Below are 56,615 nucleotides of genomic sequence, written 5' to 3'. Positions count from 1 at the left end.
CAAGGAGCTCCCGCCCGAGCCGCCCGCCCTGTCCGAGGGCGTCCTGGCCCGGCCGATGACCGCCGCGGAGTACGAGGACTGGCAGGCGGGCGCGATCGAGGGCTACGCCGCCGACTGGGTCGGCCGCGGCATGTCCACGGAGGCCGCCCGCGCGAAGTCGCTGGCGGACCACGAGGCGCTGCTGCCCCGGGGGCAGGACACCCCCGGCGTCACCCTCACGGTCCTGGAGGCGGCCGGCGCGCTCGTCGGCCACCTGTGGCTGGCGGCGCGCGGGGAGGGCTCGTACGTCTACGACGTCGTCGTCGACCCCGCGCACCGCAACCGCGGGTACGGCCGCGACCTGATGCTGCTCGCGGAGGGCCAGGCCCTCGCCGCGGGCCACCGCTCCCTGGGGCTGCACGTCTTCACCGACAACACCCCGGCCCTGCGGCTGTACGAGTCGCTCGGCTACCGCCCGACGAGCTTCAACTACGCCAAGGACCTGCTCTAGGCGCCGTCGGTAGGAGCGGCCAGCAGCCGGTCGACGATCTCCTCGACGCGGGCGCGCAGGCCGTCCTGGCTCGCGCCGCCGTCGAGGCGCTCGCCGCCGATCACGTACGTCGGGGTCCCGGTCACACCGATCGCCTTGCCCTCGGCCTGGTCGGCGTCGACGATCAGGATGTGCCGCCCGTCGATCAGCGCCGTGTCGAACTCCTCGACGTCCAGGCCCAGTTCACGCGCCACGTCGAGCAGGACCGGCTCGCCCCGCTCGCCCAGCTCGGCGGTGCGCGCCAGCACGGCCTCCGCGTAGGGCCAGCCCAGCCCCTGCTCGACGGCCTCCTCGGCGGCCTGGGCCGCGGCGAAGGAGTGCTTGTGCTTGTCCAGGGGGAAGTGGCGCAGCCGGATGTCCAGCCGGTCGCCGTAGCGGGCCCGCAGGGCGCGCACGTCGTCCAGGGCGTGGTGGCAGTCCGGGCACTGGAGTTCGCACCAGACGTCGAGGATCACGGAATCGGTCATACGGACAGTCTCCCAGCCGCGCGCGCCCGGCCCGACCGGCACCTGGGGAGGAGGCGGGACCCGGAGATGTCCCGGAGATCCGCTCCGGGGCCGGACCGGGCGTGGCCCGTACGGCGGTACCCGGTGCAGGATGGACGGGACGGATGGTCGTGGACCGCGGACATCCGCCCGAGCGCCGAGATCCGCCGAGAACCGGAGGGCAGCATGATCGCCGAGACCGTATGTGCAGCCGTGTCCGCGGCGGGCCTGGGCGTCGCGGCGCTGACCGCGTACCGCAAGCGTTTCCGGACGGCCGTGCGGATCGCCGCGTACGCGCTGGTGCCGATCGGCCTGGTGCTGACGGGCGCCGTGGCGTGGGTGTCCGGAATGATCTTCAACCCGGCCGTGTGGGCCGGCTTCGGCCTGCTGGGCCTTGCCTGGCTGCTCCTCGTCGTCACCCGCGCCGCGGAGCGCCGGGCCGCCGGCCGGGCGGTCGAGGGGGCCCCGGTGCGGGGCGCGGTGGCTCCTGCCGCCTCGCGGCCGGCGACGGGTCCGGGTGCCGCGCCGCCCCGTTCCGTCGACCGCGGGGCCCGGAAGGACGCTCCGGCGGGGGAGGACTTCTCCGACATCGAGGCGATCCTGAAGAAGCACGGCATCTGAACGGGGCCCACGAGATCGGGCGAACTGCCGCCCCGGAATTGGCGTGTTGAGTCCCGTACGGTGGTGCGCTGCGCCATCATCGGCCCGACATGCCCGATACCCCGCACACGGTCCCGCCGCTGCCCGCGCAGGCGCCCGCCCCTGTCGTGGAGGAGCCGCGAGGCTGCCTCTTCGCCCTCTCCCAGCCGCCCCTGATGATCTTCCTAGGAGTGATCGGCACCTTGCTGCTGCTGGCCGCCGTGCACGACCTCTTCATGCTCTGAGGGCTCGGCGCCCACCGGCTGCCCGGTGGGCCGCGGATGCTCCGGCGCGCCCGTGTCCGCCTCCTTGCGCCGCGCCCGGTACGCGGCCACGTGCAGCCGGTTTCCGCAGGTCCGGCTGTCGCAGTAGCGGCGCGAGCGGTTGCGGGACAGGTCCACGAAGGCCCTGCGGCAGTCGGGGGCCTCGCAGCGGCGGAGCCGCTCCTGCTCCCCGGAGACCACGATGAAGGCCAGTGCCATGCCGCCGTCGGCCGCCAGGTGGTCGCCGACCGACGCGCCCGGCGCGAAGTAGTGCACGTGCCAGTCGTAGCCGTCGTGGTCGGTCAGCTGCGGGGTGGTGCCGGCCGTGGCCACCAGCTCGTTGACCAGTGCGGCCGCCGCACGCGAGTTCGGTGCCGCGAAGATCTGCGCGAACTTGCCCCGAACCGTCCGCACCCCGGCCAGGTCGCGGGCGCCGAGCTCGCCGACGTCGCTGATCGCGTACTCCTGGACGAAGGCGCGCAGCGCGCCGATGTCCGCCAGCCCGTCGGGCTGGTCGGTCTCGGCCGCGGTGTTCACCAGCGCGACGACGACGTCGAGCGCGCGACGGGTGTCGTGGGGGATCTGCACGGGGTCTCCCTCAGGGGGCGGGCCTGCGACGACTGGGCCTGCCGTCGCTGGGGGCCGACTCTAGCGGGTCCCCTGAACGCGCACCGGCGCCGTCCGCGCGGGTGGCTTCCGCGGGAACAGCGCCGGTCACGCGTATGTGGTTGTCCAGCCCGCACCGTCGCCCCGAGTCGGACGGTGTCGAGCGGCTGTAGGCCTGGCTCAGCTTTCGGCCAGGATGTGGGAGAGCTCCTTGTCGAGGTCGAAGTGCCGGTGCTCGGTCCCGGGTGGAACCGCGGCGTCCGTCCGCTTGAGGAACGATTCGAGTGCTCGCGCGGGTGCTTCGAGCAGTGCTTCTCCCTCCGGTGAGCTCAGGGCGATGCAGACGACGCCCTGACCGTGGCTGCGGGACGGCCAGACGCGGACGTCGCCGGTACCGGTGGGCCGGTGGAGACCCTCCGCGAGGAGGTCGCGGGCGAATACCCATTCGACCGTCTCCTCGGCGCCGGTGTGGAAGGTGGCGTGCACGGCGTAGGGGTCGGCCGTGTCATACCGCAGGCCCGCGGGAACAGGCAGTGAGGACTCGCTCGACACAACGAGGCGCAGGTGCAGCTCGCAGCTGACCGTGGTGTTCATAAGCGCCAGGGCCTTTCGCTCAGTGTGCGCTCGGGGATTCGCACGTCGGCGAAATCGACATGCCACCTACGGTGCCGTTGTAAACCCCTCTGACCGTTTTGCGGACCTCTGGGTCCCTCGGACGGCGGATCCAAACGGTCGTTCGCGTGTGCTTCCGGCTCGGGTAGATTCGGAGTCATGAATACGGGGAGTGACCGCGGGACCGACGCGTCCGCAGCCGATGAATCCGCGAAGCGGACCGGGGAAGCCACCGGAGTGACCGCCGGGGACGCCGCCGGCGTGGACGCGGGGCGGACCGCCGGGGAAACGGCGGGCGGGGAAGCCGCCGCAGCCGCCGACGAGGAGCAGCACGTGTCCAAGGCGCCGGCCTTCATCAAGGCCCGCCGGAGCCTGCACCTGAGCTGGCAGGTCGGCGTCTTCGTCGTCGGCCTCGCCGTGATCGGGGCGGGCGTCGCCATGCTGGTCCTGCCCGGACCGGGCTGGGTGGCGATCTTCGCGGGCCTCGCGATCTGGGCCACCGAGTTCGCCTGGGCCCACCTCGTGCTGCGCTGGACCAAGCGCAAGGTCACCGAGGCGGCCCAGAAGGCGCTCGACCCGAAGGTCCGCCGCCGCAACATCATCCTGACGACCGTCGGCCTCGTCGTCGCGGGCGCCCTGATCGGCTTCTACCTGTGGAAGTACGGGCTCGTGCTGCCCTGGAACCTCGCCGGCCAATAGCGGACCGGACGTGGTCGAGGAGCGCCGCTGACATGCGGTAATGTTTGCGGTGCGTCCGGGCGATTAGCTCAGTGGGAGAGCACTTCGTTCACACCGAAGGGGTCACTGGTTCGAACCCAGTATCGCCCACCCGGACCAGAGGCCTGGAGACTTTTCACAGTCTCCGGGCCTCTGGCGTTTCACCGGAGCCGGCCGATCGCGTCCCGCAGCCTGCGGGCGTCGCGCAGCCGCTTCTCGTACGTCGCGCCGACCGCCAGCAGCAGCACGCCCGCCAGCGCCGGCGGCACCCAGCGCGGCAGCGCCCCCGCGAGCTGGGCCACGTACGGCGCCAGCTCGTGCAGCGCCACCGCCGCGAGCACCGCTCCGCCGAGCAGGAGCGGCGCCTGCAGCCGCCGGTGGGCGCCCACCAGGGTCACGGCCAGCGCGCACAGCCCCAGCAGCAGCGGCCGCGACCAGTGCGCGGCCCCCGCCGGCTCCGTGCCCCAGACGGCCAGCAGGCTCGGCAGCAGGGTCGCCGCCAGGCCCGGGCCGTACGCCGTCCAGGACGAGGCGTTCGAGTCCCCGCGCCGGCGCAGCAGGCCCACCACGAGGGCGGGCACCGTCACGGGCAGGGTGTACGCCTCCGGGGTGGTGACCCCGGCCTCCGCCAGCCGGACCCACGTCGCCGCCACGAACAGCGCCCCCGCCGCCCAGCCCGCACGGCGCCGCTCCACCCGTACGGCGGCCCCCGCGCAGACCACCCCGGCCAGCGCCAGGACCAGGGCGAGCGTCCCCGCGCGCCCGGCAGACAGGGCCACCGCCAGCGCCCCGGCCCCGGCCGCCGCGCTCTCGGCCGACAGCCGTACGGGCCCCAGCGCGGGCCCGAGCGCCACCACCACCGCCGGGACGGCCAGCACCGGCAGCGCCCACCAGGCCACCGCGAGGTCCGCCACCGCGCCCACCGCCACCAGCAGGCCCGTGGCGTACGCGACCGCGCACGCGGCGGCCCCGGACCGGAGCGGGCCGGGAGCCCGCCCGTACGCCGCTACCGCGGCGCAGCCCGCGCCCAGCAGCCCCCAGACCGCGAAGGTGGCCGTTCGGCCGTCCAGCGCGCCCAGGGACACGTTCGCGGCGCCCGCCAGCGCGCACACCGCCGCCGTGGCGCGGACGCCCCGGCCGGTGGAGCGCACCGCGAGGAGGCCGGCCGCGCCCGTCACCGCCAGCTGCGCCGCGAACACGACCGCGACCGGGAATCCCAGCAGCACCGGGGCCGTGAACAGCCCCGACCAGGCCAGCGCGACCGCCACCGCTCCCGGCTCCGGGCGCGTGAGCGCCCGGCCCAGCCACCAGGAGGCGCCCGCAGCGATCAGCAGCGTCAGCGGCACCGCCGCCCCCGGCCAGTACGCGCCCCGGGCGGGAGTCGTCGCCGCCCACACCTCGTCCAGCACCCCGACCCGGGCCAGCAGCGAGGGCGCCACCGCCGAGCAGGCCGCCAGCGCCGCCAGGCCGGCCACCGCCGCGCCCGCCAGAGCCAGGCCGCGCCGTACCTGCGCCGGCAGCGCGGGTACCCGTACCGCCGCCAGCAGCGGCAGCGCCGCCAGCAGGTGCGCGACCACCGCCCAGCCCGGGTCCAGGGCTGGCCGCGCCACCCCGCCCAGCGCCACCACCCATGCCGTCCCGGCCGCCACTGCCGCGGCCGAGGCGCGCGGCTCCCGCCACGCCGCCGCCACCCCGAGGGCCGCGCCCGCCAGCAGCAGAACCGCCGGGGCCAGGGCCTGACCCACCGAGCCCGCCGACCAGGACTGCGCCGCCCCGACCAGCAGGACGCCCGCACCGAGCACGGCCGCCGCGACCACCGCCGGGACGGCCGCCGCCCGGACCCGGGACGCCGCCGCCGCGTCCAGCGCGGCCGTCGCCAGCAGGGCCCAGCCCACCGCCACCGGCCCCGCACCGGCGGCCAGCGCCGCCAGCGGCAGCGGGAACTGCGCCGCCAGCAGCGCCGCGGGCAGCGGGAGCCGCAGCGCGCCCAGCCCCCGCCCGTACCCGGCCCACACCGCCGCCAGGACGAGGGCAGCCCCCGCCGTGTAGGCGGTGCCGTCCGTGCCGGGCAGGCCGACGGCATGCAGCGCGTACGCGTCCAGCACCGTCAGCAGCAGCCCCACCGCCGCCACCGACTCGGCCGTCGAGCGGAGCCCGCGCCGCAGCAGCGCCGCGGGCGCGCCCAACGCCGCCGCCGTCACCGCGGCCAGCGCCACCGAACGCCCCGCGATACCCAAGGACCCCCAGCTGACCAGCGTGAACGCCAGCGCGGCCACGGCCAGCAGGACAGCGCCCAGGGTGAGCAGCACATTCTGCGCGCCGCGGGCCGAGGCCTCCCTCACCGGCCCGGCCGGGGGAGCGGGCCAGCCCGCCGGGGCCGGCGGGGCGTGGTGCGGCAGGCGCAGCAGCCAGTCCCGGCGGTGCAGCAAGTACGACCGCCGGGCATCGAGTTGGACCAGCTCGCGGTCGATGAGCGCCAACTCCTCGGCCGGCGGCAAGGGCATGTTCATAGTGCGGAGTGTGGTGCCCGTCACGCCCCCGGGACATGGGCGTGCGTACTCAGATCCGCCCTGAGTACGACCCTGCGCGCACAGGGCCTGGGAAGCGGTTTGAACCAGCCCCGAGCCTTCTGTATTGTTCAGTCCGTTCCCGGGCGATTAGCTCAGCGGGAGAGCACTTCGTTCACACCGAAGGGGTCACTGGTTCGATCCCAGTATCGCCCACCGGGACAGGCCGGTCCGTCTGCTGACGGACCGGCCTTCCGCATGTTCGGGCCCGGTGCGCCGTCGCCCGCGGCTACGCCGCCGTCGACAGGTCCGGACGCAGCGGCCAGTGCGGGTCCACCGACTCCGGCGTCCCCTGCCGCGCGAACCACGCCTGCAGGCCCCGGGCCTGCGCCGCGTGCCACACCTGCTGCAGCGTGTGCAGTTCGGCCGGGGTCAGCCGCTCCAACCGCCCCGCGAACCGGCGGCCCACCGCCCGGACCAGTTCCAGCGAGGCCAGCGCGTCCGCCGCCGCGTCGTGGGCGCCCTCCAGCTCTATGCCGTAGTGCGCGCACAGGTCCGTCAGCGTCCGGCGGCCCTTGCGGTAGCGGTCCAGGTGCTTGTCCAGCACCCGCGGATCCAGCACCGTCAGCGGCCGGTTGTCCAGGTACCGCGACAGCGAGGAGGCGCGGTGCCGGCGCAACTCCCGGTCCAGCAGCGTCAGATCGAACGGCGCGTTCATCACCACCACCGGACGGCCCGCCACCCGCTGCTCCCCGAGCGCGCGGGCTATCTCCTCCACCACCGGCGCCGGCCAGCGCCCGTGGCGCTGGAGGTGCTCGTCCGTCAGGCCGTGCACCTCCGTGGCCCCCGGGGGGACCGGGATGCCGGGATTGACCAGCCAGCGGGTGGTGCGGACCCGGCCGCCCGCGCACTCCTGCACGATGAGCGCGGCGGACACGATGCGGTCCTGCTCGACGTCCACCCCGGTCGTCTCGGTGTCGAATGCGGCCAGCGGGCCCTCGTACCAGCGTGTCATGGCGAACTCCTCGTCCCCGGTCGGCAGTTGGGGCGCACCCGGGCGCCGCCGCCTCGGAACGTGCCACCCTTGCCCGAAACGGTTGTACCCGGGCTGTTTGCCCCGTACGCCGTTTGCGGGCACCCGGGTGCGGAGACAACAACCGTGGGGGACCGCGTGCATGACCGGTCGTCACCCCGTCCACCACCACGGCAGCCCGGAAGGCATGGGGAGCCGGCCATGGCGCTCACACAGCCCGAACCGGGCGGGGTGCTGGCGGGGCGGATCGATCCGCGGACCGGAGCACCGGACCCGGCGCGGACCGGACCGCTGCGCGGCACACTCGCCACCACCGCCTGTATGGAGACCCTTCAGGTGGGATACCTGCACGCCGTCGCGGCCGCGGCCGGCTGCTCGCTCTCCCAGCCCTTCCCGGACAACGGCATCGACTGGCACGTCAGCCACGGCGCCCCCGAGCACGTCGTCGACGACGAGGTCACCATCAAGGTGCAGTTGAAGGCGACCTACCAGGTGCCACCGCGCCCGGCCGGCCCCACCTTCGGCTTCACCCTCGACAACGAGCACCTGGTCAAGCTGGCCCGCACGCCGGTCGCCGTCCACAAGATCCTCGTCGTGATGCTCGTGCCGAGGGAGCGCGACCAGTGGCTGGCCGCCGGACACGACCGGCTCGACCTGCGGCACTGCTGCTACTGGACCAATCTCGCCGGCCACCCCGTGACCGGCCGGCGCCGGACCACCGTACGGATCCCGACCCTTCGGATCTTCGACGACCGCGCGCTGTGCGAGATCATGACCCGGGTCGGGTCGGGAGGGACACCCTGATGCACCGGTACCCGTCGAACCCCGAGCCACGGCCGTCCGCGGCGTACGGGGACCCCGCCCGCTCCACCGCACCCGACCCCGCCCGGGTCGACCCGGCGGTGCTGGGAGCCCTGCTGCACCGGCACGGCTGGCTGCGCCGGGGCGGGGCCGCCGGCACGTACGGGCGCTGGACACCGCCGGCCGCCCACGGGGGCGGCGCCAGCCTGCTCGTGCCCGAGAGCCGCGCCTTCCCCGACTGCTCCGATCTGCTGGAGGAGGCGCTCACCGCGCTCGCGCGCAGCGGGCTGCCGTCGGCCCGGGAGGTGCTCTACGGGCTCAGCGTGCCGAGCGACGAGGTCCGCTGGGAGCGGGAGATCCCGCCCGGCCGCAACGGGCTGCACGGCGAGGCCGCGTGGACGGTGCAGGAGCAACTGCGTTCGGCCGCGCGGCAGCTGCTGCTCGCGGGGGCGCTCGCGGACCGGGCGAGGGCCGGGTACTACGGCGCCCGCCACCGGGAGAAGGCCGAACGAACCCTGGACGGGGTGCTGGTGGGGCCCGCTCCGGGCGGGCGGCGGCTCACCGCCTTCGTGCCCGTGGACGGCGGCCGGGGCGCGGTGACCCGCCTCCACCACGCCCTGCACGCCACGCGGGAGGCGGTGGACTACCGGCGGGCCACCGGCGGCATGGAGGCCTTCGACGCGGCCGTGCCCGCCGGCGTCAGCCGGGAGCTCGCCCGCGCGCTGATCGCCCTGGTCCGGGGGACCGAGGGGGCCCGTATCTCGCTGGCCTGGGCGCCGGCGGCGGGTGTCCCGGCGGGCTGCGCGGCCCGCCCGGAGCCCGTGGAGTTCTCGCCCGGCGACCTGCCGGTGCTGCGCGAGGCGGCGGCCCGCTTCACCCGCGACGAGCCGGCGGTGCCGGTCCGGATCGCCGGCGCCGTCGTTCGGATGCGCCGCTCGGCCCCCGGCGGCGGGGGCACCGTCCGGCTGCGGGTCCTGGCGGGGGCGGAGGTCCCGTACGTGCGCGCCGCGCTGGACGAGGAGGCGTACCGGGTGGCCGGGCACGCGCACCTGGTGGGGCTGCCGGTGCGGGTCAGCGGGCGGCTGCAGCGCCGGGGCGGCTTCCGGCGGCTCACGGACGCGGTGGACGTGACGCCGGTACCGCTGGACGAGGTGGAACGGGACCGGCTGATGAAGGCGCTGGACGACTCCTTCGACGCGGCGGACGTGCTGCCGTCCGACGAATAGCCGGTCCCGGCGGGGGCGGGGGCGTGGGGCGGGGGCCCGCCGTTCAGGCGCCGGAGGGGCCGCCGTGCGCCTCGCGCGGCGGTCGGGTGAAGGCGGCCATGCGCAGGCCCGGGGCCGGGGAGAAGTCCGCTCCGCGGACGAAGCCCAGACCCGTGTAGAGGCGCAGGGCGGGGGTGTTGTCGGCGCCGGTGGTGACGTGGACCGGGCGGTCCGGGGCGAGTTCGGCCAGCGCGTGCCGCAGGAGCAGGGAGGCGACGCCGCGGCGGAAGTGGGCCGGGGCCACGCAGAGGCGGTCGATGTGGAGGGAGCCGTCGGCCGCCTCCGCCCAGGCGAGGAAGCCGGCGAGGTCCGCGGCCGCGCCGCCGTCCGTGACGACGGCGCCGACCCAGTGCAGGTCCCGCGCCCGCATGTCCGCGAGGGACTCGCGCAGGGCCGGGATGCCGTCGAAGCCGATCAGCTCCGCCTCCACCGCGTACGCGGCCAGGCCGATCCGGTGTACGGCGGAGGCGGTGGCGTCGTCGGTCAGGTCGAGGGGGCGGATCCGGGGGGTGGGCATGCGGGTGCCTTCCGGGGGGTGGCGGGGGTGACGCCCACGCTACCCGCGGGGTGCGGCGGGGTGGGCGGCGGGCAGGGCGGCGGCCTGTGGGACGGGGGCGGTGGGGGCGGGCGGCCCGTGGGGCGGGGCCCCTCCGGGGCGTCTCCTCGGCTCGCGAACCCTGAGCCGGGCCGGTCCGTGGGGCGGGGGTGGGGTCGCTCGGTCTGCGGGGACGTCGCGGAGTCCCCGCCCCGCGGGCGGTGGGTCGGTCCGCGGCGCCGGCCCACCGCCGCGGGTGAGTGCGCGAAATAACCGTTGCGCGGGGTGGCCGGTCGGCTCGGTACGATTCAGGCGCGCAGTGTTCGCTCGCGCACCCCCTGAGTCAGGAGAGACCGGTGTCAGACGTCCGTGTGATCATCCAACGCGATTCCGAGCGGGACGAGCGCGTGGTGGCCACGGGCACTACGGCGGCGGAGCTCTTCGCCGGTGAGCGCACCATCGTCGCCGCGCGCGTGGCGGGGGAGCTCAAGGACCTCGCGTACGAGGTGAAGGACGGCGAGACCGTCGAGCCGGTGGAGATCTCCTCCGAGGACGGCCTGAACATCCTGCGCCACTCCACCGCCCACGTCATGGCGCAGGCCGTGCAGGAGCTCTTCCCCGAGGCCAAGCTGGGCATCGGCCCGCCGGTCCGGGACGGTTTCTACTACGACTTCGACGTGGCCAGGCCCTTCACTCCCGATGACCTGAAGACCATCGAGAAGAAGATGCAGGAGATCCAGAAGCGCGGTCAGCGCTTCTCCCGCCGCGTGGTCACCGACGAGGCGGCCCGCGAGGAGCTCGCCGACGAGCCGTACAAGTTGGAGCTCATCGGCATCAAGGGCTCCGCGTCGACCGACGACGGTGCGAACGTCGAGGTGGGCGGCGGCGAGCTGACCATCTACGACAACCTCGACGCGAAGACCGGCGACCTGTGCTGGAAGGACCTCTGCCGGGGTCCGCACCTGCCCACCACCCGCAACATCCCGGCGTTCAAGCTCATGCGCAACGCGGCCGCCTACTGGCGCGGCAGCGAGAAGAACCCGATGCTCCAGCGCATCTACGGCACCGCGTGGCCCTCCAAGGAGGAGCTCAAGGCGCACCTCGACTTCCTCGCCGAGGCCGAGAAGCGCGACCACCGCAAGCTCGGCAACGAGCTGGATCTCTTTTCCATCCCGGACGAGATCGGCTCCGGCCTGGCCGTCTTCCACCCCCGCGGCGGCATCATCCGCCGGGTCATGGAGGACTACTCGCGCCGCCGGCACGAGGAGGAGGGCTACGAGTTCGTCTACTCCCCGCACGCCACCAAGGGCGCGCTCTTCGAGAAGAGCGGCCACCTGGACTGGTACGCGGAGGGCATGTACCCCCCCATGCAGCTCGACGGTGGTACCGACTACTACCTCAAGCCCATGAACTGCCCGATGCACAACCTGATCTTCGACGCGCGCGGCCGCTCCTACCGTGAACTGCCGCTGCGCCTCTTCGAGTTCGGCACCGTGTACCGGTACGAGAAGTCGGGCGTCGTGCACGGCCTGACCCGCGCCCGCGGTTTCACCCAGGACGACGCGCACATCTACTGCACCCGTGAGCAGATGGCGGAGGAACTCGACCGCACGCTCACCTTCGTGCTGAACCTGCTGCGCGACTACGGTCTGACCGACTTCTACCTGGAGCTGTCGACCAAGGACCCGGAGAAGTTCGTCGGCTCGGACGAGGTCTGGGAGGAGGCGACCGCCGTCCTCCAGCAGGTCGCCGAGAAGCAGGGCCTCCCGCTGACCCCCGACCCGGGCGGCGCCGCCTTCTACGGGCCGAAGATCTCCGTTCAGGCGCGGGACGCCATCGGCCGCACCTGGCAGATGTCGACCGTCCAGCTCGACTTCAACCTGCCGGAGCGCTTCAACCTGGAGTACACCGCGCCCGACGGCTCGCGCCAGCGCCCGGTCATGATCCACCGCGCGCTCTTCGGTTCGATCGAGCGGTTCTTCGCCGTACTGCTGGAGCACTACGCCGGCGCCATGCCGCCGTGGCTCGCCCCGGTCCAGGCGGTCGGCATCCCGATCGGCGACGGCCACGTCGAGTACCTGCGGGAGTTCGCCGCCGAGGCGAAGAAGCAGGGTCTGCGGGTGGAGGTGGACTCCTCGTCCGACCGGATGCAGAAGAAGATCCGCAACCACCAGAAGCTGAAGGTCCCCTTCATGATCATCGTCGGTGACGAGGACATGGCCGCGGGCACCGTCTCCTTCCGCTACCGCGACGGCTCGCAGGAGAACGGCATCGCCAAGGACGAGGCGCTGGCCAAGCTGGCCAAGGTCGTCGCCGACCGCGTCCAGGTCTGACCGTACGGAGCGGGCCCCCGGGAGGCGATCACTTCCCGGGGGCCTTCCTCGTCCCCGCGGGCAAGGTCATATGCTGCATCCCATGACGACTGAGCCGGAGCAGCAGATCGGTGTGGGCACGCAGGACGCGTTCCAGCGTCTGTGGACGCCCCACCGGATGGCCTACATCCAGGGGGAGAACAAGCCGACCGGTCCTGAGGCCGGGGACGGCTGTCCCTTCTGCGGGATTCCGGAGATGTCCGACCAGGACGGGCTGGTCGTCGCCCGGGGCAAGCACGTCTACGCCGTGCTGAACCTGTACCCGTACAACGGCGGCCACCTCATGGTCGTCCCGTACCGGCACGTCGCCGACTACACCGAGCTCGACGCACACGAGACGGCGGAGCTCGCGGACCTCACCAAGCGGGCCATGGTCGCGCTGCGCAAGGCATCCGGAGCACACGGCTTCAACATCGGCATGAACCAGGGCGCGGCCGCCGGCGCCGGGATCGCCGCGCACCTGCACCAGCACATCGTGCCGCGCTGGGGCGGGGACACCAACTTCATGCCCGTCGTCGGGCACACCAAGGTACTGCCGCAACTCCTCGCGGACACCCGCCAGATGCTCGCGGACGCCTGGCCCACCGGCTGACCCGCTCGGCCGGGGTGCGTGCCCCTGGGCGGCGCGCGCCGCGCCCCCCGGGGCCGTTCGGGCGTCGCAGGGGGCCCGAGGACCCCGCCTACGCGTCGTACACGTCGGCCTTGCGCGGGGCCGGCTCCTGGATGAGGCCGCTCATGATCGAGGAGCGGTTGGTGAAGCGGTCGGTGTCCACGCCGTTCTCCTCCAGCACCTTGAACGTCGCCGCGTGCACCGACCGCAGGACCGGTGCCACCGTGCGCAGGGCGTCGTCCGCCATGAACCGGTGGCGCCACATCGATCCCGCCCACACGTGCCGCAGGCCGAAGGGCTCGGGCAGGACCAGCTTGCCGCCGAGGAAGTCGAGGACCGGCGGGTACCAGGTCAGCGGCGCCCGTACGGCGAGGCGGACCACCTCGGTCGCGTCGACCAGGGGGAGCGGGCGCTCCTCCGTCTCCCAGAAGCGGATGCTCTTGGGCACCTCGACCACCGGGGCCTTTGCCTTGGTGGTGAACAGGCCGTGCACGGGTCCCAGCGCGTGCGCGGTGACGTCGACGCGCAGGGTCTTGTAGAGCACGGTGACCGTGACCAGCATGGTGATGACCAGCTGGCCGTCCCAGAGCGGGTACTGGATGCCCAGGTAGTGCCGGTTGCCCGCGCTGAACTGCTGCTCGTTGCAGATCCGGGTGATCTCGTGCGGCTTGATCAGGAACGTGTCGGTGTTCTCACCGGTGGGGCGGGCCACCTCGGCGGCCCCCTCGCCCACCGGGGTGACGATCCAGTGCTGGATGGCGGCGGCCGGGAAGCCGCCGGTGTGCAGGGGGCCGCGCTCCAGCTTGCGCAGCTGGGTGTCGATCGCGCGTATGACGTCCCAGCTGCGGAAGGGGTGGATCTCGGCGCCCTCGGTCCTGGGGGCGAGCTCCTCGGCCATCTGCCAGTTGCCCCAGCGGGTGCCCATGCCGAGTATGCCCTTGGGGCCCGCGTAGAAGACGTGGTTGCTGCGGTCCTCGGCCGTCAGCTTGGCCAGTTGGTGGCGCAGGTCCTCGCGGGCCTTCTCGTCCGGGTTGCCGGGCACGGCCTCCGGGATCTTCGCGCCGACGCCGCCGCCGTCCAGCAGGGCGTCCCAGCGGGAGCGCAGGTCGGCGGCGGTGGACTCGCAGAGCCGGCGCGCGAGGAGCCAGCCCAGCACCGGGGCGATGACCATGCCGCGCAGGTAGAGGCCGAAGAAGCCGGTGAACGGCAGCCGGAACATCAGGACGGCGACCACGATCGCGACACCGACCAGCAGGACGGTTCCGATCCAGGACCCGCGCTTGCCCGAGCCGGAGGACAGGCTCTTGCGCAGCTGGAACAGGCCCAGCCACAGCAGCAGTCCCGGCAGGAAGAGCACGCCGCAGACCAGCATGATCAGCCGGAGCTTCCGGTCGCGCTCCTTGCGGATCCGGGAGGCGGCCAGGCAGTGCTCGACCACGGTCTGCGGGTCGGCGCCGAAGGACTGGATGATCGGCTTGCGGGCCGCGCCCAGGGTGCGGGCCTCGACGGCCCGGCAGAAGGCCTCCCCGAGGTTGGGTTCGAAGAGGGAGATCTTGGCGGGCTTGACCGAAGCCGGATGGTTCTCGCTGTTCGCCCCGAGGATCGAGGCCAGCGCGGTGTCCTTCGCCCCGTCGCGGTACGCGGCGGAGGCGAGGGCGTTCGTCGCCGCCGTCTGCCCGCCGCCGCCCTGGAGGGGAATCTGCGCCCCGGGCCTGAAGTCGAATCCGTCGTCCGCCACCGCTGCCCCCGTCGCTGTGCGTTCGTGCTCTTTGGTGCGCCGATGAGCTTATCGGCGGATCTCGCCCCATGGTCATGGGACAGGGAAATGCCGCCCACCGCAAGCGGGTTGGGTGGGCGGCGTACCGAGGTCAGCTCGATCTGCTCCCCTTCTCGGCCTGTTCGCGCACCTTGTCCGCGATCTGCGGGGGCATGGGCTCGTGCCGGGCGTAAGCCCGGGCGAAGCGGCCGGTGCCGTGCGAGACGGAGCGCAGCTCCACGGCGTAGCGGCCGATCTCGATCTCGGGGATCTCGGCGCGCACCCGGGTGCGCCCGGGGCCCGCCTGCTCCGTGCCGACGACGCGGCCCCGGCGGCCGGCGAGGTCGCTCATGACCGGGCCGACGTACTCGTCGGGGATGTCCACGGAGAGCTCGGCGACCGGTTCCAGCAGGTGGGTGCCGGCGCCGGTGGCGGCCTCGCGCAGGGCCAGGGCTCCCGCGGTCTGGAAGGCGGCGTCGGAGGAGTCCACCGAGTGCGCCTTGCCGTCCCGGAGGGTGACCCGGACGTCGACCAGCGGGTAGCCGGCCGAGACGCCCCGGGTGGCCTGCGCGCGTACGCCCTTCTCCACCGACGGGATGAACTGGCGGGGCACGGCGCCGCCGACGACCTTGTCGACGAACTCGACGCCGCTGCCGGGCGGCAGGGGTTCGACCTCGATCTCGCAGATGGCGAACTGGCCGTGCCCGCCGGACTGCTTGACGTGCCGGCCGCGCCCCGCGGCCTTGGCCACGAAGGTCTCGCGCAGGCTCACCCGGTGCGGTACGGGGTCGACCTGGACCCCGTACCGGGTGCGCAGCCGCTCCAGGGCGACGTCCTGGTGGGCCTCGCCCATGCACCACAGGACGAGCTGGTGGGTGTGCGGGTTCTGCTCCAGCCGCATCGTCGGGTCCTCGGCGACGAGCCGGGCCAGGCCCTGGGACAGCTTGTCCTCGTCGGCCTTGCTGTGGGCCTCGACGGCGAGGGGGAGCAGCGGGTCGGGCATGGTCCAGGGCTCCATGAGGAGCGGGTCGTCCTTGGCGGAGAGGGTGTCGCCGGTCTCGGCGCGGGTGAGTTTCGCCACGCACGCCAGGTCGCCGGCGACGCACTGGTCCAGGGTGCGCTGCTGCTTGCCGAACGGCGAGCTGAGGGCGCCGATCCTCTCGTCCACGTCGTGGTCCTCGTGCCCCCGGTCCGCCAGGCCGTGCCCGCTGACGTGGACGGTCGCGTCGGGGCGCAGGGTGCCGGAGAAGACGCGGACGAGCGAGACGCGGCCGACGTAGGGGTCGGAGGAGGTCTTGACGACCTCGGCGACGAGCGGGCCGTCCGGGTCGCAGGTGGCGGCGGGCCGGACGGAGCCGTCGGGCGTGGTGACCGGGACGGGGGCGCGTTCCAGGGGGGTGGGGAAGCCGCCGGTGATCAGTTCGAGGAGTTCGGTGGTGCCCAGGCCCTGGCGCGCGCCCTCGGCGGCGGGGGCCGCCATCAGGACGGGGTGGAAGGTGCCCCGGGCGACGGCCCGCTCCAGGTCGTCCACGAGGGTCTTGAGGTCGATGTCCTCGCCGCCGAGGTAGCGGTCCATCAGGCCCTCGTCCTCGCTCTGCGCGATGATCCCCTCGATGAGGCGGGACCGCGCGCCGCTGATGAGGGCGAGCTCGGCCGGATCCGGGTCGCGCTCGACGCGGGACCCGGAGGCGTAGGTGTGGACGCGCTGCGAGAGCAGGCCGAGCAGCCCGGTGACGGGGGCGTGCCCGTCGGGCCCGGCGGGCCCGTGCAGGGGGAGGTAGAGCGGGACGACCCGGTCGGGGTCGTCGGCGCCGAAGACCTCCCCGCAGACCGTCGCCATCTGCGTGTAGTCGGCGCGGGCGGCTTCGAGGTGGGTGACGACGATGGCGCGGGGCATGCCCACGGCCTCGCACTCGTCCCACACCATGCGGGTAGCGCCGTCGATGCCGTCCGAGGCCGAGACGACGAAGAGGGCCGCGTCCGCGGCGCGCAGACCGGCCCTGAGTTCGCCGACGAAGTCGGCGTATCCGGGGGTGTCCAAGATGTTGATCTTGATTCCGCCCCATTGGACGGGGACGAGGGAGAGCTGGACGGAGCGCTGTCGCCGGTGCTCGATCTCGTCGTAGTCGGAGACGGTGGCCCCGTCCTCGACCCGGCCGGCCCGGTTGACCGCTCCGGCGGTCAGGGCCAGCGCCTCGACCAGCGTGGTCTTGCCGGATCCGCTGTGGCCGACCAGCACGACGTTCCGTACGGAGGCGGGCCGGTCGGCCGTCGGTGCCCTGCCGGCGGCCCCGGATTGGTGTGAGGTGGCTCCCATGGTGCTCGTGCCTCCCGCTGGTGACGGTGAGGACCCTCGACGGACCCTCGGAGGAGGAATACGGGGTTCTTCGAGCTTTGCACCGCTGCCACACGGCGTCCATACGTCGTACCGGCGGCGCCCGGGGGAGGGGCGGAGGGGCGGACGCGGGAGGTCCGGCAGACGTACGCGCGGGGGCCCGCCGGGAGGGCTCCGCGGGGGGACGCGCGGCTCGCGTGGCCCGAACCGGTGGGTGCGCGGCGTCCGGGAGGCGGTGTGCTGGCTACGATGGGCCAGCCGGTGGCCGTGGTGGCCGTGCGGCCCAGCGACCCTCCGGGAAGGCCATGCTGAACAAGTACGCGCGTGCATTCTTCACGCGTGTTCTCACGCCATTCGCCGCATTTCTGCTCCGGCGGGGGGTGAGTCCGGACGCGGTCACCCTGATCGGCACGGCCGGAGTGGTGGCGGGAGCGCTGGTCTTCTTCCCCCGCGGGGAGTTCTTCTGGGGCACCATCACCATCACCCTCTTCGTCTTCTCCGACCTGGTGGACGGGAACATGGCCCGCCAGGCCGGGCTCTCCAGCCGCTGGGGGGCGTTCCTCGACTCCACCCTGGACCGGGTCGCGGACGCGGCGATCTTCGGCGGGCTCGCGCTCTGGTACGCGGGCTCCGGGAACGACAACGTGCTGTGCGCCGTGTCGATCTTCTGCCTGGCCAGCGGCCAGGTGGTCTCGTACACCAAGGCGCGCGGCGAGTCGATCGGGCTGCCCGTGGCCGTCAACGGCCTCATCGAGCGGGCCGAGCGTCTCGTGATCTCGCTGGTCGCGGCCGGTCTGTCCGGGCTGCAGATCTTCGGGGTGCCCTCGTGGATCGGCGTCCTGCTGCCGGTCGCGCTGTGGATCGTGGCCGTCGGCTCCCTCGTCACGCTGATCCAGCGGGTGGTCACCGTACGCCGTGAGGCGGCCGAGGCCGACGCCGCGGCCGGCGTCGCCGAAGGGGGCGCGGCCTGATGGGCAGGGCACAGGACAGACTGGTCGACGGGCTGTACGGGCTCGGCTGGGCCGGGGTCAAGAAGCTGCCGGAGCCCGCCGCCGTGGCCCTCGGCCGGCGGATCGCCGACTTCGCGTGGAAGCGGCGCGGCAAGAGCGTGCTGCGCCTCGAATCGAACCTGGCGCGGGTCGTGCCGGACGCCGGGCCGGAGCGGCTGCGCGAGCTGTCGCAGGCCGGCATGCGCTCGTACATGCGGTACTGGATGGAGTCCTTCCGGCTACCCGCCATGGACCCCTCCCGGTTCAGCACGGAGGTCGAGTTCACGGACGAGCACTTGCTGCGCGATGCCCTGGCCACCGGCCGCGGTGTCGTCGTCGCACTGCCGCACCTCGCCAACTGGGACCTCGCCGGGGCCTGGGCCATCGGCCACATCGGCGTCCCCTTCACCACCGTCGCCGAGCGGCTCAAGCCCGAGTCGCTCTACGACCGCTTCGTCGCCTACCGGGAGAGCCTGGGCATGGAGGTGCTGCCGCACAACGGCGGCGCCGCCTTCGGCACCCTGGCGCGCCGGCTCCGCTCCGGCGGCCTGGTCTGCCTCGTCGCCGACCGGGACCTGTCCGCCTCCGGGGTGGAGGTGGACTTCTTCGGCGCGCGCACGCGCATGCCCGCCGGGCCGGCGCTGCTGGCCCAGCACACGGGGGCGGTGCTGCTCCCGGCCACCCTGCACTACGGGGACGCGCCGAAGATGTACGGCCGCATCCACCCCGCGGTGGAGGTACCGGGGACCGGGACGCGGACCGAGAGGACCGCGGCCATGACCCAGGCGGTGGCGGACGCCTTCGCGTGGGGCATCGCCGAGCACCCGGAGGACTGGCACATGCTGCAGCGGCTGTGGCTCGACGACCTGGAGGAGCGCCCGTAGTGAAGATCGGCATCGTGTGCCCGTACTCGTGGGACGTGCCGGGCGGCGTCCAGTTCCACATCCGCGACCTGGCGGAGCACCTGATCCGCCTCGGCCACGAGGTGTCGGTGCTCGCCCCCGCCGACGACGAGACCCCGCTGCCGCCGTACGTCGTCTCGGCGGGACGGGCGGTGCCGGTGCCGTACAACGGGTCGGTGGCCCGGCTGAACTTCGGCTTCCTGTCGGCGGCCCGGGTGCGCCGCTGGCTGCACGACGGCACGTTCGACGTGATCCACATCCACGAGCCGGCCTCGCCCTCCCTGGGCCTGCTGGCCTGCTGGGCGGCGCAGGGGCCGATCGTGGCGACCTTCCACACCTCGAACCCGCGCTCCCGCGCGATGATCGCGGCCTACCCGATCCTCCAGCCCGCGCTGGAGAAGATCAGCGCCCGGATCGCGGTCAGCGAGTACGCGCGGCGCACCCTCGTGGAACACCTGGGCGGGGACGCGGTGCTGATCCCCAACGGCGTCGACGTGGACTTCTTCGCCAAGGCTGACCCCCATCCGGCCTGGTCCGGGCAGACCCTCGGCTTCATCGGCCGCATCGACGAACCCCGCAAGGGGCTGCCGGTGCTGATGGCCGCCTTCCCGAAGATCGTGGAGGCCTGCCCGGACGTACGGCTGCTCGTCGCGGGCCGGGGCGACGAGGAGGAGGCGGTGGCCTCCCTGCCGGCGGCGCTGCGCTCCCGCGTCGAGTTCCTCGGCATGGTCTCGGACGAGGACAAGGCGCGGCTGCTGCGCAGCGTTGACGTGTACGTCGCCCCCAATACGGGCGGCGAGAGCTTCGGGATCATCCTCGTCGAGGCGCTCTCGGCGGGCGCGCCGGTACTGGCCTCGGACCTCGACGCGTTCGCGCAGGTCCTGGACCAGGGCGGGGCGGGGGAGCTCTTCTCGAACGAGAACGCGGACGCGCTGGCGGCGTCGGCGATCGCCCTCCTGCGGGATCCGGCCCGTCGCGCGGAGCTCAGCGCCCGCGGCTCGGCGCACGTGCGCCGCTTCGACTGGTCCACGGTCGGGGCGGACATCCTCTCGGTGTACGAGACGGTCACGGACGGCGCGGCGGCGGTCGCGGCCGACGAGCGCGTCCCGCTGCGCACCCGCCTCGGGTTCTCGCGGGACCCCGCGGAATCCTGAGGGCCGCGCCGGACGGCACCGACGCGGCGGACCCGACGGACGGCACCGACGGGGCGGACCCGACGGACGCGCCCGCCGCCCGGCCGGGCCGGGCCCCCGCGGCCGCGGGCGATGGGGGCGGGGGGCGCGGGGAGCGGTAATGTCGCCGCCCGTGATCGAAAACCTTGTCTGGACCGCCGTGGCACTGGCCGTGGTCGGGGTGTACCTCAGTTGGACCGCCGGGCGGCTGGACCGGCTGCACTCGCGGATGGACGCCGCCCGGGCCGCGCTCGACGCGCAGCTGGTGCGGCGGGCCTCGGTGGTCCTGGAGGTCGCCACGTCCGGAGTCCTCGACCCCGCCTCCTCCCTCGTGCTGTACGAGGCCGCGCACGCCGCGCGGCAGGCCGAGGAGGAGCACCGCGAGGTCGCCGAGAGCGAGCTCAGCCAGGCCCTGCGGGCCGTGTTCGCGGACGTCGCCCAGGTCGACGAGCTGAAGGCGGCGCCCGGCGGGGCGGAGGCCACCGAGGAGCTCGCCGAGGCCGTGCGCCGCGTGCCCATGGCCCGGCGTTTCCACAACGACTCCGTACGCGCCGCCCGGGCCCTGCGCAGGCACCGCAAGGTCCGCTGGTTCCGCCTCGCCGGGCACGCGCCCTTCCCGCTGGCCTTCGAGATGGACGACGAGCCCCCGGCCGACCTCGCCGAGAGGCCCGTGTAGGCCGTCTCCCGGATCGCGCCGGCAGGATCCGGAAGAGGCGGTCCAGGAAGCGGTCCAGGAAGCGGTCCAGGGCCGCGGGGGACAAATGAAGGGGCCACCGGCTCCACATTGGCCCTTGCTGTGGACTGGTCGGGTGGGGTTCTCTCAGTCAGGTAGAACCCGTAGCACCTGTCGTACCCGTCTTTCCTTTCGAGTTTCCTTCGAGTGAGGTCATCCGTGAGCACGCTTCCCACCTCCCCCCAGTCGCCTGAGTCGGCCATCGGCACCTCGCGCGTCAAGCGCGGCATGGCCGAGCAGCTCAAGGGCGGCGTGATCATGGACGTCGTCAACGCCGAGCAGGCGAAGATCGCCGAGGACGCGGGCGCCGTCGCGGTCATGGCCCTGGAGCGGGTGCCCGCCGACATCCGCAAGGACGGCGGAGTCGCCCGCATGTCCGACCCGAACATGATCGAAGAGATCATCGAGGCCGTCTCGATCCCGGTTATGGCCAAGTCCCGCATCGGCCACTTCGTCGAGGCCCAGGTCCTGCAGTCCCTCGGTGTCGACTACATCGACGAGTCCGAGGTCCTGACCCCGGCCGACGAGGTCAACCACTCCGACAAGTGGGCGTTCACCACCCCCTTCGTCTGCGGTGCCACCAACCTGGGCGAGGCCCTGCGCCGCATCGCCGAGGGCGCGGCCATGATCCGCTCGAAGGGCGAGGCCGGCACCGGCAACGTCGTCGAGGCCGTCCGCCACCTGCGCCAGATCAAGAACGAGATCGCCCGCCTGCGCGGCTACGACAACAACGAGCTGTTCGCCGCGGCCAAGGACCTGCGTGCCCCGTACGAGCTCGTCAAGGAGGTCGCCGAGCTCGGCAAGCTCCCGGTCGTGCTGTTCTCCGCCGGCGGCGTGGCCACCCCGGCCGACGCGGCCCTGATGCGTCAGCTCGGTGCCGAGGGCGTCTTCGTCGGCTCCGGCATCTTCAAGTCGGGCGACCCGGCCAAGCGCGCCGCCGCCATCGTGAAGGCCACCACCTTCTACGACGACCCGAAGATCATCGCGGACGCCTCCCGCAACCTGGGCGAGGCCATGGTCGGCATCAACTGCGACACCCTCCCCGAGTCCGAGCGCTACGCCAACCGCGGCTGGTAACCGGCCATGACCCCCACCCCCGTGATCGGTGTCCTGGCGCTCCAGGGCGACGTACGGGAGCACCTGATCGCCCTGGCCGCGGCGGACGCCGTGGCCAGGCCGGTCCGGCGTCCCGAGGAGCTCGCCGAGATCGACGCCCTGGTGATCCCCGGCGGCGAGTCCACGACCATGTCGAAGCTCGCCGTGCTGTTCGGCATGCTGGAGCCGCTGCGCGAGCGCGTGGCCGCGGGCATGCCCGTCTACGGCACCTGCGCCGGCATGATCATGCTGGCCGACAAGCTGCTGGACGGCCGCGAGGACCAGGAGACGCTCGGCGGCATCGACATGATCGTCCGCCGCAACGCCTTCGGCCGGCAGAACGAGTCCTTCGAGGCGAAGGTCGACTTCGCGGGCGTCGAGGGCGGCCCCGTCGAGGGCGTCTTCATCCGCGCCCCCTGGGTCGAGTCCGTCGGTGCCTCGGCGGACGTGCTGGCCACGTACGGGGGCCACACGGTCGCGGTGCGCCAGGGGAACGTCCTGGCGACCTCGTTCCATCCCGAGCTGACCGGCGACGACCGTGTTCACGCGTACTTCGTCGACATGGTGCGCGCGGCGCTGTAACGGGGTCCCGGTAGGATCGCAGGCGAACACTGTTGGTGACGCGAAGGAGACAGGCAGATGTCCGGCCACTCTAAATGGGCTACGACGAAGCACAAGAAGGCCGTGGTTGACGCCAAGCGCGGCAAGCTCTTCGCGAAGCTGATCAAGAACATCGAGGTCGCGGCCCGTATGGGCGGCGCCGACATCGATGGAAACCCCACGCTCTTCGACGCCATCCAGAAGGCGAAGAAGAGCTCGGTCCCGAACAAGAACATCGACTCCGCGGTCAAGCGCGGCGGCGGCCTTGAGGCCGGCGGCGCCGACTACGAGACGATCATGTACGAGGGCTACGGTCCGAACGGTGTCGCGGTGCTCATCGAGTGCCTCACCGACAACCGCAACCGCGCCGCCTCCGACGTCCGCGTCGCCATGACCCGCAACGGCGGCTCGATGGCCGACCCGGGCTCGGTCTCGTACCTGTTCAACCGCAAGGGTGTCGTCCTGCTGCCCAAGGGCGAGCTGTCCGAGGACGATGTGCTGGAGACCGTGCTGGAGGCGGGCGCCGAGGAGGTCAACGACCTCGGCGAGAGCTTCGAGATCATCAGCGAGGCCACGGACATGGTCGCCGTCCGCACGGCGCTCCAGGACGCCGGCATCGACTACGACTCGGCCGACTCCAACTTCCTGCCCACCATGCAGGTCGAGCTGGACGAAGAGGGCGCGCGCAAGATCTTCAAGCTGATCGACGCGCTGGAGGACAGCGACGACGTGCAGAACGTCTTCGCCAACTTCGACGTCTCGGACGAGGTCATGGAGAAGGTCGACGCCTGACCCGCGTCACCGCCCACACGCGGCACCGGCGGGCCGACGGGGACACACCCCCGTCGGCCCGCCGTCGTGTTGCGCGCGATGTCAGTGGCGGCGGATAGCCTGCCTGCCACGGACAGATGATCGAAGAACAGGGGGTGGGCGGTGCGCGTACTCGGCGTGGACCCGGGACTGACGCGGTGCGGCGTCGGTGTCGTCGAGGGTGTCGCCGGCCGTCCGCTGGCCATGGTCGCGGTGGGGGTCGTACGAACGCCCCCGGATGCCGAACTGGGCCATCGGCTCGTCGCCATCGAGCAGGGCATCGAGGAGTGGCTCGACGAGCACCGGCCCGAAGTCGTCGCCGTGGAGCGGGTGTTCAGCCAGCACAACGTGAGCACCGTGATGGGCACCGCACAGGCGAGCGCCGTGGCGATGCTGTGCGCGGCACGCCGCGGCATACCCGTCGCCCTGCACACCCCGAGCGAGGTCAAGGCCGCGGTGACCGGCAGCGGCCGTGCCGACAAGGCCCAGGTCGGCGCCATGGTCACCCGGCTGCTGCGACTGGCGGCGCCACCCAGGCCGGCCGACGCCGCCGACGCGCTCGCCCTCGCCATCTGCCACATCTGGCGGGCCCCCGCCCAGAACCGCCTCCAGCAGGCGGTCGCCCTGCACACCTCGAAAGGCCGAACCCGATGATCGCCTTCGTCAGCGGCCCCGTGGCCGCCCTCGCCCCCACCGTGGCCGTGATCGAGGTCGGCGGGGTGGGCATGGCCGTCCAGTGCACCCCGGCCACCATCGCCGGGCTGCGCACGGGCGAGCAGGCCAGGCTGGCGACCTCCCTCGTCGTCCGGGAGGACTCCCTGACGCTGTACGGCTTCGCCGACGACGACGAGCGCCAGGTCTTCGAGCTGCTGCAGACCGCCAGCGGGGTCGGGCCCAGGCTCGCCCAGGCGATGCTCGGCGCGCACAGCCCCGACGCCCTGCGCCTCGCGGTGTCCACCGGCGACGAGAAGGCGTTGACGGCCGTCCCCGGCATCGGCAAGAAGGGTGCGCAGAAGCTGCTGCTGGAGCTGAAGGGGAAGCTGGGCCAGCCCCTGGGCACGAGCGGCCTCGTCGGAGCGCAGCGGGCCGCGGCCGCGGGTCCCGCCCCCTGGAGCGAGCAGCTCGCCGCCGCGCTGATCGGCCTCGGCTACGCGTCGCGGGAGGCGGAGGAAGCGGTGTCGGCGGTGGCCCCGCAGGCCGAGGCCGCCATCGCCGCCGGCGGGTCGGCCCCCGTACCGCAGCTCCTGCGGGCCGCCCTGCAGTCCCTGAACCGGGCCCGCTGACCCGCTGCGGCGCCTCACCCGACAGACCACCGCGCACCCCCAGAAGGCAGACTGACACCGTGAACCGGTACGACGAGAGCGACGCCGAGAGCGACGCCGAGACCGAGCGACTCGTCGCGGCGGCCGCCGACGGCGAGGACACCGCCGTCGAGGCGGCGCTGCGGCCCAAGGACCTCGGCGAGTTCGTCGGCCAGGAGAAGGTCCGCCAGCAGCTGGACCTCGTCCTCAAGGCCGCCCGCCAGCGCGGGGCCACCGCGGACCACGTCCTGCTCTCCGGCGCCCCCGGCCTCGGCAAGACCACGCTGTCGATGATCATCGCGGCCGAGATGGGCGCACCGATCCGGATCACCTCCGGCCCCGCCATCCAGCACGCCGGCGACCTCGCCGCCATCCTCTCCTCCCTCCAGGAGGGCGAGGTCCTCTTCCTCGACGAGATCCACCGCATGTCCCGGCCCGCCGAGGAGATGCTCTACATGGCCATGGAGGACTTCCGCGTCGACGTGATCGTCGGCAAGGGCCCCGGGGCCACCGCCATCCCCCTGGAGCTGCCGCCGTTCACCCTCGTCGGCGCCACCACCCGCGCCGGGCTGCTGCCCCCGCCGCTGCGAGACCGCTTCGGATTCACCGGCCACATGGAGTTCTACGCCCCCGAGGAGCTGGAGCGGGTGATCCACCGCTCGGCCCGGCTCCTCGACGTCGAGATCGACACCGCTGGCGCCGCGGAGATCGCCGGCCGCTCCCGGGGCACCCCGCGCATCGCCAACCGGCTGCTGCGCCGGGTCCGCGACTACGCCCAGGTCCGGGCGGACGGCGTGGTCAACCGGGCGGTGGCGGCCACCGCGCTCAAGGTGTACGAGGTGGACGAGCGCGGCCTGGACCGGCTGGACCGGGCTGTGCTGGAGGCCCTCCTCAAGCTCTTCGGCGGCGGTCCCGTCGGGCTGTCCACTCTCGCCGTCGCCGTCGGCGAGGAGCGCGAGACCGTGGAGGAGGTCGCCGAGCCCTTCCTGGTCCGCGAGGGCCTGCTCGCGCGCACGCCCAGGGGCCGGGTGGGGACGCCCGCCGCCTGGGCCCACCTGGGACTCGTACCGCCCCAGCACGGCGGGAGCGGATCAAGCGGACAACAGGGCTTGTTCGGGGCCTGACGGCGCGGAGGTTAGACCCCTCAGGAACTGCGGTGCCATGCTGGGCGTTGTTCCATCGGTGCGGACTCGCCTAGACTCCGCCGATGCCGACCTTTCAGGGCGGCATGCCCACCCCCGTAGAAATGGCCGCCGTCCGCGTGCGGTCGTGCGAAGGATCTCCGTCCCGTGAACAGTAGTCTCGTGACTTTCCTCCCGTTCATCGTGCTCATCGGGGCGATGTTCCTGATGACCCGTTCGGCGAAGAAGAAGCAGCAGGCGGCCGCGCAGATGCGCGATCAGATGACGCCCGGCACCGGGGTCCGCACCATCGGCGGCATGTACGCCACGGTGAAGGAAGTCGGTGACGACACCGTCACCCTGGAGGTGGCCCCCGGGGTCCACGCGCTCTTCGCGAAGAACTCCATCGGCGCCGTCCTGGAGGACGCGGAGTACAACCGCATCGTCCACGGAATCCACGACGACGCCGCCAGCGACACGCCGGCCGTCCCGGACGACGCGTCCTCGCTGACCGGAACCCCCGAGACGGGCCCGGCCAAGGACGACGAGGCGCCCAAGCTCGACCTGGGCAAGAAGGACGAGCCCAAGGACGGCGACGACGGCAAGGCCGACGGCGAGGCCGGCGCGAAGTAGCGCTCGGCCGGGGACCGCCCAGGCGCCTGACCGGCGGCCGACGCGGTCCCCGCCTGTGACACTTCTGCGGGGGGCAGGGGTCCCCACCACACATTTCGTGGCCGTCCGCGCGCTGACCCGGCGCGGGACGGTTGGACAGGGAGAAACGACAAGGTGGCAGCACCGAAGAAGGGCCGGCGGCCCACGGGGGCTCAGGGGAGGCCGGGGCGTGCCCTGGCGATCATCCTGATCGCGATGGTGGCGCTCACCGCGGGGATGTTCCTCTCCAAGCAGACGACTCCCCGGCTCGGCATCGACCTCGCCGGCGGAACGAGCATCACGCTCAAGGCCAAGAGCGAGCCCGGCAAAGAGAACGCCGTCAACGAGACCAATATGAACACGGCGGTCGGCATCATCGAGCGCCGCGTCAACGGTCTCGGCGTGTCGGAGGCGGAGGTCCAGACCCAGGGCCGCGACCACATCATCGTCAACATCCCCAAGGGGATGAACGAGAAGCAGGCGCGCGAGCAGGTCGGCACCACCGCCCAGCTGTACTTCCGTCCGGTGCTCGCCTTCGCGGACGGCGCCCCCGCCGTCCCCGAGGGCACGCAGAGCCCGAGCCCCTCCCCGAGCGCCTCCGGTGCCCCCAAGGCCGAGGACGGCGCCAAGGCCAGTCCCTCCGCAACCCCGTCGTCCAGCGCCACTTCCCAGGGCCGCGCGCTCAGTGAGGCCCTCAAGGCCCCGAACGCCCCCACTCCCTCGCCCGCGGCGAGCGAGTCGAAGAAGGCAGACGACAACCAGGCCCCGACGCCGTCCGCGCCGCCCACCGGCGACGAGGCCGCCGCGGCCGCGCTCCAGGCCAAGTTCGCCGCCCTGAACTGCGCCGACGAGGCGCAGCGCGCCGCCGTCGGCAAGGGCGTCAAGCCGGAGGAGCCGACGCTCGCGTGCGGCAAGCGCGGAGAGGCCTGGGGCAAGTGGGTCCTGGGTCCGGCCGCCGTCGAGGGCAAGGACGTCAAGAGCGCCAAGGGCGTCATCGACCCGCAGGCCGGCGGCTGGATCGTCACCATGGACTTCAACGACCGCGGCTCCGACGCGTTCGCCAAGGTCACCGGTGAGCTCGCCGCCAAGCAGTCCCCGCAGAACCAGTTCGCGATCGTCCTCGACGGCGACGTGGTCTCCGACCCGTCCGTCAGCAGCGCGATCATGGGCGGCAACGCCCAGATCTCCGGCGGCTTCACCCAGCAGTCCGCTCAGGACCTCGGCAACATGCTCTCGTACGGCGCGCTGCCGCTGTCCTTCCAGGAGGACAGCGTCACCACCGTCACCGCCGCGCTCGGCGGCGAGCAGCTGCGGGCGGGCCTGATCGCGGGTGCGATCGGCCTCCTCCTCGTGGTGATCTACCTGCTGGTCTACTACCGCGGTCTGGCGTTCATCGCGATCATCTCGCTCCTGGTGTCGGCGATCCTCACCTACACGATCATGGCGCTGCTCGGAAAGGGCATCGGCTTCGCGCTGAACCTGCCCGCCGTCTGCGGCGCGATCGTGGCGATCGGCATCACGGCGGACTCGTTCATCGTGTACTTCGAGCGGATCCGCGACGAGATCCGCGAGGGCCGCACCCTGCGTCCGGCCGTCGAGCGCGCCTGGCCGCGTGCCCGGCGCACCATCCTCGTGTCGGACTTCGTGTCGTTCCTGGCGGCCGCGGTGCTCTTCATCGTCACCGTCGGCAAGGTGCAGGGCTTCGCCTTCACCCTGGGTCTGACGACCCTGCTCGACGTGGTCGTGGTGTTCCTCTTCACCAAGCCGGTCATGACGCTGCTCGCGCGGACGAAGTTCTTCTCCAGCGGCCACCCGTGGTCCGGGCTGGACCCGAAGCGGCTGGGCGCCAAGCCCCCGCTGCGCCGGTCCCGCACCACCGGTTCCGCTCCCGCCCCCGTCGAAGCAAAGGAGGCGTGAGAGATGTCGAAGCTGGGAGATCTCGGCGCCAGGCTGTACCGCGGTGAGGTCGGCTACGACTTCGTCGGCAAGCGTTTCCTCTGGTACGGCGTTTCCATCCTGATCACCATCACGGCGATCGTCGCCCTGGCCGTCCAGGGCCTCAACATGGGCATCGAGTTCAAGGGCGGTGCCGTCTTCACCACCCCGAAGACGGCCGTCTCCGTCGCGCAGGCGACCGAGGACGCGGAGAAGGCCTCGGGCCACGACGCGATCGTCCAGGAGCTCGGCACCGGCGGCCTGCGGATCCAGATCTCGGGCGTCGACACCGCCGCCGCGACCGAGGTGAAGAAGCAGCTCGCCACCGACCTCAAGGTCACCGAAGCCGACATCAACGCGGACCTGGTCGGCCCCAGCTGGGGCTCCCAGATCGCGAACAAGGCCTGGACCGGCCTCGGCGTCTTCATGGTCCTCGTGGTGATCTACCTCGCCATCGCCTTCGAGTGGCGGATGGCGGTCGCGGCGCTCATCGCGCTGATCCACGACCTCACGATCACCGTCGGCGTGTACGCGCTGGTCGGCTTCGAGGTCACCCCGGGTACGGTCATCGGTCTGCTGACGATCCTCGGCTACTCCCTCTACGACACCGTCGTCGTCTTCGACGGTCTCAAGGAGGGGTCGAAGGACATCACCAAGCAGACCCGCTGGACGTACAGCGAGGTCGCCAACCGCAGCATCAACGGCACGCTGGTCCGCTCGATCAACACCACGGTCGTGGCGCTGCTCCCGGTCGCGGCCCTGCTGTTCATCGGCGGCGGCTTCCTGGACGCCGGCATGCTGAACGACATCTCGCTGTCCCTGTTCGTCGGCCTCGCGGCCGGCGCGTACTCCTCGATCTTCATCGCGACCCCGCTGGTCGTGGACCTGAAGGAGCGCGAGCCCGCCATGAAGGCGCTCAAGAAGCGGGTGCTCGCCAAGCGCTCGGCCTCGGCGGCGCGGGGCGAGTCCGGTGACGAGGGCTACCAGTCCGGCGACGACCAGCAGGTCGTGGCGCAGGGCCGGCCGGGGCGGCGCCGGTGACGGCGCCGCTGTCCGAGGACGTACGGGCGCTGCTGCTCGACCGGATCAAGGACGTCCCGGACTACCCGAAGCCGGGCGTGATGTTCAAGGACATCACCCCGCTGCTGGCGGACCCGAAGGCGTTCGCCGCGCTGACGGACGCGCTGGTGGAGCTGGCCGGACGGTACGGCGCGACGAAGATCGTCGGATTGGAGGCGCGCGGGTTCATCCTGGCGGCCCCGGTCGCCGTGCAGGCCGGGATCGGCTTCGTACCGGTGCGCAAGGCCGGGAAGCTGCCGGGCGCCACGCTCGCGCAGGCGTACGAGCTGGAGTACGGGACCGCGGAGATCGAGATCCACGCGGAGGACCTGGCGGGCGGTGACCGGGTCATGGTCATCGACGACGTACTGGCCACCGGCGGCACCGCGCGGGCCTCGCTGGAGTTGATCCGGCGGACCGGGGCCGAGGTCGCGGGCGTGGCGGTCCTGATGGAGCTGTCGTTCCTCCCGGGCCGGGCCGCGCTGGCCGGTGCGCTCGGCGGGGCTCCGCTGGACGCGCTGATCGTGGTCTGACCTCTTTGCGCGCGAAGCGGCGGGTGTCCGGGATGTCCCGGGTGCCCGCCGCTTTCGTGTGCCGCCGAGCGCCGGGGGCTCCGCTCCGTCCCCGGCCGCCGCCCCTCCCGCGGGGCGCGGCCGAAAGAGAGCCGCGGCCGGAACTGATCGGTGGGCGGCCTCGGGGAACGGGGGCGGCGAACCCTCGCTACCATGGTTTATCCGGACCTGACCGGGGCACCGGATCCTCCCCCCGGACTCCGCCCGGGGGGACCCCCAGAGGAGCGCTCTTGCCAGACGAGGTCCAGCCACTCTCCGCCGCGCAGCCCGATCCGCAGGCCGAGCCGGCCGCGGCGCCCGCCGCCACGCCCCCGCCGGCCCCGCCGGTCAAGCCCGCGCCGGCGAAGTCGGCCGGGTCCTCCAACCGGGTGCGGGCCCGCCTCGCCCGGCTCGGCGTGCAGCGTTCCAACCCGTACAACCCGGTCCTGGAACCGCTTCTGCGCATAGTCCGCAGCAACGATCCCAAGATCGAGACGACCACGCTGCGCCAGCTGGAGCAGGCCTACCAGGTCGCGGAGCGCTGGCACCGGGGCCAGAAGCGCAAGAGCGGTGACCCGTACATCACCCACCCGCTCGCGGTGACCACCATCCTCGCCGAGCTCGGCATGGACCCGGCCACCCTGATGGCCGGCCTGCTGCACGACACCGTCGAGGACACCGAGTACGGGCTGGAGGACCTGCGCCGCGACTTCGGCGACGCCGTGGCCCTGCTCGTCGACGGCGTCACCAAGCTCGACCGGGTCAAGTTCGGCGAGGCCGCCCAGGCGGAGACCGTGCGCAAGATGGTCGTCGCCATGGCCAAGGACCCGCGCGTCCTGGTGATCAAGCTCGCCGACCGGCTGCACAACATGCGCACCATGCGGTACCTCAAGCGGGAGAAGCAGGAGAAGAAGGCCCGCGAGACCCTGGAGATCTACGCCCCGCTGGCGCACCGGCTGGGCATGAACACCATCAAGTGGGAGCTGGAGGACCTCGCCTTCGCGATCCTCTACCCCAAGATGTACGACGAGATCGTCCGGCTGGTGGCCGAGCGGGCCCCCAAGCGCGACGAGTACCTGGCCGTCGTCACGGACGAGGTGCAGACCGACCTGCGGGCGGCGCGGATCAAGGCCACCGTCACCGGGCGCCCCAAGCACTACTACAGCGTCTACCAGAAGATGATCGTCCGCGGCCGCGACTTCGCGGAGATCTACGACCTGGTGGGCATCCGCGTCCTCGTCGACACCGTCCGGGACTGCTACGCGGCCCTCGGCACGGTGCACGCGCGCTGGAACCCGGTCCCCGGCCGGTTCAAGGACTACATCGCGATGCCCAAGTTCAACATGTACCAGTCGCTCCACACGACGGTCATCGGGCCCAGCGGCAAGCCGGTCGAGCTCCAGATCCGCACCTTCGACATGCACCGCCGGGCCGAGTACGGCATCGCCGCGCACTGGAAGTACAAGCAGCAGACCGTCGCGGGCACCTCCAAGGTGCGCACCGACGTCCCGCAGACGGCCAAGGGCAGCGCGGGCCACGACACGGTCAACGACATGGCCTGGCTGCGCCAGCTGTTGGACTGGCAGAAGGAGACGGAGGACCCGGGCGAGTTCCTCGACTCCCTGCGCTTCGACCTCTCCCGCAACGAGGTCTTCGTCTTCACGCCCAAGGGCGACGTCATAGCGCTGCCCGCCGGCGCCACCCCCGTGGACTTCGCGTACGCCGTCCACACCGAGGTCGGCCACCGGACCATAGGGGCCAGGGTCAACGGCCGCCTCGTCCCGCTGGAGTCCACCCTCGACAACGGCGACCTGGTCGAGGTGTTCACCTCCAAGGCCGAGGGCGCCGGACCGTCCCGCGACTGGCTCGGCTTCGTCAAGTCCCCGCGGGCCAGGAACAAGATCCGCGGCTGGTTCTCCAAGGAGCGCCGCGACGAGGCCATCGAGCACGGCAAGGACGCCATCGCGCGGGCCATGCGCAAGCAGAACCTGCCGATCCAGCGCATCCTCACCGGCGACTCCCTCGTCACCCTGGCGCACGAGATGCGCTACCCCGACATCTCCTCGCTGTACGCGGCGATCGGCGAGGGCCACGTGGCCGCGCAGGGCGTCGTGCAGAAGCTGGTGGCGGCCCTCGGCGGCGAGGAAGCGGCCAACGAGGACATCGAGGAGAGCATCTCCCCGGCGCGGGGCCGCACCAAGCGGCGCAGCAACACCGACCCGGGCGTCGTCGTCAAGGGCGTCGACGACGTGTGGGTCAAGCTGGCCCGCTGCTGCACCCCGGTCCCGGGCGACCCGATCATCGGATTCGTGACGCGGGGCAGCGGCGTATCGGTGCACCGCGCGGACTGCGTCAACGTGGACTCGCTCTCCCAGGAGCCCGAGCGGATGCTGGAGGTCGAGTGGGCGCCCACCCAGTCCTCGGTCTTCCTGGTGGCCATCCAGGTCGAGGCGCTGGACCGGTCCCGGCTGCTGTCGGACGTCACCCGCGTCCTGTCGGACCAGCACGTGAACATCCTGTCGGCGGCCGTCCAGACCTCCCGCGACCGGGTGGCCACCTCGCGGTTCACCTTCGAGATGGGCGACCCGAAGCACCTGGGCCACGTCCTCAAGGCCGTCCGGGGCGTCGAGGGCGTCTACGACGTCTACCGCGTGACCTCGGCCCGGCGCCCGTAGCCGGCGAGGACCCCGCACGCGCCGGTGGGCGCCATCCCCGAGGGGGTGGCGCCCACCGCCGTACGCGGGTCCGGGGCGTCAGCCGCCGAACTCCTCCAGGCCCTTGAGCGCCTGGTCCAGCAGGGCCTGGCGGCCCTCCAGCTCACGCGCCAGCTTGTCGGCCCTGGCGTTGTTGCCCGCAGCGCGCGCGGCGTCGATCTGCTGCCGCAGCTTGTCCACCGCGGCCTGCAGCTGACCGGTCAGACCGGCCGCACGGGCCCGCGCCTCCGGGTTCGTACGACGCCACTCGCCCTCCTCGGCCTCCTGGATCGCCCGCTCGACCGTGTGCATGCGGCCCTCGACCTTGGGCCGGGCGTCGCGCGGCACGTGGCCGACGGCCTCCCAGCGCTCGTTGAGGGAGCGGAACGCGGCCCGGGCCGCCTTCAGGTCCCGCACCGGGAGGAGCTTCTCGGCCTCGTCGGCCAGCTCCTCCTTCAGCTTGAGGTTCTCCACCTGCTCGGCGTCGCGCTCCGCGAAGACCTCGCTGCGGGCCGCGAAGAACACGTCCTGCGCGCCGCGGAAGCGGTTCCACAGGTCGTCCTCGGACTCGCGCTGCGCCCGTCCGGCGGCCTTCCAGTCCGCCATCAGCTCGCGGTAGCGGGCGGCCGTCGGACCCCAGTCGGTCGACTTCGACAGCGACTCGGCCTCCGCGACCAGCCTCTCCTTCACCTTGCGGGCGTCCTCGCGCTGCGCGTCGAGCGAGGCGAAGTGCGCCTTGCGGCGCTTGGAGAAGGCGGAGCGGGCGTGCGAGAAGCGGTGCCACAGCTCGTCGTCCGACTTGCGGTCCAGGCGCGGCAGACCCTTCCAGATGTCCACCAGGGCGCGCAGCCGTTCACCCGCACTGCGCCACTGGTCGCTCTGCGCCAGCTGCTCGGCCTCCACGACCAGCGCGTCCTTGGCCGCACGGGCCTCGTCCGTCTGCTTGGCCCGCTGGACCTTGCGCTCCTCGCGCCGGGACTCGACCGTCGCGACCAGCTTGTCCAGGCGTACGCGCAGGGCGTCGAGGTCGCCCACGGCGTGGTGCTCGTCCACCTGCGTGCGCAGGTGGTCGATCGCCGTCTGGGCGTCCTTGGCGGACAGATCAGTGGTCCGCACCCGCTTTTCGAGGAGGCCGATCTCGACCACCAGGCCTTCGTACTTGCGCTCGAAATAGGCCAGGGCCTCCTCAGGGGTGCCCGCCTGCCACGAGCCGACGACCTTCTCGCCATCGGCAGTACGCACGTACACGGTGCCCGTCTCGTCGACTCGGCCCCACGGGTCGCTGCTCACAGCGCCTCCTCCACCTGATGCCTGCGAGGGGTTCTCCCCCTGGGCATCGTCCACAGTTTCCTGGGGCGGGCCGCGCCCGCCCTGCACAACGCCAACATAGGCGACCGCCGGGCCGGCTGTCCGCATCCGGCCCGACGGAATCTCGGCGTGCGGACGGGAGCGCCCGGCCCGGGGCCGCGGCGGGCCTCAGCCCTTGGTCACGGAAGCCTTCTCGATCTTGACCTCGTTCTTCGGGGCGCCGTCCTGGCCGCCGTCCGCCGTACCGGCCTTGGCGATCTCCTCCAGGACCTTCAGGCCCGCGGGGTCGATGGTGCCGAAGGGGGTGTACGAGGGCGCCAGCGGGCTGTCCTTGTAGACGAGGAAGAACTGGCTGCCGCCGGAGCCGGGCTGGCCCGTGTTGGCCATCGCCACGGTGCCCGCCGGGTAGACGACCTGGCCCTGGTCGTTGGGCTTGCCCAGGGAGTCGAGGTTCTCGTCCGGGATGGTGTAGCCGGGGCCGCCCGTGCCGGTGCCCTGCGGGTCACCGCACTGGAGCACGAAGATCCCGCCGGACGTCAGGCGGTGGCACTTCGTGTTGTCGAAGTAGCCCTTGTCGGCGAGCGACTTGAAGGAGTTGACGGTCTGCGGGGTCTTCGCCGCGTCCATCGTGACGTTGATGTCGCCCGCGCTCGTCTTCAGCGCGAAGGCGTACTTCGCCTTCTGGTCGATCGCCATCTCGGGCGAGGGGGACTGCTGCGGCGTCGGCGCGGCCGACGGACTGGCGGCCGGGTCCGCCGCCTGGTCCTTCTTGTCCGAGTCGAAGACACCGCCCACGACGAGGCCGACCAGCGTCGCGACCACCACGGCCACCGCCGCGCCGATCACCGCCGCGCGCCGCCGGGCCTTCTGCCGGGCCTCGGCCCGGCGCTGCTGCTGGCGCTCGTACTTCTCCCTGGCGAGCTGTCGCCGTCGCTGATCGCTCGTGACCACCGGGTCGTCTCCTTGTGCGTCTCTGGTACTGCTGTCCGGGCTGGGCTAGGCCGTACCGTATATGGGTTCGCTGTGTAATGAGCGGCGCCGGTAGGCTCTGAGCAGCAGCATTCGGATCTGCAGCCTCCCACCGGACGACGATTGAGGACGAACGTGCTGATTGCCGGGTTCCCCGCCGGGGCCTGGGGGACCAACTGTTACGTGGTCGCCCCCGCCGCCGGTGAGGAGTGCGTCATCATCGACCCGGGCCACCAGGCCGCCCAGGGTGTCGAGGAGACGCTGAGGAAGCATCGGCTCAAGCCCGTCGCGGTCGTGCTGACCCACGGCCACATCGATCATGTGGCCTCGGTGGTCCCGGTGTGCGGAGCACACGACGTACCGGCCTGGATCCATCCCGAGGACCGCTACATGATGAGCGACCCGGAGAAGGCCCTCGGCCGCTCCATCGGGATGCCGCTCATGGGCGAGCTGACCGTGGGCGAGCCGGACGACGTCCGCGAGCTGACCGACGGGGCCGCCCTGAGACTGGCCGGAATGGACTTCTCCGTCGCGCACGCCCCGGGCCATACCAGGGGGTCGGTGACCTTCGGGATGCCCGAGCTCGCCGACGTACCGCCGGTGTTCTTCTCGGGAGACCTGCTCTTCGCCGGCTCCATCGGACGCACCGACCTGCCCGGCGGCTCCCACGCCGAGATGCTCGACTCGCTGGCCCGCGTGTGCCTGCCGCTCGACGACTCGACCGTGGTCCTGTCCGGACACGGTCCCCAGACCACCATCGGCCGCGAGCGCGCGACCAACCCGTACCTGCGGGAGGTCGCCGCCGGCCCCAGGGGCGGCACGGCCGCCCCACGACGAGGAATGTGACGAGAGCTTCGTGAGTACCTTCAAGGCCCCCAAGGGCACGTACGACCTGATTCCGCCGGTCTCCGTGAAGTACCTGGCGGTGCGCGAGGCCATCGCCGCCCCGCTGCGCAACTCCGGCTACGGCTACATCGAGACGCCCGGCTTCGAGGACGTGGGCCTGTTCGCCCGCGGTGTCGGCGAGTCCACCGACATCGTCTCCAAGGAGATGTACGCCTTCGAGACCAAGGGCGGCGACCAGCTGGCCCTGCGGCCCGAGGGCACCGCGTCGGTGCTGCGCGCGGCCCTGGAGGCCAGCCTGCACAAGCAGGGCAACCTGCCGGTCAAGCTCTGGTACTCGGGCTCGTACTACCGCTACGAGCGCCCGCAGAAGGGCCGCTACCGCCACTTCTCCCAGGTCGGGGCCGAGGCGATCGGTGCCGAGGACCCGGCGCTGGACGCCGAGCTGATCATCCTGGCCGACCAGGCCTACCGTTCGCTGGGCCTGCGCGACTTCCGGATCCTGCTGAACTCGCTGGGCGACAAGGAGTGCCGCCCGGTCTACCGGGAGGCGCTCCAGTCCTTCCTCGGCGGGCTGGACCTCGACCCGGAGACCGTCCGCCGGGCCGGGATCAACCCGCTGCGGGTACTCGACGACAAGCGGCCCGACGTGCAGAAGCAGCTCGTGGGCGCGCCGATGCTGCGGGACTACCTGTGCGACGCCTGCAAGGCGTACCACGAGGAGGTCCGGTCGCTGGTCACCGCGGCCGGGGTCGTCTTCGAGGACGACGAGAAGCTGGTGCGCGGGCTGGACTACTACACGCGGACCACCTTCGAGTTCGTCCACGACGGGCTGGGCTCGCAGTCCGCGGTGGGCGGCGGCGGCCGCTACGACGGCCTGTCCGAGATGATCGGCGGACCGGCCCTGCCGTCCGTCGGCTGGGCGCTCGGCGTCGACCGCACGGTGCTGGCCCTGGAGGCGGAGGGCGTCGAGCTCGACCTCCCCGCGACCACCTCGGTCTTCGCGGTGGCGCTGGGCGAAGAGGCCCGGCGGGTGCTGTTCGGCAAGGTCACCGAGCTGCGGCGGGCCGGCGTCGCCGCGGACTTCTCCTACGGCGGCAAGGGCCTCAAGGGCGCCATGAAGGACGCCAACCGCTCGGGCGCGCGGTTCGCCGTGGTCGCCGGAGAGCGGGACCTCGCCGAGGGCGTGGTGCAGCTCAAGGACATGGAGGCCGGCGAGCAGACGGCCGTACCGCTGGCCGACCTCGTCGAGACGGTCCGGGCCCGCCTGGCCTGAGCGCGGCTCGGTACGGACGCGGTACGGACGGGGCGGGAGGGCCACTCTCCCGCCCCGTCCCCGTCCCGGACCGACGGCCGCGGGCAGGCCCCGTACGGCACAATGGCCGGTGCTTGATCACCTTGCAGATGTGGAGCGGGCGGGTATGACGACAACGAGCGCCGGCGCGGACACCGCGCCGCGGAGGTACGGCGGGAGCCGGGCCCTGGCCCTGCTGCTGGTCATCACGGGGGCCGCGGGTCTGCTCGCCGCCTGGATCATCACGATCGACAAGTTCAAGCTGCTGGAGGACCCGAACTTCACGCCCGGCTGCAGCCTCAACCCGATCGTCTCCTGCGGCAACATCATGAAGAGCGACCAGGCGGCCGTCTTCGGCTTCCCGAACCCGATGCTGGGCCTGGTCGCCTACGGCATGGTGGTCTGCGTCGGCGTGAGCCTGCTCGCCGGGGCCCGCTTCCGCGGCTGGTACTGGCTCACGTTCAACGCGGGCGCCCTCTTCGGCGTCGTCTTCTGCGCCTGGCTCACCTACCAGTCGCTGTACAACATCAACTCCCTGTGCCTGTGGTGCTGCCTCGCCTGGGTCGCCACGATCTTCCTGTTCTGGTACGTGACGGCGCACACCGTGCGCGAGCGGCTGCTGCCGGCCCCGGGCTGGCTGCGGGCCTTCCTGGACGAGTTCGCCTGGGTGCCGCCCGTGCTGCACGTCGGGATCATCGGCATGCTGATCCTGACCCGCTGGTGGGACTTCTGGACCTCCTGAGCCGCCCGGCCGGGACTGTCGGCGGCCTCGCATAGGCTTCCTGTGTGGAACCAGACCTGTTCACCGCAGCCGCCGAAGCGCGCCAGGAGAAGGATCCCGCGAGCTCCCCGCTCGCCGTCCGGATGCGTCCGCGCACCCTGGACGAGGTGGTCGGCCAGCAGCACCTCCTCAAGCCGGGCTCGCCGCTGCGGCGCCTGGTGGGGGAGGGAGCCGGAGGCCCCGCCGGCGCGTCGTCCGTGATCCTGTGGGGTCCGCCCGGCATCGGGAAGACGACGCTGGCCTACGTGGTCAGCCAGGCGACGCAGAAGCGGTTCGTCGAGCTGTCCGCCATCACGGCGGGCGTCAAGGAGGTCCGGGCGGTCATCGAGGGCGCCCGCCGCGCGGCGGGCGGGTACGGCAAGGAGACCGTCCTCTTCCTCGACGAGATCCACCGGTTCAGCAAGGCGCAGCAGGACTCACTGCTCCCCGCCGTCGAGAACCGCTGGGTGACGCTGATCGCGGCCACCACGGAGAACCCGTACTTCTCGATCATCTCCCCCCTGCTCTCCCGGTCGCTGCTGCTCACCCTGGAACCGCTGACGGACGAGGACCTGAGCGCGCTGATGCGCCGGGCGCTCACCGAGGAGCGCGGCCTCGGCGGGGCCGTGTCCCTGCCGGCGGACGCCGAGGCGCACCTGCTGCGGATCGCCGGCGGCGACGCCCGGCGGGCGCTGACGGCCCTGGAGGCGGGGGCCGGCTCGGCCATCGCCAAGGGCGAGGACGAGATCACCCTCCAGACCGTGGAGGAGGCGGTCGACCGGGCGGCCGTCACGTACGACCGGGACGGCGACCAGCACTACGACGTGGCGAGCGCGCTCATCAAGTCGATCCGGGGTTCGGACGTCGACGCCGCCCTCCACTACCTGGCGCGGATGATCGAGGCGGGCGAGGACCCGCGGTTCATCGCCCGGCGCCTGATGATCTCGGCGAGCGAGGACATCGGCCTCGCGGACCCGACGGCGCTGCCGATCGCGGTGGCCGCCGCCCAGGCGGTGGCCATGATCGGATTCCCGGAGGCCGCGCTGACCCTGAGCCACGCCACGATCGCGCTCGCGCTCGCCCCGAAGTCGAACACCGCCACGACCGCGATCGGCGCGGCCCTCGCCGACGTCCGGGCCGGAGTCGCCGGCTCCGTGCCCCCGCACCTGCGCGACGGCCACTACAAGGGCGCGGCCAAGCTGGGGCACGCCCAGGGGTACGTGTACCCGCACGACGTGCCGGGGGCCATCGCGGCCCAGCAGTACGCCCCGGACGAGATCCACGGCAAGCGGTACTACGAGCCGACGCGGTACGGCGCGGAGGCGCGCTACGCGGACGTGGTGGAGAAGGTGCGGGAACGGCTGCGCGGCGGTACCTGACGAGGGCCCGGCCGGACGGGCCGCGGGGCGGCGCCCCGCGAGCCCGGCAGCATGCGAAACAGACGGCCCTAGCGGTGCGAGGCGGCCGCGAACAGGGTGTGCATCGCGCGGCGCAGGCCGCAGATGTCCGCGACCGGCTCCGGGAAGTCGAAGCGGGCGTCGAAGGGCCCGGAGCCGCCGCCGGGGAAGCGCACGCGCAGGCCGAGCCGGTCCAGCGCGAGGGGGACGGCGCTCGCGCCGCGCGCTTCCCGGGGGCCCAGCAGGCCGGCCAGTTCGCCCAGCCGGTCGCCGTGGGAGGCGTGCAGGTGCTGGAGCAGTTCCGTCTCGTGGGCGACCATCGGGTCCGGCTCCGCCGAGGCGAGGTCGTCCGGGTCCACGTGCTCGGCGCCCCACAGGTCGTCCACCGAGATCTCGCCGACCTCCAGCCGCAGCATCATCCAGGCCGGCCGGACGGAGTGGGGGAGGTCGGCGGGGTCGCCCAGTCCGAGCACCTCGCCCACCGGGTGGCGCTCGGCGAGCAGGGCCGCGCAGGCCGCGCGGTCGTCCCCGCGCACGGGCGTCAGCCACCCGGCCAGCCAGGCGCGGCCTCGGATACGATGGGGCACGGACACCGGCGCCACGTCCGTGATCTCGATCACGGCGGTGAGGTCGTCGTCCTGGGCGTGAGCGGCAGCCCTGGCAGCCGCGGATTCCCCGGAAACAAGGAGAATCACGTCCCCGTCCGGGGTGACGGTCCGTGCGACCGGCATCCCCGTCCCGAACTCGTCGGGTTCGTGCGTGTCACGAGCACCCGGCAGGGTGAGGGATACTGAGGCGTTGGACTCTACGAGGGTTCGTACGCGTTCGGCTCCGGTGAGCTGCCGAACGCCTTCCCTGGGACGCGGCTGACCTTGCTTATCGTCGTCGAAAGCAGATTCCGTTTCGTTGGAATCTGAACTTCGACGCGCACTGGGCAGGGGGATCCCATGTGGTCGAGACATTACGTCCTCCTCGCTAAGGTAAGCCTCACCTAACTTACATGGAGGTAGGTTCCACGTGAACCAGAAGCGACCCAAGGTCAAGAAGTCGCGTGCCCTCGGCATTGCGCTGACCCCGAAGGCCGTCAAGTACTTCGAGGCCCGCCCCTACCCGCCGGGCGAGCACGGCCGTGGCCGCAAGCAGAACTCGGACTACAAGGTTCGTCTGCTGGAGAAGCAGCGTCTGCGCGCTCAGTACGACATCTCTGAGCGTCAGATGGCCCGCGCGTACGACCGCGCCAAGAAGGCCGAAGGCAAGACGGGCGAGGCGCTGGTCGTCGAGCTTGAGCGTCGTCTCGACGCCCTGGTGCTGCGTTCGGGCATTGCCCGCACCATCTACCAGGCCCGCCAGATGGTCGTCCACGGCCACATCGAGGTCAACGGTGACAAGGTCGACAAGCCGTCGTTCCGTGTCCGCCCGGACGACGTCGTGACCGTGCGCGAGCGCAGCCGCGAGAAGGTTCCGTTCCAGGTCGCCCGTGAGGGTGGCTACGCAGGCGAGGGCGAGACCCCGCGCTACCTGCAGGTCAACCTGAAGGCCCTGGCCTTCCGCCTGGACCGCGACCCGAACCGCAAGGAAATCCCGGTCATCTGCGACGAGCAGCTCGTCGTCGAGTACTACGCCCGCTGATGCAGGCGTAGCCCTCACAGGCTGGTCGAAGCCCGTCGTCCCCTCCGGGGGGCGGCGGGCTTCGCGCTGTTCGGCCCCGCCTGCGTGCGCCGTACCAGGGCCTCGCGGTCCAGCGACCGCCCGTCGGCGGCGTACGCCTCGTACCGCTCGGCGCCCAAGGCCTCGCCCGCCCGCTCCCGGCACATCAGCCGGGGGGCGTTGAAGTACCCCGAACCGAACAGCCTCAGCCCCACCCCCTCCCACAGCGGCTCCGCGGCGCCCTGGAGCAGCGCCGCCTCGGCCGGGTCGCCCTCGGCGGCCGTGACCAGCGCCAGCAGCTCCAGCGCCAGCACCAGGCCGACCAGGTCGTGGAAGGCGTGGTTGATGGCCACGCACTCCGTCAGCAGCCGCCGCGCCTCGGCCGCGGCGCCCGTGTCCAGGGCCGCGTACGCGAGCACGTACAGGGCGTACGCCTTCGTCCAGCGCTCCCCCCGCTCCTCGCAGATCTCCCGGACCTCCTCGCACAGGGTCCGCGCCCCCGGCAGATCGCCCTGGAAGGCCATGGCCATCGCCAGTTCCACCTGGCACATCAGCACGTTGCTGTTCAGCTCCCCGACCGCCCGGTAGCGCCCGAGCGCCGATCCCAGCAGCTCCCGTGCCCGCCCCATGTCGTCCGAGACCAGCGCGAGGCAGCCCAGGCGGTGCACCGCGTAGGCCGCGGCCAGCGGGTTCTCGCCGCGGGCCGCGCCGTCCCGGCACTCGTACAGGGCGCTCATCGAGGCCACCGAGTCCCCTTGCAGGGCCGCGACGTAGCCGAGCACCCACAGGGCCTTGAGGCGGGCGTTCTCGTACTCCGGCTCCGCGGCCGGCGCCGGACCGGTCTGCGCCGGCCGCCCCGCCCGGGCGGCGGCGGGCTCCAGGCAGCGGTCCAGCCAGTGCCGCCCCTCGGCCAGCCGCCCGCAGCCCGCCCAGTAGAACCAGAGCGTGCCCGCCAGGTACTGGCCCAGGTGCGCCTCGTCCGGCTCGTCCAGGCAGCACTCCAGGGCGAGCCGCAGATTCGGCAGCTCCGTCTCCACGAGGGCGGCCACCTCCGCCTGGCGGGGGCTGAACCAGTCCAGCTCGCACCAGGTGGCCAGCCCCATGTACCAGTCCCGGTGGCGCCGGCGCAGCCGCTCCGCGTCGCCCAGCGACTCCAGCCAGCCCGCTCCGTACAGCCGCACGGTCTCCAGCATCCGATACCACACCCCGGCCGGGGTCGCCTCCCGGACCAGCAGGGACTGGGCGAGGAGCTCGCCGAGCACGTCGAGCACGGTGTCCACGGGGAGGTCCGGACCCGCGCACACGTATTCGACGGCGTCGAGGTCGAACTGCCCGGCGAACACCGACAGCCGGGCCCACAGCAGCCGCTCGGCGGCCGTGCACAGCTCGTGGCTCCAGCCGATGGCCGTACGCAGCGTCCGGTGCCGGGGCAGCACCCCGCGGGCGCTGCCCGTCAGCAGCGCGAAGCGGTCCTCCAGCCGGGCCAGCACCTGCGCGGGCGCGAGCGTCCGCAGCCGCCCGGCCGCCAGCTCCAGGGCCAGCGGGAGCCCGTCCAGGCGCGCGCACAGCTCGGCCAGCGCCTCCCGGTCCTCCCCGGTCGCCGTGAAGCCCGGGTCGGCGGCGGCCGCCCGCCGGACCAGCAGGGCCAGCGCCTCCTCGGGGGCGGGCGGGGCCAGCGGGAGGACCAGCTCCCCGTCCAGGTCCAGCGCGCGCCGGCCCGCCGCGAGCACCCGCAGGCCGGGGGAGCGCAGCAGCAGCTCCCGTACCAGCTCCGCCGTCTCGTCGACCAGCTGCTCGAACCCGTCCAGGAGCAGCAGCAGCCGGCGCCCCGCCAGGTGCTCCGCGAGTACGGTCCGGGGCGGGCGCGTGGTGTGGTCGGTGAGGCCCAGGGCCTCCACGAGGGTCAGCTCCAGCAGCGCCGGGTCCCGCACGCCGGCCAGCTCGGCGAGCCAGACCCCGTCGCAGTAGCGTTCCTGCTGGTCCCCCTCGCGGATCCCGCGGGCCGCGGCCAGGGCCAGCCGGGACTTGCCCACCCCGCCCACGCCGGTCACCGTGACCAGCCGGGAGGACTCCAGCAGCCGCCCCAGTTCCGACAGTTCGGCACCCCGCCCGACGAACCCGCTCAGCTCCGAGGGAAGATTGCCGCACGTCCTGTGTCGCATGGGACACGGAGAGTACTGGTCCGGACGCGCGGCGTACAAGCGGTCGTCCCGGCCGCGGAATTCCGGTACGGCCGGGGATCTCCGGCGCGATAGGGTCGTAGGGCGAATCTTCCTGCAGTCCAGGTACAGACAGAGAGCGGTGTGACGTGTCCGGTGGAGAGGTGGCCGGGATCCTCGTGGCCGTCTTCTGGGCCATCCTGGTCTCCTTCCTCGCCGTCGTGCTGGTGAGGCTGGCCCAGGTGCTCAAGGCGACCACCGAGCTGGTGGCCGAGGTGACCGACCAGGCCGTGCCGCTGCTGGCCGACGCCTCCAGGACCGTCCGCTCCGCGCGCACCCAGCTGGACCGGGTCGACGCCATCGCGAGCGATGTCCAGGAGGTCACCTCCAACGCCTCCGCGCTGTCGTCCACCGTGGCCTCCGCCTTCGGCGGGCCGCTGGTCAAGGTCGCGGCCTTCGGCTACGGCGTCCGCAAGGCGCTGGGCCGGACGGACGGGGCGCCGCCGCCCGACAGGAAATCCCGACGCACCGTGATCGTCGGCCGTACGGTGCCGGCGGCCAGGCGCCGCAAGCAGAAGGGCTGAGACCGCCGATGTTTCGCCGAGCCTTCTGGTTCACCGCCGGCGCGGCCGCCGGCGTGTGGGCCACCACCAAGGTCAACCGACAGCTGAAGAAGCTGACCCCCGAGAGCCTCGCGGCGCAGGCCGCCGACAAGGCCGTGGAGGCGGGCCACCGCCTCAAGGACTTCGCCCTCGACGTCAAGGCGGGAATGACGCAGCGCGAGGACGAGCTGAACGACGCACTGGGGCTGACCCAGGATCCCGACCGTCCCGACAACGTCACCGCCCTCCCCGGGCCGCGGCGGCTGCGGGCCATCGGGAACGACACGACCGACCACCGACCGAAGTTTTCGTACGACCGGAATGAGGACCACTGATGGAGTCGGCTGAAATCCGCCGCCGCTGGCTGAGCTTCTTCGAGGAGCGCGGTCACGCCGTTGTCCCTTCGGCGTCGCTCATCGCGGACGACCCGACTCTGCTGCTGGTCAACGCGGGCATGGTCCCCTTCAAGCCCTACTTCCTCGGTGAGACCAAGCCCCCGGCCCCCCGCGCCACCAGCGTGCAGAAGTGCGTCCGGACGCCGGACATCGAAGAGGTCGGCAAGACCACCCGCCACGGCACGTTCTTCCAGATGTGCGGCAACTTCTCCTTCGGCGACTACTTCAAGGAAGGCGCCATCAAGTACGCCTGGGAGCTGCTCACCAGCTCCGTGGCGGACGGCGGCTACGGCCTGGAGCCGGAGAAGCTGTGGATCACCGTCTACCTCGACGACGACGAGGCCGAGACGATCTGGCGCGACGTCGTCGGCGTCCCCGCCGAGCGGATCCAGCGCCTGGGCAAGAAGGACAACTTCTGGTCCATGGGCGTCCCCGGCCCCTGCGGCCCGTGCTCGGAGATCAACTACGACCGCGGCCCCGACTTCGGCGTCGAGGGCGGCCCGGCCGTCAACGACGAGCGGTACGTGGAGATCTGGAACCTGGTCTTCATGCAGTACGAGCGCGGCGCCGGAGACGGGAAGGAGGACTTCCCGATCCTCGGCGACCTGCCGTCGAAGAACATCGACACGGGTCTGGGCCTCGAACGGCTCGCCATGATCCTGCAGGGCGTGCAGAACATGTACGAGACCGACACCCTGCGCGTGGTCATGGACAAGGCCACCGAGCTGACGGGTGTCCAGTACGGGGCCGCCCAGGGCACCGACGTGTCGATGCGCGTGGTCGCCGACCACATCCGCACCTCCGTCATGCTCATCGGCGACGGCGTCACCCCCGGCAACGAGGGCCGCGGCTACGTGCTGCGCCGCATCATGCGCCGCGCCATCCGCAACATGCGCCTCATGGGCGCCACCGGCCCGGTCGTGCGGGACCTTGTCGACACCGTGATCAACACGATGGGGCAGCAGTACCCGGAGCTCGTCACCGACCGCAAGCGCATCGAGACCGTCGCGCTCGCCGAGGAGGCCGCCTTCCTCAAGGCCGTCAAGGGCGGCACCAACATCCTCGACACCGCCGTGACCGAGACCAAGGCCGCCGGCGGCACGGTCCTCTCCGGCGACAAGGCGTTCCTGCTCCACGACACCTGGGGCTTCCCGATCGACCTCACCCTGGAAATGGCCGCCGAACAGGGCCTCTCCGTGGACGAGCCCGGCTTCCGCCGCCTGATGCAGGAGCAGCGCGACCGCGCCAAGGCCGACGCCAAGGCCAAGAAGACCGGCCACGCGGACATGTCCGCCTACCGGCAGATCGCCGACGGCTCCGGCGCCACCGAGTTCACCGGCTACGCCACCACCCAGGGCGAGTCGACCATCGTCGGCCTCCTGGTCAACGGCGTCTCCGCGCCCGCCGCCTCCGAGGGCGACGAGGTCGAGGTCGTCCTCGACCGCACCCCCTTCTACGCCGAGGGCGGCGGCCAGCTCGCCGACCAGGGCCGGATCAAGCTCGACACGGGCGCCGTCATCGAGATCCGCGACGTCCAGCAGCCGGTCCCGGGCGTCTCCGTGCACAAGGGCTCCGTCCAGGTCGGCGAGGTGACGGTGGGCGCCTCGGCGTACGCCGCCATCGACGTGCGGCGCCGGCGCGCCATCGCCCGCGCCCACTCGGCCACCCATCTGACGCACCAGGCGCTGCGCGACGCGCTGGGCCCGACGGCCGCCCAGGCCGGCTCCGAGAACTCGCCCGGCCGCTTCCGCTTCGACTTCGGTTCGCCGAACGCCGTCCCCGGCACGGTCCTCACGGACGTCGAGCAGAAGATCAACGACGTGCTCTCCCGCGAGCTCGACGTGACCGCCGAGATCATGAGCATCGACGAGGCGAAGAAGCAGGGCGCCATCGCCGAATTCGGCGAGAAGTACGGCGAGCGCGTACGCGTCGTCACCATCGGCGACTTCTCGAAGGAGCTGTGCGGCGGCACGCACGTGGGCAACACCGCCCAGCTGGGCCTGGTGAAGCTGCTCGGGGAGTCCTCCATCGGCTCCGGGGTGCGCCGCGTCGAGGCCCTCGTCGGCGTGGACGCGTACAACTTCCTCGCCAAGGAGCACACGGTCGTCGCCCAGCTCCAGGAGCTGGTCAAGGGCCGCCCCGAGGAGCTGCCGGAGAAGATCGCCTCCATGCTCGGCAAGCTGAAGGACGCCGAGAAGGAGATCGAGAAGTTCCGCGCGGAGAAGGTCCTCCAGGCCGCCGCCGGGCTGGCCGAGAACGCCCAGGACATCCACGGCGTCGCCCTCGTCGTGGGCCAGGTGCCGGACGGCACCGGCGCCGACGACCTGCGCAGGCTGGTCCTCGACGTACGCGGCCGGCTGCAGCAGCTGTCGGGGGCCGGCGACCGCCCGGCCGTGGTGGCCCTGTTCACCGTGGCGAACGACCGTCCGCTGACCGTCATCGCCACCAACGAGGCCGCCCGCGAGCGCGGTCTCAAGGCCGGCGACCTGGTCCGTACGGCCGCCAAGACCCTCGGCGGCGGCGGTGGCGGCAAGCCGGACGTCGCCCAGGGCGGCGGCCAGAACGCGGCCGCCGTGCCGGATGCCATCAGCGCCGTCGAGCGCCTCGTCGCCGAGACGGCCTGACGATGGCACTGCGCCGCGGCCGCCGCCTCGCGATCGATGTCGGGGACGCCCGGATCGGGGTCGCTTCCTGCGACCCCGACGGGGTCCTGGCCACACCGGTGGAAACGGTGCCGGGCCGGGACGTCCCCTTCGCCCACCGGCGGCTGCGGCAGCTCGTCGAGGAGTACGAGCCCCTTGAGGTCGTGGTCGGCCTGCCCCGTTCGCTCAGCGGACGGGAGGGGCCGGCCGCCGTCAAGGTGCGCGCCTTCGCGAACGAACTCGCGAAGGGCATCAAGCCGGTGACGGTGCGTCTGGTGGACGAGCGGATGACCACGGTCACCGCCGCCCAGGGACTGCGGGCCTCGGGGAGGAACGCGAAGAAGGGCCGTTCGGTCATCGACCAGGCCGCCGCAGTGGTGATCCTTCAGAACGCTCTTGAGACCGAACGGGTATCAGGTAATCCGCCTGGCGAGTGCGTCGAAGTGGTTGTCTGATCGCGATACGGTAACGTTCCGCGCGATGAGACGGCATTCGAACAGCCGTCGCCCACCACCAAAGAGGCGGAACCGGGTGTCGCGGAAGACGTAGCCCGCGGCCTTCGTCTCGCGGCTCTAGGGGACCGATGACTGAGTATGGACGGGGCCGAGGCCCCGAACCGTGGCACCCCGAGGACCCTCTCTACGGGGACCAGGGGTGGACCGGGCACCAGACCCAGCAGGGCCAGGTGCCGTACGGCGACGGCTCACGACCGGACTATCCGCAGGAGCCGCAGTACCAGCAGCAGTACCCGGAGCAGCAGTACGCCCCGCAGCACCCGCAGGGGCAGCCGCACCCCCAGTACCAGCAGCCCCAGCAGCAGTACCAGCAGTACTCCCAGGCTCCGCAGTACACCGAGCAGCAGCCCGCGTACGCCCCGCAGCAGGAGTACGCCCAGAACCAGCCGCAGCAGCCGGTCTACGACAGCCAGGGCTGGGACACCGGCCAGGGGCAGTACGTCGCCGCCGCCGCGCAGACCGACGCGTACGGCGGCGTGGACCCGTACGCCCAGCAGCCGGTCAGCGGCTATCCCGGGGAGACCCCGGACCTCTACACCACGGCTGACGCCTACCCGCCGCCGCAGCCCCCCGGCCGCCGCCACCTGGAGCCGGAACCGGCCGAGGACTGGCAGGACGCCGACCCGGCCGCGGACGACGACCGCGCCCCCGGTGACGACGGCGACGACGGGGCCGGCGGCGGTCGCCGCTCCGGCCGTTCGAAGGGCGGCAAGGGCGGCAAGCCGAAGCAGCGCAGCGGCGCGGCCTGCCTGATCGCGTCCCTCGTCATCGTCGGCGTGCTCGGCGGCGGCGGTTACTACGGCTACACCTTCCTCAAGGACAAGTTCGGCGCGGCCGAGGACTTCGCGGGCACCGGCACCGGCGAGATCGTCGACGTCGAGATCCCCAAGGGCGCCGGCCTCGGTCAGATGGGCCGCATCCTCAAGGAGGCGGGCGTCGTCGCGAGCGCCCAGGCGTTCGTCGACGTCGCGAAGGCCCTGCCGAGCGACAAGGCCATCCAGGCGGGCGTCTACCCGCTGCGCAAGAAGATGTCCGCCGCGGCGGCCATCGAGGTGATGAGCGACCCCAGCAAGCTGAACGTCATCACCGTCACCGAGGGCATGCGCAACGCCCGCGTGTACGAGGCGATCGACAAGAAGCTGGGCAAGCCGGACGGGACCACCAAGGACATCGCCCTGCGCGAGGCCAAGAACCTCGGCCTGCCGGCCTGGGCCGGCAACGACCCGAAGCTCATGGACCCGCTGGAGGGCTTCCTCTACCCGACGCGCTACGACCTGAGCAAGGACAGCACCCCCGAGTCCCTGCTCAAGGAGATGGTCAAGAACGCGAACGAGAAGTACGCGGAGCTCGGCATCGAGGGCAAGGCCAAGGAACTGGGCCTGGAGAACCCCCTCCAGGTGGTCACGGTCGCCAGCCTCGTCAACGCCGAGGGCAAGAACCACGACGACTTCCGCAAGATGTCCGAGGTCGTCTACAACCGCCTGAAGAAGACGAACGACGTCACCAACCAGCGGCTGGAATTCGACTCGACGTACAACTACATCAAGGGCAAGAGCGACATCAACTTCTCCCTCAAGGAGGCGAGAGCGCTCGAACACCCCTACAACACGCACAACGTCCAGGGACTGCCCCCCGGCCCGATCGGGAACCCGGGCGCGGACGCGCTGACCGCTACGCTCACCCCCGACCGCGGCGGCTGGATGTTCTTCGTGTCGGTGGACGGCGAGAAGACGACCTTCACGCAGACCTACGCGGAGCACCAGAAGCTCGCCGCGGAGTTCCAGGAGCGGCAGAAGCAGAAGAACGGCGGGTAGGCAAGGCATGTCACGCACAAGGGCCGCGGTGCTGGGTTCGCCCATCGAGCACTCCCTCTCACCGGTGCTGCACCGCGCCGCCTACCAGGAGCTCGGCCTCGCCGACTGGTCGTACGACCGGTTCGAGATCGACGAGGCCGCGCTCCCGGAGTTCGTCGCCGGCCTGGGCCCCGAGTGGGCCGGGCTGTCGCTGACCATGCCGCTGAAACGCGCGGTCATCCCGCTCCTCGACGGCATCAGCGACACGGCCGCCTCGGTGGAGGCGGTCAACACCGTCGTCCTCACCGCCGACGGCCGTCGCCTCGGCGACAACACCGATATCCCGGGCATCGTGGCGGCGCTCCACGAGCGCGGCATCGACAAGGTGCCGTCCGCCGCGATCCTCGGCGCCGGCGCCACCGCCTCCTCGGCGCTCGCCGCGCTCTCGCGGATCTGCTCCGGCGAGGTCACGGCGTACGTACGCTCCCGGGCCCGGGCGGACGAGATGCGCGGGTGGGGCGAGCGGCTCGGCGTCCCCGTCCGGACGGCCGACTGGTCCGAGGCGGCCGGGGCGTTCGGCGCGCCGCTGGTGATCGCGACCACCCCGGCAGGAGCGACGGACTCCCTGGCCGCCTCCGTACCGACCGCGCCCGGAACCCTCTTCGACGTCCTCTACGACCCCTGGCCCACCGGCCTCGCGGCGGCCTGGTCGCAGCGCGGAGGCAGGATCGTCGGCGGCCTGGACCTCCTCGTCCACCAGGCCGTGCTCCAGGTCGAGCACATGACGGGCCGCCCCGACGCCCCGCTGGCGGCGATGCGCGCCGCGGGCGAGGCCGCGCTCGCCGCCCGGCACTGAATCCGCGTTTCGGGGCGGCGCCGTCCGACAGTTGGACCGGAGGGCGGCGCACCCGCCCGGACATGGGAGGATCGGGTGAGGCGGGTCCGGGCCGCGCACCCGATCGCGCCGTCGCTGTACCAGGCGCGAGCATGAGGAGCATCGTTGAGCAGGTTGCGTTGGCTGACCGCCGGGGAGTCGCACGGACCGGCGCTGGTTGCGACGCTGGAGGGGCTTCCCGCCGGCGTCCCGGTCACCACGGAGCTGGTGGCCGAGCACCTGGCCCGCCGCCGGCTCGGCTACGGCCGCGGTGCCCGGATGAAGTTCGAGCAGGACGAGATCACCTTCCTCGGCGGCGTCCGGCACGGGCTGTCGCAGGGCTCCCCGGTAGCCGTGATGATCGGCAACACCGAGTGGCCGAAGTGGGAGACGGTCATGTCGGCCGACCCGGTCGACCCGTCGCTGCTCAAGGACACCGGCCGCAACGCGCCGCTGACCCGCCCGAGGCCCGGCCACGCCGACCTCGCCGGCATGCAGAAGTACGGCTTCGACGAGGCCCGGCCGATCCTGGAGCGCGCCAGCGCCCGTGAGACCGCCGCCCGTGTCGCCCTCGGCGCCGTCGCCCGGTCCTTCATCAAGGAGACCGCGGGCATCGAGATCGTCTCGCACGTGGTGGAACTGGCCGCGGCCAAGGCCCCGTACGGCGTCTACCCGACCCCCGCCGACGTCGACCGCCTCGACGCGGACCCGGTCCGCTGCCTCGACGCCGACGCGAGCAAGGCGATGGTCGCCGAGATCGACCAGGCCCACAAGGACGGCGACACCCTCGGCGGCGTCGTCGAGGTCCTCGCCTACGGCGTGCCCGTCGGGCTCGGCTCGCACGTCCACTGGGACCGGCGCCTCGACGCCCGCCTCGCCGCCGCCCTCATGGGCATCCAGGCCATCAAGGGCGTCGAGGTCGGCGACGGCTTCGAGCTCGCCCGCGTCCCCGGCTCGCAGGCGCACGACGAGATCGTCTCCACCCCCGAGGGCCTCAAGCGCACCACCGGCCGCTCCGGCGGCACCGAGGGCGGGCTGACCACCGGCGAACTGCTGCGCGTACGGGCCGCCATGAAGCCCATCGCGACCGTGCCGCGCGCGCTGGCCACCGTGGACGTGGCCACCGGCGAGGCGACGGTGGCCCACCACCAGCGCTCCGACGTGTGCGCCGTGCCGGCCGCGGGCATCGTGGCCGAGGCCATGGTCGCCCTGGTACTGGCCGACGCGGTCGTCGAGAAGTTCGGCGGCGACTCGGTCGGCGAGACCCGCCGCAACGTCCGGTCCTACCTCGACAACCTGCAGATCCGGTGACCGGCGGACCGCTGGTCGTCCTCGTCGGGCCGATGGGGTCCGGCAAGTCCACGGTGGGGGCGCTGCTCGCCGAGCGGCTCGGTGTCGGCTACCGGGACACGGACGCCGACATCGTCGCGGCCGAGGGCCGGGCGATCTCCGACCTCTTCGTCGACGAGGGCGAGCCGTACTTCCGCGCCCTGGAGCGGCGCGCGGTCGCGGCCGCGCTGGCCGAGCACCCCGGAGTCCTCGCCCTCGGCGGCGGAGCCGTCCTCGACGAGGGCACCCGCGCACTGCTCGCGGGCCGGCCCGTCGCCTACCTCTCGATGGACGTCGAGGAAGCGGTACGGCGCGTCGGCCTCGGCGCCGCCCGCCCGCTGCTGGCCGTCAATCCGCGCCGCCAGTGGCGTGAGCTGATGGACGCCCGGCGCCCCCTGTACACCGAAGTCGCGCGCGTCGTGGTGGCCACCGACGACCGCACCCCCGAAGAGGTCGCCCAGGCGGTCCTCGACGCTCTGGAGTTGAAGGACGTATGACAGACCAGGTGACGCGGATCCAGGTCGGCGCCGGCGCCGGACACGACGCGTACGACGTGCTGGTCGGCCGGCAGCTGCTCGGCGAGCTCGGCTCCCTGATCGGAACGAGGGCCCGGCGCGTCGCGGTGATCCACCCCGAGGCGCTGTCCTCGACCGGTGAGGCCCTGCGCGACGACCTCGCCGAGCAGGGCTTCGAGGCGGTCGCCATCCAGGTGCCGAACGCCGAGGAGGCCAAGACCGTCGAGGTCGCCGCCTACTGCTGGAAGGCGCTCGGCCAGTCCGGCTTCACCCGCACCGACGTGATCGTCGGTGTCGGCGGGGGAGCCACCACCGACCTCGCGGGCTTCGTCGCGGCCACCTGGCTGCGCGGGGTGCGCTGGATCGCCGTGCCGACCACCGTCCTCGCGATGGTCGACGCGGCCGTCGGCGGGAAGACCGGCATCAACACCGCCGAGGGCAAGAACCTGGTCGGCGCCTTCCATCCGCCGGCCGGTGTGCTGTGCGACCTGGCGGCACTGGACTCGCTGCAGGTCAACGACTACGTCAGCGGTCTCGCCGAGATCATCAAGGCCGGCTTCATCGCCGACCCGGTGATCCTCGACCTGATCGAGGCGGACCCGCAGGCGGCCCGTACACCGGCCGGCCCGCACACCTCCGAGCTGATCGTCCGCTCGATCCAGGTCAAGGCCGACGTCGTGTCGAGCGATCTCAAGGAGTCCGGACTCCGCGAGATCCTCAACTACGGCCACACCCTCGCGCACGCCATCGAGAAGAACGAGCGCTACAAGTGGCGGCACGGCGCGGCGGTGTCGGTGGGCATGGTCTTCGCGGCCGAGCTCGGCCGGCTCGCGGGCCGGCTCGACGACGCGACGGCCGACCGGCACAAGGCGGTGCTCGCCTCCGTCGGCCTGCCGCTGACCTACCGCGGCGACCAGTGGCCCAAGCTGCTGGAGACCATGAGGGTCGACAAGAAGTCCCGGGGCGACCTGCTGCGCTTCATCGTCCTGGACGGGCTGGCCAAGCCGACCGTCCTGGAGGGACCCGACCCGGCGGTGCTCGTGGCCGCGTATGGCGAGGTCTCCGCGTGAGCGGGGCCCCGCGCCGCGTCCTGGTCCTGAACGGCCCGAACCTGGGCCGCCTCGGCTCGCGCGAACCCGACGTGTACGGGGCCACCTCGTACACCGGGCTCGTGGAGAGCTGCCGGGCGCTCGGGGCGGAGCTCGGCTTCGACGTCGAGGTCCGCGAGACCAACGACGAGGGCGAGCTCGTGCGCTGGCTGCACGAGGCGGCGGACGGCCGGATCCCGGTCGTGATCAACCCGGGGGCCTTCACGCACTACTCGTACGCCATGCGGGACGCGGCCGCGCAGCGCACCGCGCCGCTGATCGAGGTGCACATCTCGAACCCGTACGCCCGCGAGGAGTTCCGGCACACCTCGGTCATCGCCGCGGTGGCGACCGGGACCGTGGCCGGCTTCGGCATCGGGTCGTACCGGCTGGCGCTGCGCGCCCTGGCGGAGGAGATCTCTCCTTAGCGGTGTGACACGGTGCACCTTTCCGGTCACAGCACCGGGCTCCGTACCGCGACGCCGGTGGACGGCCGGGCCTCCGGGGTCATATAACGTTCTCGCATCAGTCGCCGGAACGAGACGGAGTGGCAGCGGATGCACCAAGGAGTGGGGGGCGGGGGCGCGGGCCAGTGGCAGCAGGGACCGCCCCCGGTGACGCCCCAGCAGCCGCCGATACCCCCGGCGCAGGGCTGGCCCGCCGGAGGACCCGCCGGGCACCCGCCGGGTCCTCCGGCGGGCCACCAGCTGGGGCACCCGGCCGGTTCCCCGCCGGGACACCGGGCCGCCGGACCTCAGGCGGGCCACCAGCCGGGGCATCAGGCCGGGCCCCCGGCGGGGCACCAGCCGGGGCATCAGGCCGGGCCCCCGCCGGGGCATCAGGCCGGGCCCCCGGCGGGGCACCAGCCGGGGACATCGGGCCAGGTCCCGGTCGTGGCGGTGCCCGAGGCCACCGGGCACGTCCCGCTTCCGCCCGTCGTGGCCGGGACGGGCGGCGCCACCCTCGCGGTGCTGCTCATCGGCCCCGCCGGCGCGGGCAAGACCACCGTGGCCCGGCACTGGGCGAGCACGCGGCCGGTACCGACCGCCCACGTCAGCCTGGACGACGTCCGGGAGTGGGTGTGCTCCGGCTTCGCCGACCCGCAGGCGGGCTGGAACGAGTTCTCCGAGGCGCAGTACCGCCTCGCCCGCCGCACCTGCGGCTTCGCCGCCCGCAACTACCTGGCCAACGGCATCTCCTGCATCCTCGACGACGCGGTCTTCCCGGACCGCCCGGTCGTCGGGCTCGGCGGCTGGAAGCGGCACGTGGGCCCGGCCCTGCTGCCCGTCGTCCTGCTGCCCGGCCTGGAGATCGTCCTGGAGCGGAACGCGGCGCGCTCGGGCAACCGCAGGCTCTCCGACGAGGAGGTCGCGCGGATCCACGGCCGGATGGCCGGCTGGTACGGATCCGGACTGCCGATCATCGACAACTCGCAGCTCGACGTGGAGGGCACCGCCCGCGCCCTCGACGAGGCCCTCGCGCGGGCGCTGGCGGCTCCGGGCACCTGGTGACCGGGCCGGTCACGGCGCCCGCGGGCCGGGATCCGGGGCCCCGCCCCGGCCCCGTCCGGACGCGCTCGCCGGGCCGGATGCGCGGCGCGCTCGTAGGCTCGAAAGCATGTCAGACGTGTACGCCGCCCGCCGGGGCCTGCTTCGCGACCGCTGCGCCGCCGCGGGGAACGCCGCCGCACTGATCACGCGTCCGTCGAACGTCCGCTACCTGTCCGGGGCCTCGCCCTCGGGCGCCGTCCTCCTCGTCGGGCCCACCGAGGACGTCATGTTCTGCGGCCGCACGCCCAGCGGCGAGGCCGACGAGGGCCGGCTGGACGAGCGCCTGCGGCTGTCCGTGCTGACGGGCCCCGGCGGGGACCCCGCCGTCGCGGCCGCGGACATGGCCGCCGCCGTGCGCGCCGACTCGCTGGCGGTGGAGGAGCACCACCTGACGGTCGCCCGGCACCGCGCCCTGCGCTCCGTGGCACCGAAGCTGAGCCTGGCGGACCTCGGTACGGCGGTGGAGCAGCAGCGCCTGGTCAAGGACGAGGAGGAGATCGCCTGCCTGCGGATCGCCGCCGAGATCGCCGACCAGGCCCTCGGCGAGCTCCTGGAGTCGATCCTCGTCGGGCGCACCGAGCGGCACCTGGCGCTGGAGCTGGAGCGGCGGCTCGTCGACCACGGGGCGGACGGGCCCGCGTTCCCGACCTCCGTGGGTACCGGACCGCACTCCGGGCGCTCCCGGCACCGCCCGTCCGACCGCAGGGTGGAGGAGGGCGACTTCCTCTCCGTGTGCCTCGGCGCCAACTACCGGGGCTACCGGTGCGAGATCGGCCGCACCTTCGTCATCGGCACCACCCCGGCGGACTGGCAGATCGAGCTGTACGAACTCGTCTTCGCCGCCCAGCGGGCCGGCCGGCAGGCCCTGCTGCCGGGGGCCGCGTACCGCGATGTGGATCATGCCGCGCGGTCCGTGCTGGACTCCGCGGGCCACGGGGAGGCCCTCGCTCCGTGGACCGGACACGGTGTCGGTCTCGAAATCGCCGAGGACCCGCAGCTTGCACCTACGGCAATGGGTAAACTGGACGCTTGCGTGCCGGTCACCGTCGAACCGGGGGTTCACCTCCCGGGCCGGGGAGGTGTCCGGATCGATGACACGCTCGTCGTGCGCCCCGAGGCGGACGGCGGTCCCGAGCTACTCACCATTACGACCAAGGAGCTGCTCGCGCTCTAGTCCGCCCGCCGGACTGTGCGCGCACCCGTGGTCTTCCAGTGCAGGAGATTCCGCAACCGTGGCTTCCACGAACGACCTCAAGAACGGCATGGTGCTGAAGCTCGACGGGGGCCAGCTCTGGTCCGTCGTCGAGTTCCAGCACGTCAAGCCCGGCAAGGGCCCGGCCTTCGTGCGCACCAAGCTCAAGCACGTGCTCTCCGGCAAGGTCGTCGACAAGACCTTCAACGCCGGCACGAAGGTCGAGACGGCCACGATCGACCGCCGCGACATGCAGTTCTCGTACATGGACGGCGACTACTTCGTCTTCATGGACATGGACACCTACGACCAGCTGATGGTCGACAAGAAGGCCGTCGGCGACGCCGCGAACTTCCTGATCGAGGGCTTCACCGCCTCCGTGGCGCAGCACGACGGCGAGGTGCTCTACGTCGAGCTCCCGGCCGCGGTCGAGCTGAAGATCCAGCACACCGACCCGGGCGTCCAGGGCGACCGCTCCACCGGCGGCACCAAGCCCGCCACCCTGGAGACCGGCTACGAGATCCAGGTCCCGCTCTTCGTCACCACCGGCGAGACGGTCAAGGTCGACACCCGCACCAGCGACTACCTCGGCCGGAAGAGCAACTAACCCGTGGCTGCTCGGAGCAATGCGCGCAAGCGCGCCTTCCAGATCCTGTTCGAGGCCGACCAGCGCGGGGTCCCCGTGCGCGAGGTGCTCGCGGACTGGATCCGCCACGCGCGGTCGGACGACCGGCAGCCGCCGGTGAGTGCCTTCACGATGGACCTCGTCGAGGGGTACGCCGACAAGGTGGACCGTATCGACGACCTCATCGTCACCTACGCCGTGGACTGGGACCTCGACCGCATGCCGGTCGTGGACCGCAACATCCTGCGACTCGGTGCCTACGAGCTGATCTGGGTGGACGACACCCCGGACGCCGTGGCCATCGACGAGGCCGTCCAGCTGGCCAAGGAGTTCTCCACGGACGAGTCCCCCTCGTTCGTCAACGGGCTGCTGGCCCGCTTCAAGGGGTTGAAGCCGAACCTGCGCCGCGACTAGTCGCCGGTGCACCGGTCGTGCGGAGGG

The 56,615-nt window shown here is 72.5% G+C and carries 53 protein-coding genes, 2 tRNA genes and 1 pseudogene (1 of these 56 running past the window's edge); 44 read left to right on the top strand and 12 right to left on the bottom strand.

The window, feature by feature from the left end; translation table 11 throughout:
* Window positions 1–490 carry the 3' portion of a GNAT family N-acetyltransferase gene (locus ACFWUQ_RS14870; RefSeq protein ID WP_384537757.1) on the top strand. 335 nt of this gene lie to the left of the window's left edge, so the window shows 490 of its 825 coding nt (coding positions 336–825); its start codon lies off the left edge, out of view; it ends in the stop codon at window positions 488–490.
* On the opposite strand, the gene ACFWUQ_RS14865 is transcribed toward ACFWUQ_RS14870, so the two are convergent.
* Window positions 487–996, bottom strand: coding sequence for a DsbA family protein (locus tag ACFWUQ_RS14865; RefSeq protein WP_384537755.1), 510 nt, complete (start codon window positions 994–996; stop codon window positions 487–489). The two genes, ACFWUQ_RS14870 and ACFWUQ_RS14865, sit on opposite strands and share 4 nt — an antisense overlap.
* Before the next feature lie 204 nt (window positions 997–1,200).
* Between ACFWUQ_RS14865 and ACFWUQ_RS14860 the strand changes: the two genes are divergently transcribed.
* Window positions 1,201–1,635: a hypothetical protein gene (locus ACFWUQ_RS14860; protein ID WP_384537752.1), complete on the top strand. Its 435-nt coding sequence runs from the start codon at window positions 1,201–1,203 to the stop codon at window positions 1,633–1,635.
* Between the two features lie 89 nt (window positions 1,636–1,724).
* Window positions 1,725–1,898 carry a hypothetical protein gene (locus tag ACFWUQ_RS14855; RefSeq protein ID WP_384537750.1) on the top strand — a complete coding sequence of 58 codons (174 nt, stop codon included), beginning with the start codon at window positions 1,725–1,727 and terminating at the stop codon, window positions 1,896–1,898.
* Window positions 1,899–1,955: 57 nt separating this feature from the next.
* Here ACFWUQ_RS14855 and ACFWUQ_RS14850 read toward each other — a convergent pair.
* Together ACFWUQ_RS14850 and ACFWUQ_RS14845 are read right to left on the bottom strand one after the other, a co-directional pair.
* Window positions 1,956–2,504, bottom strand: a pseudogene (locus tag ACFWUQ_RS14850) (CGNR zinc finger domain-containing protein); the annotation flags it as partial.
* A gap of 198 nt (window positions 2,505–2,702) precedes the next feature.
* Window positions 2,703–3,116, bottom strand: coding sequence for an SsgA family sporulation/cell division regulator (locus tag ACFWUQ_RS14845; protein WP_030011909.1), 414 nt, complete (start codon window positions 3,114–3,116; stop codon window positions 2,703–2,705).
* A 177-nt stretch (window positions 3,117–3,293) separates the two neighbouring features.
* Here ACFWUQ_RS14845 and ACFWUQ_RS14840 point away from each other — a divergent pair, with 177 nt between their 5' ends.
* The gene (locus tag ACFWUQ_RS14840) at window positions 3,294–3,833 is read left to right on the top strand and encodes a TIGR02611 family protein (protein WP_384537747.1); all 540 of its coding nucleotides are present in this window, start codon (window positions 3,294–3,296) and stop codon (window positions 3,831–3,833) included.
* A gap of 57 nt (window positions 3,834–3,890) precedes the next feature.
* Window positions 3,891–3,962, top strand: a tRNA-Val gene (locus ACFWUQ_RS14835).
* 50 nt (window positions 3,963–4,012) lie between these two features.
* Here the strand turns inward: ACFWUQ_RS14835 and ACFWUQ_RS14830 are convergent.
* A complete protein-coding gene (locus tag ACFWUQ_RS14830) occupies window positions 4,013–6,361 on the bottom strand; it encodes an SCO7613 C-terminal domain-containing membrane protein (protein ID WP_384537744.1) in 2,349 nt (782 codons plus the stop codon).
* 141 nt (window positions 6,362–6,502) lie between these two features.
* On the opposite strand from ACFWUQ_RS14830, the gene ACFWUQ_RS14825 reads away from it, so the two are divergent.
* A tRNA-Val gene (locus ACFWUQ_RS14825) sits at window positions 6,503–6,574 on the top strand.
* Between the two features lie 73 nt (window positions 6,575–6,647).
* On the opposite strand, the gene ACFWUQ_RS14820 is transcribed toward ACFWUQ_RS14825, so the two are convergent.
* Window positions 6,648–7,373 (bottom strand): 3'-5' exonuclease, encoded by a 726-nt coding sequence (locus ACFWUQ_RS14820; protein WP_384537742.1) that lies wholly within the window; start codon window positions 7,371–7,373, stop codon window positions 6,648–6,650.
* A gap of 219 nt (window positions 7,374–7,592) precedes the next feature.
* On the opposite strand from ACFWUQ_RS14820, the gene ACFWUQ_RS14815 reads away from it, so the two are divergent.
* On the top strand, window positions 7,593–8,195 hold the full coding sequence (locus ACFWUQ_RS14815; RefSeq protein ID WP_384537739.1) for a DUF4365 domain-containing protein: 603 nt from the start codon (window positions 7,593–7,595) through the stop codon (window positions 8,193–8,195).
* Window positions 8,195–9,418, top strand: coding sequence for a hypothetical protein (locus ACFWUQ_RS14810; protein WP_384537736.1), 1,224 nt, complete (start codon window positions 8,195–8,197; stop codon window positions 9,416–9,418). The genes ACFWUQ_RS14815 and ACFWUQ_RS14810 overlap by 1 nt, the downstream gene beginning before the upstream one ends.
* A 43-nt stretch (window positions 9,419–9,461) precedes the next feature.
* Here the strand turns inward: ACFWUQ_RS14810 and ACFWUQ_RS14805 are convergent, their stop codons facing one another.
* The gene (locus tag ACFWUQ_RS14805; RefSeq protein WP_384537734.1) at window positions 9,462–9,974 is read right to left on the bottom strand and encodes a GNAT family N-acetyltransferase; all 513 of its coding nucleotides are present in this window, start codon (window positions 9,972–9,974) and stop codon (window positions 9,462–9,464) included.
* A gap of 374 nt (window positions 9,975–10,348) precedes the next feature.
* Here ACFWUQ_RS14805 and thrS point away from each other — a divergent pair, with 374 nt between their 5' ends.
* Together thrS and ACFWUQ_RS14795 are read left to right on the top strand one after the other, a co-directional pair.
* Complete coding sequence (thrS, locus tag ACFWUQ_RS14800; RefSeq protein WP_384537731.1) at window positions 10,349–12,325, top strand: threonine--tRNA ligase; 1,977 nt, start codon at window positions 10,349–10,351, stop codon at window positions 12,323–12,325.
* A gap of 70 nt (window positions 12,326–12,395) precedes the next feature.
* On the top strand, window positions 12,396–12,956 hold the full coding sequence (locus ACFWUQ_RS14795) for an HIT family protein (protein WP_384537728.1): 561 nt from the start codon (window positions 12,396–12,398) through the stop codon (window positions 12,954–12,956).
* Between the two features lie 88 nt (window positions 12,957–13,044).
* Here the strand turns inward: ACFWUQ_RS14795 and ACFWUQ_RS14790 are convergent, their stop codons facing one another.
* A complete protein-coding gene (locus tag ACFWUQ_RS14790) occupies window positions 13,045–14,712 on the bottom strand; it encodes a hypothetical protein (protein ID WP_384537727.1) in 1,668 nt (555 codons plus the stop codon).
* A gap of 130 nt (window positions 14,713–14,842) precedes the next feature.
* Window positions 14,843–17,047 carry an elongation factor G-like protein EF-G2 gene (locus tag ACFWUQ_RS14785; RefSeq protein ID WP_384537724.1) on the bottom strand — a complete coding sequence of 735 codons (2,205 nt, stop codon included), beginning with the start codon at window positions 17,045–17,047 and terminating at the stop codon, window positions 14,843–14,845.
* Window positions 17,048–17,370: 323 nt separating this feature from the next.
* Here ACFWUQ_RS14785 and pgsA point away from each other — a divergent pair, with 323 nt between their 5' ends.
* From pgsA to ACFWUQ_RS14710, 15 genes are all read left to right on the top strand, one after another.
* On the top strand, window positions 17,371–18,036 hold the full coding sequence (gene pgsA / locus ACFWUQ_RS14780; protein ID WP_384537721.1) for a phosphatidylinositol phosphate synthase: 666 nt from the start codon (window positions 17,371–17,373) through the stop codon (window positions 18,034–18,036).
* Window positions 18,036–18,938 carry a phosphatidylinositol mannoside acyltransferase gene (locus ACFWUQ_RS14775; RefSeq protein WP_384537719.1) on the top strand — a complete coding sequence of 301 codons (903 nt, stop codon included), beginning with the start codon at window positions 18,036–18,038 and terminating at the stop codon, window positions 18,936–18,938. Before pgsA ends, ACFWUQ_RS14775 begins: the two co-directional genes overlap by 1 nt.
* Window positions 18,938–20,110, top strand: coding sequence for a glycosyltransferase family 4 protein (locus tag ACFWUQ_RS14770; protein ID WP_384537716.1), 1,173 nt, complete (start codon window positions 18,938–18,940; stop codon window positions 20,108–20,110). The genes ACFWUQ_RS14775 and ACFWUQ_RS14770 overlap by 1 nt, the downstream gene beginning before the upstream one ends.
* A gap of 139 nt (window positions 20,111–20,249) precedes the next feature.
* A complete protein-coding gene (locus ACFWUQ_RS14765) occupies window positions 20,250–20,804 on the top strand; it encodes a hypothetical protein (RefSeq protein ID WP_384537714.1) in 555 nt (184 codons plus the stop codon).
* A 216-nt stretch (window positions 20,805–21,020) separates the two neighbouring features.
* Window positions 21,021–21,938, top strand: a complete 918-nt coding sequence (pdxS, locus tag ACFWUQ_RS14760) for a pyridoxal 5'-phosphate synthase lyase subunit PdxS (RefSeq protein WP_384537711.1) — start codon at window positions 21,021–21,023, stop codon at window positions 21,936–21,938.
* Between the two features lie 6 nt (window positions 21,939–21,944).
* The gene (pdxT, locus tag ACFWUQ_RS14755) at window positions 21,945–22,538 is read left to right on the top strand and encodes a pyridoxal 5'-phosphate synthase glutaminase subunit PdxT (RefSeq protein ID WP_384537709.1); all 594 of its coding nucleotides are present in this window, start codon (window positions 21,945–21,947) and stop codon (window positions 22,536–22,538) included.
* A gap of 57 nt (window positions 22,539–22,595) precedes the next feature.
* Window positions 22,596–23,348, top strand: a complete 753-nt coding sequence (locus tag ACFWUQ_RS14750) for a YebC/PmpR family DNA-binding transcriptional regulator (protein WP_215144356.1) — start codon at window positions 22,596–22,598, stop codon at window positions 23,346–23,348.
* Between the two features lie 141 nt (window positions 23,349–23,489).
* Window positions 23,490–24,020: a crossover junction endodeoxyribonuclease RuvC gene (ruvC, locus tag ACFWUQ_RS14745; RefSeq protein ID WP_384537705.1), complete on the top strand. Its 531-nt coding sequence runs from the start codon at window positions 23,490–23,492 to the stop codon at window positions 24,018–24,020.
* Window positions 24,017–24,649: a Holliday junction branch migration protein RuvA gene (ruvA, locus tag ACFWUQ_RS14740; protein WP_384537702.1), complete on the top strand. Its 633-nt coding sequence runs from the start codon at window positions 24,017–24,019 to the stop codon at window positions 24,647–24,649. Before ruvC ends, ruvA begins: the two co-directional genes overlap by 4 nt.
* A gap of 59 nt (window positions 24,650–24,708) precedes the next feature.
* A complete protein-coding gene (gene ruvB, locus ACFWUQ_RS14735; RefSeq protein ID WP_384537699.1) occupies window positions 24,709–25,791 on the top strand; it encodes a Holliday junction branch migration DNA helicase RuvB in 1,083 nt (360 codons plus the stop codon).
* A 180-nt stretch (window positions 25,792–25,971) separates the two neighbouring features.
* Window positions 25,972–26,421: a preprotein translocase subunit YajC gene (yajC, locus tag ACFWUQ_RS14730; RefSeq protein ID WP_384537696.1), complete on the top strand. Its 450-nt coding sequence runs from the start codon at window positions 25,972–25,974 to the stop codon at window positions 26,419–26,421.
* Window positions 26,422–26,574: 153 nt separating this feature from the next.
* Window positions 26,575–28,356, top strand: a complete 1,782-nt coding sequence (gene secD / locus ACFWUQ_RS14725) for a protein translocase subunit SecD (protein WP_384537693.1) — start codon at window positions 26,575–26,577, stop codon at window positions 28,354–28,356.
* 3 nt (window positions 28,357–28,359) lie between these two features.
* Window positions 28,360–29,415, top strand: coding sequence for a protein translocase subunit SecF (secF, locus tag ACFWUQ_RS14720; RefSeq protein WP_384537690.1), 1,056 nt, complete (start codon window positions 28,360–28,362; stop codon window positions 29,413–29,415).
* Window positions 29,412–29,966, top strand: coding sequence for an adenine phosphoribosyltransferase (locus tag ACFWUQ_RS14715; protein WP_384537687.1), 555 nt, complete (start codon window positions 29,412–29,414; stop codon window positions 29,964–29,966). Before secF ends, ACFWUQ_RS14715 begins: the two co-directional genes overlap by 4 nt.
* Window positions 29,967–30,235: 269 nt before the next feature.
* Complete coding sequence (locus tag ACFWUQ_RS14710) at window positions 30,236–32,659, top strand: RelA/SpoT family protein (protein WP_384537684.1); 2,424 nt, start codon at window positions 30,236–30,238, stop codon at window positions 32,657–32,659.
* A gap of 78 nt (window positions 32,660–32,737) precedes the next feature.
* On the opposite strand, the gene ACFWUQ_RS14705 is transcribed toward ACFWUQ_RS14710, so the two are convergent.
* Both ACFWUQ_RS14705 and ACFWUQ_RS14700 read right to left on the bottom strand, forming a co-directional pair.
* The gene (locus ACFWUQ_RS14705) at window positions 32,738–33,967 is read right to left on the bottom strand and encodes a DUF349 domain-containing protein (protein WP_384537681.1); all 1,230 of its coding nucleotides are present in this window, start codon (window positions 33,965–33,967) and stop codon (window positions 32,738–32,740) included.
* A 186-nt stretch (window positions 33,968–34,153) separates the two neighbouring features.
* The gene (locus ACFWUQ_RS14700) at window positions 34,154–34,936 is read right to left on the bottom strand and encodes a peptidylprolyl isomerase (protein ID WP_384537679.1); all 783 of its coding nucleotides are present in this window, start codon (window positions 34,934–34,936) and stop codon (window positions 34,154–34,156) included.
* A gap of 153 nt (window positions 34,937–35,089) precedes the next feature.
* Between ACFWUQ_RS14700 and ACFWUQ_RS14695 the strand changes: the two genes are divergently transcribed.
* From ACFWUQ_RS14695 to ACFWUQ_RS14680, 4 genes are all read left to right on the top strand, one after another.
* On the top strand, window positions 35,090–35,800 hold the full coding sequence (locus ACFWUQ_RS14695) for an MBL fold metallo-hydrolase (RefSeq protein ID WP_384537676.1): 711 nt from the start codon (window positions 35,090–35,092) through the stop codon (window positions 35,798–35,800).
* Window positions 35,801–35,810: 10 nt separating this feature from the next.
* Window positions 35,811–37,073 carry a histidine--tRNA ligase gene (hisS, locus tag ACFWUQ_RS14690; RefSeq protein WP_384537673.1) on the top strand — a complete coding sequence of 421 codons (1,263 nt, stop codon included), beginning with the start codon at window positions 35,811–35,813 and terminating at the stop codon, window positions 37,071–37,073.
* 145 nt (window positions 37,074–37,218) lie between these two features.
* On the top strand, window positions 37,219–37,833 hold the full coding sequence (locus tag ACFWUQ_RS14685; RefSeq protein ID WP_384537670.1) for a vitamin K epoxide reductase family protein: 615 nt from the start codon (window positions 37,219–37,221) through the stop codon (window positions 37,831–37,833).
* A gap of 44 nt (window positions 37,834–37,877) precedes the next feature.
* Window positions 37,878–39,230 carry a replication-associated recombination protein A gene (locus tag ACFWUQ_RS14680; protein WP_384537668.1) on the top strand — a complete coding sequence of 451 codons (1,353 nt, stop codon included), beginning with the start codon at window positions 37,878–37,880 and terminating at the stop codon, window positions 39,228–39,230.
* 68 nt (window positions 39,231–39,298) lie between these two features.
* Here the strand turns inward: ACFWUQ_RS14680 and ACFWUQ_RS14675 are convergent, their stop codons facing one another.
* The gene (locus ACFWUQ_RS14675) at window positions 39,299–40,210 is read right to left on the bottom strand and encodes a DUF2470 domain-containing protein (protein ID WP_384537665.1); all 912 of its coding nucleotides are present in this window, start codon (window positions 40,208–40,210) and stop codon (window positions 39,299–39,301) included.
* A gap of 55 nt (window positions 40,211–40,265) precedes the next feature.
* On the opposite strand from ACFWUQ_RS14675, the gene rpsD reads away from it, so the two are divergent.
* Window positions 40,266–40,877: a 30S ribosomal protein S4 gene (rpsD, locus tag ACFWUQ_RS14670; RefSeq protein WP_384537663.1), complete on the top strand. Its 612-nt coding sequence runs from the start codon at window positions 40,266–40,268 to the stop codon at window positions 40,875–40,877.
* A gap of 14 nt (window positions 40,878–40,891) precedes the next feature.
* Here rpsD and ACFWUQ_RS14665 read toward each other — a convergent pair whose 3' ends face one another.
* Window positions 40,892–43,057 carry an ATP-binding protein gene (locus ACFWUQ_RS14665; RefSeq protein ID WP_384537660.1) on the bottom strand — a complete coding sequence of 722 codons (2,166 nt, stop codon included), beginning with the start codon at window positions 43,055–43,057 and terminating at the stop codon, window positions 40,892–40,894.
* Between the two features lie 146 nt (window positions 43,058–43,203).
* Between ACFWUQ_RS14665 and ACFWUQ_RS14660 the strand changes: the two genes are divergently transcribed.
* The 14 genes from ACFWUQ_RS14660 (at window position 43,204) to nusB (ending at window position 56,588) form a co-directional block, all read left to right on the top strand.
* The gene (locus ACFWUQ_RS14660) at window positions 43,204–43,638 is read left to right on the top strand and encodes a DUF948 domain-containing protein (RefSeq protein WP_384537657.1); all 435 of its coding nucleotides are present in this window, start codon (window positions 43,204–43,206) and stop codon (window positions 43,636–43,638) included.
* Window positions 43,639–43,646: 8 nt separating this feature from the next.
* Entirely contained in the window at window positions 43,647–43,991 is a 345-nt protein-coding gene (locus tag ACFWUQ_RS14655) for a DUF6167 family protein (protein WP_384537654.1), read from the top strand.
* A complete protein-coding gene (gene alaS, locus ACFWUQ_RS14650; RefSeq protein WP_384537652.1) occupies window positions 43,991–46,675 on the top strand; it encodes an alanine--tRNA ligase in 2,685 nt (894 codons plus the stop codon). Before ACFWUQ_RS14655 ends, alaS begins: the two co-directional genes overlap by 1 nt.
* A 2-nt stretch (window positions 46,676–46,677) precedes the next feature.
* Window positions 46,678–47,148: a Holliday junction resolvase RuvX gene (ruvX, locus tag ACFWUQ_RS14645; protein WP_384537649.1), complete on the top strand. Its 471-nt coding sequence runs from the start codon at window positions 46,678–46,680 to the stop codon at window positions 47,146–47,148.
* 128 nt (window positions 47,149–47,276) lie between these two features.
* Complete coding sequence (mltG, locus tag ACFWUQ_RS14640) at window positions 47,277–49,022, top strand: endolytic transglycosylase MltG (protein ID WP_384537646.1); 1,746 nt, start codon at window positions 47,277–47,279, stop codon at window positions 49,020–49,022.
* 7 nt (window positions 49,023–49,029) lie between these two features.
* On the top strand, window positions 49,030–49,857 hold the full coding sequence (locus ACFWUQ_RS14635; protein ID WP_384537644.1) for a shikimate dehydrogenase: 828 nt from the start codon (window positions 49,030–49,032) through the stop codon (window positions 49,855–49,857).
* A 144-nt stretch (window positions 49,858–50,001) separates the two neighbouring features.
* Entirely contained in the window at window positions 50,002–51,186 is a 1,185-nt protein-coding gene (aroC, locus tag ACFWUQ_RS14630) for a chorismate synthase (RefSeq protein WP_384537641.1), read from the top strand.
* Window positions 51,183–51,701 (top strand): shikimate kinase, encoded by a 519-nt coding sequence (locus ACFWUQ_RS14625; protein ID WP_384537638.1) that lies wholly within the window; start codon window positions 51,183–51,185, stop codon window positions 51,699–51,701. The genes aroC and ACFWUQ_RS14625 overlap by 4 nt, the downstream gene beginning before the upstream one ends.
* The gene (gene aroB / locus ACFWUQ_RS14620) at window positions 51,698–52,789 is read left to right on the top strand and encodes a 3-dehydroquinate synthase (RefSeq protein WP_384537635.1); all 1,092 of its coding nucleotides are present in this window, start codon (window positions 51,698–51,700) and stop codon (window positions 52,787–52,789) included. Before ACFWUQ_RS14625 ends, aroB begins: the two co-directional genes overlap by 4 nt.
* A complete protein-coding gene (aroQ, locus tag ACFWUQ_RS14615; protein WP_384537633.1) occupies window positions 52,786–53,235 on the top strand; it encodes a type II 3-dehydroquinate dehydratase in 450 nt (149 codons plus the stop codon). Before aroB ends, aroQ begins: the two co-directional genes overlap by 4 nt.
* Before the next feature lie 129 nt (window positions 53,236–53,364).
* Window positions 53,365–54,318 (top strand): AAA family ATPase, encoded by a 954-nt coding sequence (locus ACFWUQ_RS14610; protein ID WP_384537630.1) that lies wholly within the window; start codon window positions 53,365–53,367, stop codon window positions 54,316–54,318.
* A gap of 106 nt (window positions 54,319–54,424) precedes the next feature.
* Window positions 54,425–55,531 carry an aminopeptidase P family protein gene (locus ACFWUQ_RS14605; RefSeq protein WP_384537627.1) on the top strand — a complete coding sequence of 369 codons (1,107 nt, stop codon included), beginning with the start codon at window positions 54,425–54,427 and terminating at the stop codon, window positions 55,529–55,531.
* 58 nt (window positions 55,532–55,589) lie between these two features.
* On the top strand, window positions 55,590–56,156 hold the full coding sequence (efp, locus tag ACFWUQ_RS14600) for an elongation factor P (protein WP_384537624.1): 567 nt from the start codon (window positions 55,590–55,592) through the stop codon (window positions 56,154–56,156).
* 3 nt (window positions 56,157–56,159) lie between these two features.
* On the top strand, window positions 56,160–56,588 hold the full coding sequence (nusB, locus tag ACFWUQ_RS14595) for a transcription antitermination factor NusB (RefSeq protein ID WP_384537622.1): 429 nt from the start codon (window positions 56,160–56,162) through the stop codon (window positions 56,586–56,588).
* Window positions 56,589–56,615 lie beyond the last annotated feature (27 nt).

It is taken from the genome of Streptomyces sp. NPDC058662 (genome assembly GCF_042716255.1).
Classification (GTDB): Bacteria; Actinomycetota; Actinomycetes; order Streptomycetales; family Streptomycetaceae; genus Streptomyces.
This window is presented reverse-complemented; position numbering and strand designations above follow the sequence as displayed.

Coding starts and splice junctions, on each gene's coding strand:
- ACFWUQ_RS14865 (WP_384537755.1), bottom strand. CDS start 996: ATGACCGATTCCGTGATCCTCGACGTCTGGTGCGAACTCCAGTGCCCG.
- ACFWUQ_RS14860 (WP_384537752.1), top strand. CDS start 1,201: ATGATCGCCGAGACCGTATGTGCAGCCGTGTCCGCGGCGGGCCTGGGC.
- ACFWUQ_RS14855 (WP_384537750.1), top strand. CDS start 1,725: ATGCCCGATACCCCGCACACGGTCCCGCCGCTGCCCGCGCAGGCGCCC.
- ACFWUQ_RS14845 (WP_030011909.1), bottom strand. CDS start 3,116: ATGAACACCACGGTCAGCTGCGAGCTGCACCTGCGCCTCGTTGTGTCG.
- ACFWUQ_RS14840 (WP_384537747.1), top strand. CDS start 3,294: ATGAATACGGGGAGTGACCGCGGGACCGACGCGTCCGCAGCCGATGAA.
- ACFWUQ_RS14830 (WP_384537744.1), bottom strand. CDS start 6,361: ATGAACATGCCCTTGCCGCCGGCCGAGGAGTTGGCGCTCATCGACCGC.
- ACFWUQ_RS14820 (WP_384537742.1), bottom strand. CDS start 7,373: ATGACACGCTGGTACGAGGGCCCGCTGGCCGCATTCGACACCGAGACG.
- ACFWUQ_RS14815 (WP_384537739.1), top strand. CDS start 7,593: ATGGCGCTCACACAGCCCGAACCGGGCGGGGTGCTGGCGGGGCGGATC.
- ACFWUQ_RS14810 (WP_384537736.1), top strand. CDS start 8,195: ATGCACCGGTACCCGTCGAACCCCGAGCCACGGCCGTCCGCGGCGTAC.
- ACFWUQ_RS14805 (WP_384537734.1), bottom strand. CDS start 9,974: ATGCCCACCCCCCGGATCCGCCCCCTCGACCTGACCGACGACGCCACC.
- ACFWUQ_RS14795 (WP_384537728.1), top strand. CDS start 12,396: ATGCTGCATCCCATGACGACTGAGCCGGAGCAGCAGATCGGTGTGGGC.
- ACFWUQ_RS14785 (WP_384537724.1), bottom strand. CDS start 17,047: ATGGGAGCCACCTCACACCAATCCGGGGCCGCCGGCAGGGCACCGACG.
- pgsA (WP_384537721.1), top strand. CDS start 17,371: ATGCTGAACAAGTACGCGCGTGCATTCTTCACGCGTGTTCTCACGCCA.
- ACFWUQ_RS14775 (WP_384537719.1), top strand. CDS start 18,036: ATGGGCAGGGCACAGGACAGACTGGTCGACGGGCTGTACGGGCTCGGC.
- ACFWUQ_RS14765 (WP_384537714.1), top strand. CDS start 20,250: ATGTCGCCGCCCGTGATCGAAAACCTTGTCTGGACCGCCGTGGCACTG.
- pdxT (WP_384537709.1), top strand. CDS start 21,945: ATGACCCCCACCCCCGTGATCGGTGTCCTGGCGCTCCAGGGCGACGTA.
- ACFWUQ_RS14750 (WP_215144356.1), top strand. CDS start 22,596: ATGTCCGGCCACTCTAAATGGGCTACGACGAAGCACAAGAAGGCCGTG.
- ruvA (WP_384537702.1), top strand. CDS start 24,017: ATGATCGCCTTCGTCAGCGGCCCCGTGGCCGCCCTCGCCCCCACCGTG.
- secF (WP_384537690.1), top strand. CDS start 28,360: ATGTCGAAGCTGGGAGATCTCGGCGCCAGGCTGTACCGCGGTGAGGTC.
- ACFWUQ_RS14685 (WP_384537670.1), top strand. CDS start 37,219: ATGACGACAACGAGCGCCGGCGCGGACACCGCGCCGCGGAGGTACGGC.
- ACFWUQ_RS14675 (WP_384537665.1), bottom strand. CDS start 40,210: ATGTCTCGACCACATGGGATCCCCCTGCCCAGTGCGCGTCGAAGTTCA.
- ACFWUQ_RS14665 (WP_384537660.1), bottom strand. CDS start 43,057: ATGCGACACAGGACGTGCGGCAATCTTCCCTCGGAGCTGAGCGGGTTC.
- ACFWUQ_RS14655 (WP_384537654.1), top strand. CDS start 43,647: ATGTTTCGCCGAGCCTTCTGGTTCACCGCCGGCGCGGCCGCCGGCGTG.
- alaS (WP_384537652.1), top strand. CDS start 43,991: ATGGAGTCGGCTGAAATCCGCCGCCGCTGGCTGAGCTTCTTCGAGGAG.
- ruvX (WP_384537649.1), top strand. CDS start 46,678: ATGGCACTGCGCCGCGGCCGCCGCCTCGCGATCGATGTCGGGGACGCC.
- mltG (WP_384537646.1), top strand. CDS start 47,277: ATGACTGAGTATGGACGGGGCCGAGGCCCCGAACCGTGGCACCCCGAG.
- ACFWUQ_RS14635 (WP_384537644.1), top strand. CDS start 49,030: ATGTCACGCACAAGGGCCGCGGTGCTGGGTTCGCCCATCGAGCACTCC.
- aroB (WP_384537635.1), top strand. CDS start 51,698: ATGACAGACCAGGTGACGCGGATCCAGGTCGGCGCCGGCGCCGGACAC.
- ACFWUQ_RS14610 (WP_384537630.1), top strand. CDS start 53,365: ATGCACCAAGGAGTGGGGGGCGGGGGCGCGGGCCAGTGGCAGCAGGGA.
- ACFWUQ_RS14605 (WP_384537627.1), top strand. CDS start 54,425: ATGTCAGACGTGTACGCCGCCCGCCGGGGCCTGCTTCGCGACCGCTGC.